This is a genomic window from Gilliamella sp. M0364, assembly GCF_016100565.1.
GTDB lineage: Bacteria > Pseudomonadota > Gammaproteobacteria > Enterobacterales > Orbaceae > Gilliamella > Gilliamella apis.
Genome location: NZ_JACFSF010000001.1, coordinates 173,015 through 230,685, shown reverse-complemented (window position 1 = coordinate 230,685; position 57,671 = coordinate 173,015). Strand labels below are relative to the sequence as shown.

At 33.2% G+C, this 57,671-nt stretch carries 50 protein-coding genes and 2 tRNA genes (2 of these 52 running past the window's edge); 24 read left to right on the top strand and 28 right to left on the bottom strand.

The annotated features are described in order from the left end of the window. The 12 genes from H3U96_RS01080 to H3U96_RS01025 all read right to left on the bottom strand — a co-directional run. On the bottom strand, nt 1-164 hold the 5' portion of the coding sequence (locus H3U96_RS01080) for an integration host factor subunit alpha (RefSeq protein ID WP_034882129.1). The gene continues 130 nt to the left of window position 1, outside the view; the window shows 164 of its 294 coding nt (coding positions 1-164); it begins with the start codon at nt 162-164; its stop codon lies beyond the left edge, outside the window. Between the two features lie 5 nt (nt 165-169). Continuing rightward, nucleotides 170-2,557, bottom strand: coding sequence for a phenylalanine--tRNA ligase subunit beta (gene pheT, locus H3U96_RS01075; RefSeq protein ID WP_198195309.1), 2,388 nt, complete (start codon nt 2,555-2,557; stop codon nt 170-172). A gap of 16 nt (nt 2,558-2,573) precedes the next feature. After that, entirely contained in the window at nt 2,574-3,557 is a 984-nt protein-coding gene (gene pheS / locus H3U96_RS01070; RefSeq protein WP_065578753.1) for a phenylalanine--tRNA ligase subunit alpha, read from the bottom strand. A gap of 204 nt (nt 3,558-3,761) precedes the next feature. Continuing rightward, nucleotides 3,762-4,115 (bottom strand): 50S ribosomal protein L20, encoded by a 354-nt coding sequence (gene rplT / locus H3U96_RS01065; RefSeq protein WP_024496189.1) that lies wholly within the window; start codon nt 4,113-4,115, stop codon nt 3,762-3,764. 31 nt (nt 4,116-4,146) lie between these two features. Then, on the bottom strand, nt 4,147-4,344 hold the full coding sequence (rpmI, locus tag H3U96_RS01060; RefSeq protein WP_034882133.1) for a 50S ribosomal protein L35: 198 nt from the start codon (nt 4,342-4,344) through the stop codon (nt 4,147-4,149). Nucleotides 4,345-4,427: 83 nt separating this feature from the next. Then, nucleotides 4,428-4,967 carry a translation initiation factor IF-3 gene (gene infC, locus H3U96_RS01055; RefSeq protein WP_065612958.1) on the bottom strand — a complete coding sequence of 180 codons (540 nt, stop codon included), beginning with the start codon at nt 4,965-4,967 and terminating at the stop codon, nt 4,428-4,430. A 27-nt stretch (nt 4,968-4,994) separates the two neighbouring features. Beyond that, complete coding sequence (thrS, locus tag H3U96_RS01050; RefSeq protein WP_065578754.1) at nt 4,995-6,920, bottom strand: threonine--tRNA ligase; 1,926 nt, start codon at nt 6,918-6,920, stop codon at nt 4,995-4,997. A gap of 320 nt (nt 6,921-7,240) precedes the next feature. After that, nucleotides 7,241-8,128 (bottom strand): carbohydrate kinase, encoded by an 888-nt coding sequence (locus tag H3U96_RS01045; protein ID WP_065578755.1) that lies wholly within the window; start codon nt 8,126-8,128, stop codon nt 7,241-7,243. Further along, nucleotides 8,121-9,530, bottom strand: coding sequence for a hypothetical protein (locus tag H3U96_RS01040; RefSeq protein ID WP_198195308.1), 1,410 nt, complete (start codon nt 9,528-9,530; stop codon nt 8,121-8,123). The genes H3U96_RS01045 and H3U96_RS01040 overlap by 8 nt, the downstream gene beginning before the upstream one ends. A 61-nt stretch (nt 9,531-9,591) precedes the next feature. Beyond that, nucleotides 9,592-10,575, bottom strand: a complete 984-nt coding sequence (locus tag H3U96_RS01035) for an ABC transporter permease (protein ID WP_081298904.1) — start codon at nt 10,573-10,575, stop codon at nt 9,592-9,594. A gap of 34 nt (nt 10,576-10,609) precedes the next feature. Next, nucleotides 10,610-12,100, bottom strand: coding sequence for a sugar ABC transporter ATP-binding protein (locus H3U96_RS01030; protein ID WP_198195307.1), 1,491 nt, complete (start codon nt 12,098-12,100; stop codon nt 10,610-10,612). 52 nt (nt 12,101-12,152) lie between these two features. Then, complete coding sequence (locus H3U96_RS01025; protein WP_065578758.1) at nt 12,153-13,097, bottom strand: sugar ABC transporter substrate-binding protein; 945 nt, start codon at nt 13,095-13,097, stop codon at nt 12,153-12,155. 252 nt (nt 13,098-13,349) lie between these two features. On the opposite strand from H3U96_RS01025, the gene H3U96_RS01020 reads away from it, so the two are divergent. Then, entirely contained in the window at nt 13,350-14,444 is a 1,095-nt protein-coding gene (locus tag H3U96_RS01020; protein WP_086360688.1) for a GntR family transcriptional regulator, read from the top strand. Nucleotides 14,445-14,565: 121 nt separating this feature from the next. Continuing rightward, nucleotides 14,566-15,288, top strand: coding sequence for a hypothetical protein (locus H3U96_RS01015; RefSeq protein WP_065651134.1), 723 nt, complete (start codon nt 14,566-14,568; stop codon nt 15,286-15,288). 71 nt (nt 15,289-15,359) lie between these two features. Here the strand turns inward: H3U96_RS01015 and recO are convergent, their stop codons facing one another. Next, on the bottom strand, nt 15,360-16,052 hold the full coding sequence (recO, locus tag H3U96_RS01010) for a DNA repair protein RecO (protein WP_086360687.1): 693 nt from the start codon (nt 16,050-16,052) through the stop codon (nt 15,360-15,362). Between the two features lie 151 nt (nt 16,053-16,203). On the opposite strand from recO, the gene H3U96_RS01005 reads away from it, so the two are divergent. From H3U96_RS01005 to H3U96_RS00995, 3 genes are all read left to right on the top strand, one after another. Continuing rightward, nucleotides 16,204-17,832: a Na+/H+ antiporter gene (locus tag H3U96_RS01005; RefSeq protein WP_086319819.1), complete on the top strand. Its 1,629-nt coding sequence runs from the start codon at nt 16,204-16,206 to the stop codon at nt 17,830-17,832. A 21-nt stretch (nt 17,833-17,853) separates the two neighbouring features. Then, entirely contained in the window at nt 17,854-18,339 is a 486-nt protein-coding gene (locus tag H3U96_RS01000) for an SCP2 domain-containing protein (RefSeq protein WP_086360695.1), read from the top strand. Nucleotides 18,340-18,565: 226 nt separating this feature from the next. Then, a complete protein-coding gene (locus tag H3U96_RS00995; RefSeq protein ID WP_086360686.1) occupies nt 18,566-19,627 on the top strand; it encodes an alpha/beta fold hydrolase in 1,062 nt (353 codons plus the stop codon). Nucleotides 19,628-19,934: 307 nt separating this feature from the next. On the opposite strand, the gene H3U96_RS00990 is transcribed toward H3U96_RS00995, so the two are convergent. Further along, complete coding sequence (locus H3U96_RS00990) at nt 19,935-20,321, bottom strand: hypothetical protein (RefSeq protein ID WP_086357184.1); 387 nt, start codon at nt 20,319-20,321, stop codon at nt 19,935-19,937. Nucleotides 20,322-21,189: 868 nt separating this feature from the next. On the opposite strand from H3U96_RS00990, the gene sbcB reads away from it, so the two are divergent. The 12 genes from sbcB to H3U96_RS00930 all read left to right on the top strand — a co-directional run bounded on the left by sbcB (nt 21,190) and on the right by H3U96_RS00930 (nt 30,763). Next, complete coding sequence (gene sbcB, locus H3U96_RS00985) at nt 21,190-22,623, top strand: exodeoxyribonuclease I (protein ID WP_086360685.1); 1,434 nt, start codon at nt 21,190-21,192, stop codon at nt 22,621-22,623. A 106-nt stretch (nt 22,624-22,729) separates the two neighbouring features. Then, the gene (locus H3U96_RS00980) at nt 22,730-23,173 is read left to right on the top strand and encodes a CidA/LrgA family protein (protein WP_086360684.1); all 444 of its coding nucleotides are present in this window, start codon (nt 22,730-22,732) and stop codon (nt 23,171-23,173) included. Next, the gene (locus H3U96_RS00975; RefSeq protein ID WP_065578767.1) at nt 23,170-23,859 is read left to right on the top strand and encodes a CidB/LrgB family autolysis modulator; all 690 of its coding nucleotides are present in this window, start codon (nt 23,170-23,172) and stop codon (nt 23,857-23,859) included. The genes H3U96_RS00980 and H3U96_RS00975 overlap by 4 nt, the downstream gene beginning before the upstream one ends. Before the next feature lies 1 nt (nt 23,860). Beyond that, entirely contained in the window at nt 23,861-24,508 is a 648-nt protein-coding gene (locus tag H3U96_RS00970; RefSeq protein ID WP_086360683.1) for a vancomycin high temperature exclusion protein, read from the top strand. Nucleotides 24,509-24,821: 313 nt separating this feature from the next. Then, entirely contained in the window at nt 24,822-25,550 is a 729-nt protein-coding gene (gene artP / locus H3U96_RS00965; RefSeq protein WP_065578769.1) for an arginine ABC transporter ATP-binding protein ArtP, read from the top strand. Nucleotides 25,551-25,579: 29 nt separating this feature from the next. Beyond that, the gene (locus tag H3U96_RS00960) at nt 25,580-26,314 is read left to right on the top strand and encodes a transporter substrate-binding domain-containing protein (RefSeq protein WP_065612946.1); all 735 of its coding nucleotides are present in this window, start codon (nt 25,580-25,582) and stop codon (nt 26,312-26,314) included. An 84-nt stretch (nt 26,315-26,398) separates the two neighbouring features. Continuing rightward, on the top strand, nt 26,399-27,175 hold the full coding sequence (gene artQ, locus H3U96_RS00955) for an arginine ABC transporter permease ArtQ (protein ID WP_208595729.1): 777 nt from the start codon (nt 26,399-26,401) through the stop codon (nt 27,173-27,175). 9 nt (nt 27,176-27,184) lie between these two features. Beyond that, entirely contained in the window at nt 27,185-27,862 is a 678-nt protein-coding gene (artM, locus tag H3U96_RS00950; protein WP_065578772.1) for an arginine ABC transporter permease ArtM, read from the top strand. A 1-nt stretch (nt 27,863) separates the two neighbouring features. Next, nucleotides 27,864-29,699, top strand: coding sequence for an excinuclease ABC subunit UvrC (gene uvrC / locus H3U96_RS00945; protein WP_086360694.1), 1,836 nt, complete (start codon nt 27,864-27,866; stop codon nt 29,697-29,699). Nucleotides 29,700-29,806: 107 nt separating this feature from the next. Further along, nucleotides 29,807-30,361: a CDP-diacylglycerol--glycerol-3-phosphate 3-phosphatidyltransferase gene (gene pgsA / locus H3U96_RS00940; RefSeq protein WP_065578773.1), complete on the top strand. Its 555-nt coding sequence runs from the start codon at nt 29,807-29,809 to the stop codon at nt 30,359-30,361. Nucleotides 30,362-30,582: 221 nt separating this feature from the next. Then, nucleotides 30,583-30,670, top strand: a tRNA-Leu gene (locus H3U96_RS00935). Between the two features lie 17 nt (nt 30,671-30,687). After that, nucleotides 30,688-30,763, top strand: a tRNA-Gly gene (locus H3U96_RS00930). A gap of 187 nt (nt 30,764-30,950) precedes the next feature. Here the strand turns inward: H3U96_RS00930 and H3U96_RS00925 are convergent. Continuing rightward, entirely contained in the window at nt 30,951-31,331 is a 381-nt protein-coding gene (locus H3U96_RS00925) for a VOC family protein (protein WP_065580414.1), read from the bottom strand. Between the two features lie 127 nt (nt 31,332-31,458). On the opposite strand from H3U96_RS00925, the gene H3U96_RS00920 reads away from it, so the two are divergent. Continuing rightward, nucleotides 31,459-32,433 carry a YafY family protein gene (locus H3U96_RS00920; protein WP_086360682.1) on the top strand — a complete coding sequence of 325 codons (975 nt, stop codon included), beginning with the start codon at nt 31,459-31,461 and terminating at the stop codon, nt 32,431-32,433. A 389-nt stretch (nt 32,434-32,822) separates the two neighbouring features. Here the strand turns inward: H3U96_RS00920 and H3U96_RS00915 are convergent, their stop codons facing one another. From H3U96_RS00915 to H3U96_RS00895, 5 genes are all read right to left on the bottom strand, one after another. Then, nucleotides 32,823-33,968 (bottom strand): T6SS immunity protein Tli4 family protein, encoded by a 1,146-nt coding sequence (locus H3U96_RS00915; protein WP_198195306.1) that lies wholly within the window; start codon nt 33,966-33,968, stop codon nt 32,823-32,825. 123 nt (nt 33,969-34,091) lie between these two features. After that, the gene (locus tag H3U96_RS00910) at nt 34,092-34,892 is read right to left on the bottom strand and encodes a PoNe immunity protein domain-containing protein (RefSeq protein ID WP_086360680.1); all 801 of its coding nucleotides are present in this window, start codon (nt 34,890-34,892) and stop codon (nt 34,092-34,094) included. A gap of 358 nt (nt 34,893-35,250) precedes the next feature. Then, nucleotides 35,251-36,396 (bottom strand): T6SS immunity protein Tli4 family protein, encoded by a 1,146-nt coding sequence (locus tag H3U96_RS00905; protein WP_065578778.1) that lies wholly within the window; start codon nt 36,394-36,396, stop codon nt 35,251-35,253. Between the two features lie 123 nt (nt 36,397-36,519). Continuing rightward, nucleotides 36,520-37,320, bottom strand: a complete 801-nt coding sequence (locus tag H3U96_RS11365) for a PoNe immunity protein domain-containing protein (protein ID WP_086360679.1) — start codon at nt 37,318-37,320, stop codon at nt 36,520-36,522. 549 nt (nt 37,321-37,869) lie between these two features. Then, nucleotides 37,870-39,228, bottom strand: coding sequence for an MFS transporter (locus tag H3U96_RS00895; RefSeq protein ID WP_086357443.1), 1,359 nt, complete (start codon nt 39,226-39,228; stop codon nt 37,870-37,872). Nucleotides 39,229-39,534: 306 nt separating this feature from the next. Between H3U96_RS00895 and H3U96_RS00890 the strand changes: the two genes are divergently transcribed. Then, nucleotides 39,535-40,218: a helix-turn-helix transcriptional regulator gene (locus H3U96_RS00890; RefSeq protein ID WP_081298879.1), complete on the top strand. Its 684-nt coding sequence runs from the start codon at nt 39,535-39,537 to the stop codon at nt 40,216-40,218. Nucleotides 40,219-40,407: 189 nt separating this feature from the next. Next, nucleotides 40,408-40,875, top strand: a complete 468-nt coding sequence (locus tag H3U96_RS00885) for a hypothetical protein (protein WP_065578782.1) — start codon at nt 40,408-40,410, stop codon at nt 40,873-40,875. A 163-nt stretch (nt 40,876-41,038) separates the two neighbouring features. Here the strand turns inward: H3U96_RS00885 and H3U96_RS00880 are convergent, their stop codons facing one another. From H3U96_RS00880 to H3U96_RS00870, 3 genes are all read right to left on the bottom strand, one after another. Continuing rightward, complete coding sequence (locus H3U96_RS00880) at nt 41,039-42,796, bottom strand: ABC transporter ATP-binding protein (protein WP_198195305.1); 1,758 nt, start codon at nt 42,794-42,796, stop codon at nt 41,039-41,041. Further along, a complete protein-coding gene (locus tag H3U96_RS00875) occupies nt 42,796-44,547 on the bottom strand; it encodes an ABC transporter ATP-binding protein (RefSeq protein WP_198195304.1) in 1,752 nt (583 codons plus the stop codon). Before H3U96_RS00875 ends, H3U96_RS00880 begins: the two co-directional genes overlap by 1 nt. Nucleotides 44,548-44,855: 308 nt before the next feature. Further along, complete coding sequence (locus H3U96_RS00870) at nt 44,856-46,862, bottom strand: TonB-dependent receptor (protein WP_198195303.1); 2,007 nt, start codon at nt 46,860-46,862, stop codon at nt 44,856-44,858. A 1,160-nt stretch (nt 46,863-48,022) separates the two neighbouring features. On the opposite strand from H3U96_RS00870, the gene H3U96_RS00865 reads away from it, so the two are divergent. Beyond that, on the top strand, nt 48,023-50,239 hold the full coding sequence (locus H3U96_RS00865; RefSeq protein ID WP_086360976.1) for a TonB-dependent receptor: 2,217 nt from the start codon (nt 48,023-48,025) through the stop codon (nt 50,237-50,239). Between the two features lie 63 nt (nt 50,240-50,302). On the opposite strand, the gene H3U96_RS00860 is transcribed toward H3U96_RS00865, so the two are convergent. Further along, nucleotides 50,303-51,190 carry an AraC family transcriptional regulator gene (locus H3U96_RS00860; protein WP_165755101.1) on the bottom strand — a complete coding sequence of 296 codons (888 nt, stop codon included), beginning with the start codon at nt 51,188-51,190 and terminating at the stop codon, nt 50,303-50,305. Between the two features lie 134 nt (nt 51,191-51,324). On the opposite strand from H3U96_RS00860, the gene H3U96_RS00855 reads away from it, so the two are divergent. Then, nucleotides 51,325-52,533: an MFS transporter gene (locus H3U96_RS00855; RefSeq protein ID WP_198195302.1), complete on the top strand. Its 1,209-nt coding sequence runs from the start codon at nt 51,325-51,327 to the stop codon at nt 52,531-52,533. Nucleotides 52,534-52,550: 17 nt separating this feature from the next. Here the strand turns inward: H3U96_RS00855 and H3U96_RS00850 are convergent, their stop codons facing one another. Continuing rightward, nucleotides 52,551-53,927, bottom strand: coding sequence for an MFS transporter (locus H3U96_RS00850; RefSeq protein ID WP_198195301.1), 1,377 nt, complete (start codon nt 53,925-53,927; stop codon nt 52,551-52,553). 443 nt (nt 53,928-54,370) lie between these two features. On the opposite strand from H3U96_RS00850, the gene H3U96_RS00845 reads away from it, so the two are divergent. After that, the gene (locus tag H3U96_RS00845) at nt 54,371-55,258 is read left to right on the top strand and encodes a LysR family transcriptional regulator (RefSeq protein ID WP_198195300.1); all 888 of its coding nucleotides are present in this window, start codon (nt 54,371-54,373) and stop codon (nt 55,256-55,258) included. Between the two features lie 150 nt (nt 55,259-55,408). Here H3U96_RS00845 and H3U96_RS00840 read toward each other — a convergent pair whose 3' ends face one another. The 3 genes from H3U96_RS00840 to H3U96_RS00830 all read right to left on the bottom strand — a co-directional run bounded on the left by H3U96_RS00840 (nt 55,409) and on the right by H3U96_RS00830 (nt 57,229). Next, nucleotides 55,409-56,245 carry an MBL fold metallo-hydrolase gene (locus tag H3U96_RS00840; RefSeq protein WP_086360971.1) on the bottom strand — a complete coding sequence of 279 codons (837 nt, stop codon included), beginning with the start codon at nt 56,243-56,245 and terminating at the stop codon, nt 55,409-55,411. A 12-nt stretch (nt 56,246-56,257) separates the two neighbouring features. After that, complete coding sequence (locus tag H3U96_RS00835; RefSeq protein ID WP_086360970.1) at nt 56,258-56,584, bottom strand: hypothetical protein; 327 nt, start codon at nt 56,582-56,584, stop codon at nt 56,258-56,260. 219 nt (nt 56,585-56,803) lie between these two features. After that, nucleotides 56,804-57,229: a hypothetical protein gene (locus tag H3U96_RS00830; RefSeq protein WP_198195299.1), complete on the bottom strand. Its 426-nt coding sequence runs from the start codon at nt 57,227-57,229 to the stop codon at nt 56,804-56,806. Nucleotides 57,230-57,538: 309 nt separating this feature from the next. Between H3U96_RS00830 and H3U96_RS00825 the strand changes: the two genes are divergently transcribed. Then, nucleotides 57,539-57,671, top strand: the 5' end (the start) of a protein-coding gene (locus H3U96_RS00825) for a DeoR/GlpR family DNA-binding transcription regulator (RefSeq protein WP_065651155.1). 689 nt of this gene lie beyond the right edge of the window; 133 of the gene's 822 nt are visible here — the first part of the coding sequence; its start codon is at nt 57,539-57,541; its stop codon lies off the right edge, out of view.

Below are 57,671 nucleotides of genomic sequence, written 5' to 3'. Positions count from 1 at the left end.
CGAACAGCAAAATTGCCGAATCCAGAAAGTTTAACTGGCTCACCTTTTTCTAAAGCAACGCGAATTTCTTCAAAAAAAAGTTCAACAAGGACTTTAGCTTCTTGACGATCGATATCAAATTTATCGGCAAGACGATCTGCAATATCAGCTTTAGTTAATGTCATAATTATCATTCTCTTAATAGGGCATTGAAACGATTCTGTAAAGCAATAACACAATTGCTTACAATGTTTGTTATATCTTCTTCTTCCAGTGTACGTGATTTGTCTTGTAAAATCAAACTGATAGCAAGGCTTTTTTGATTATTGTCAATTTTATCACCTTGATAAACATCAAACAAGTTAACTTTTACAAGTTGCTCACCACCAGCACGCTTACACTCAGAGATAATATCCGCTGCTGGAATTGTATTCGATACTACGACAGCTATATCACGTTTATTTGATGGATATTTTGATAACTCATGAGCAACAGGAACTTTTTTATCATTAATTTTAGCTAAATTTATTTCAAAAACAAGCGTTTTACTATTTAAAGATAATTTTTTTTCAATTTCAGGGTGTAAAACACCAAAATTGCCGATAACTTCGCCATTCAACAAGATTGCAGCACTTTGCCCAGGATGTAATGCATCAAGTTCCGAACGTTTATATTCAATATTATCAAAACAGCCTAAAAGAATAAATAACTGTTCTAAATCCCCTTTTACATCATAAAAATCGATATTTTGTTTAGGTAATGTCCAATGTTCTTCATATAAACTTCCAGTAACAACACCAGATAACATTAATTCTTGGCGAACACCAAACTCACAGCTTTCATCTGGTATAAATCGTAATCCAGTCTCAAATAATCGCATGCGAGATTGTTGGCGATTTTGGTTGTATAACACTGCATCTAATAAGCCAGACCATAAAGACAAACGCATAACCGACATTTCACTCGAAATTGGGTTTGGTAATGTAATTTGTGGTTGTTGTGGATGTAATGTTTGCTGAATTTTAGGGTCAACAAAACTATAAGTTACGGCTTCTTGATAGCCTTTGTCCACTAGTAGATTTTTTACTCTAGATAAAGAAATTTTATTTTCCGGTTTTGGTTTCATCACCGATTCAATTTTCATATTCACATTAGGAATATTGTTATAGCCATAAATCCGTGCGACTTCTTCAACTAGATCTTCTTCAAGTTGTAAATCAAATCGCCAGCTAGGTGATTTAACCGTCCAACTATCATCATTATAGGCAACTTCACAACCTAATCTTACTAGAATATCGGTAATCTTTTGAGTTTCGATATGATAACCAATAATGCGATCAATTCTGTTTCGACGTAATTCAATTGTTGCTTGAACTGGAAGCTCATTTTCATTCACAACTTCAGTAATAGGCCCTACTTCACCGCCACAGATTTCAACAATCAATTGAGTTGCTCTTTCGATTGCAGCTGATTGTAAATAAGGATCAACACCTCTTTCATAGCGATGAGAAGCTTCAGTATGTAAACCATATTCACGTGCTTTACCAGTTATAGCTAATGGAGAAAAGAACGCTGATTCAAGAAAAATATCTTTCGTTGATGCAGTTACACCTGATTTTTCACCACCCATAATACCGGCGATTGCTAATGCTTTTTGCTGATCAGCTATGACTAATGTTTTTTCATCAAGCTTAACCTCATTACCATTGAGTAAGACAAGCTTTTCATCTTTATTGGCATAACGCACAACAATGCCTTTGTCAATCTCAGCTAAGTCAAAAGCGTGCATTGGATGACCGAGTTCTAATAAAACATAGTTAGTAACATCGACAATGGCATCAACAGAACGAATACCACCTCTACGTAACTTCTCTTTCATCCATAGCGGAGTTGAAGCGTCTACTTTAACATTTTTGATAATACGACCTAAATAACGAGGGGCTGCTTTAGCCACATCAACCTGAATAGGTAAAGTATCATTTATTGTATGAGTGATATTTTCAACTTTTAGTTCTTTCATTGGGATATTGTTTACAGCAGAAATATCTCTCGCGACACCAATAATACCAAAACAGTCGGCACGATTTGGTGTAACGCTAATATCAATCATTACATCATCTAAATTTAAATATTGTCGTATATCTTGTCCTAAAGGGGCGTCCTCTGGTAATTCAATAATTCCATTATGGTCGTCAGAAATGCCTAACTCAGAATAAGAACACAACATCCCTTCCGATGGTTCACCGCGAAGTTTTGCTGCTTTGATTTTAAAATCACCAGGTAATACAGCGCCAATTGTGGCACAAGCTACGGTTAAACCTTGACGACAATTAGGTGCACCGCAAACAATATCCAATAATTCAGGTTTACCAATATCTACTTTGGTTACTCGTAATTTGTCAGCATTAGGATGTTGTTTACATTCAACAACTTTACCCACGACTACACCGGTAAAATCACCAGCAACTTTTTCAATATCATCTACTTCTAAACCAGCCATAGTTAACTGATCTGATAATTTATCGCTACTTATTTCTGGATTGATCCATTCACGTAGCCAACTTTCACTAAATTTCATGTTTTGATCTCCAGAACTAATTAAATTGCTTTAAAAAACGTAAATCATTTTCAAAGAAAGAACGTAAATCTGTGACACCGTAACGTAACATGGTTAATCTTTCGATTCCCATTCCAAATGCAAAACCACAATACTCTTCAGGATCAATACCTACGTTACGTAACACATTTGGATGAACCATACCACAGCCTAACACTTCTAACCATTTCCCATTTTTAGCTTTAATATCAACTTCTGCTGAAGGTTCGGTAAATGGAAAATATGCAGGTCTAAATCTTATTTCCATATTATCTTCAAAGAAGCAGTGAAGGAAATCATGTAACAAGCCTTTCAAATGCGTAAAACTGATATCTTTATCTACTAATAACCCTTCCATTTGATGGAACATCGGGGTATGAGTTTGATCATAATCGTTACGGTAAGTTCTGCCTGGAGCAATAATTCGAATTGGTGGTTTTTGATTTTCCATGGTTCGAATTTGAACCGTTGAAGTTTGGGTTCGTAATAAACGTTTTGCATCAAACCAAAATGTATCATGATCAGCACGAGCAGGATGATGTGCAGGAATATTTAAAGCATCGAAGTTATGATAATCATCTTCTATTTCGGGTCCTGTTTCAACAGCAAAGCCTAATTCCCCAAAAAACTCAACCAAACGGTTAATCGTTTTAGTTACAGGATGCAATCCACCTAATTCAAGTGATTTACCAGGAAGAGTAATATCAATGGTTTCATTTGCTAATTTTGCATTAAGAGCCTGACGCTCTAAAAAGTGACGTTTTTGATTTAATAACTCAACAACTTCTTGCTTTGCATCATTAATCTTCTGACCTACAGCTGGCCGTTGATCAGCTGGAACATCACGTAAAGACGCCATTTGCATGGTAAAATAGCCCTTTTTACCAAAATATTCCACTCGAATCTGTTCGATAGTATTAATATCATTAGCACTTTCAATAGCGGATTTGGCATTGCTTACCAGTTCAACTAATTGAGACATACAGTTCTCCTGCTTATTGTTTATTACATAAAAAAAGCCTCTCCTGAGGCTTTTATAATTATTTTTCGTTTCTCATTTGCCTCACAAACGAATAAGCTTATCGAAGCTAAAAAAGAAACGAAAAACAACTAAATTCATAATCAATCAACTCTTAAATATCGTTAAAACAATAAAAGCCGAGATAACCCGGCTCTTATAAAGCTATTAAAGTGCAGCTTTTGCTTTTTCAACTAATGCAGCGAATGCATTTTTATCGAATACTGCGATATCAGCAAGGATCTTACGATCGATTTCAATTGAAGCTTTCTTTAAACCATTAATGAAACGGCTATAAGATAAACCACATTGACGAGCCGCAGCATTGATACGTACAATCCATAATTGACGGAATTGACGTTTACGTTGACGACGGTCACGGTAAGCATATTGTCCAGCTTTAATTACTGCTTGGAAAGCAACACGATATACACGTGAACGAGCACCATAATACCCTTTTGCTTGTTTTAAAATTTTCTTGTGACGTGCACGAGCAATAACACCACGTTTAACACGAGCCATAAACTATATCCTCTAAATAATTAATCAATATTTAAGCGTATGGAACACACGCCACTACTAAACCTAAATCGCCTTTTGACACAGTAGTCAAACCACGTAAATGACGTTTACGTTTAGTTGATTTTTTAGTTAGGATATGGCTCTTGTTAGCTTGTTTATGCTTAAAGCCACCAGAAGCTGTTTTTTTAAAGCGCTTTGCTGCGCCTCTTACAGTTTTAATTTTAGGCATTTTATAATTCCTACTTCGCATTGTTAATAAAAATAAAATAATGGTGTAATTTTTAGAAAACTAAAGATTAACTTGCAAAACCATTACTTCTTCTTGGGCGCTAACACCATAATCATTTGACGACCTTCAATCTTAGTTGGATAAGATTCAATGATAGCCAAATCAGCCAAGTCTTCTTTAATGCGATCAAGCATTTCAGTACCTAACTGTTGGTGAGCCATTTCACGTCCACGAAAACGCAACGTAACTTTAGCTTTATCGCCATCTTCAAGAAAGCGTATCAGGCTGCGGAGTTTTACCTGATAGTCGCCTTCGTCTGTACCAGGTCGGAATTTAATTTCCTTAACCTGAACAACCTTTTGCTTCTTCTTCTGTTCTTTTGTTGCTTTACTCTTTTCATAGAGGAACTTGCCATAATCCATAATTCGACAAACAGGTGGCTCTGCATTAGGACTTATTTCAACTAAATCTAACGTTGCTTCTTCAGCTTGTTTTAAAGCTTCGTCTAAGCTAACAATGCCGAGCTGTTCACCATCGACGCCGGTTAACCTCACCTCGCGAGCAGTAATCTCATCATTGATTTTGTGCGCGCGTGTTGACTGAATTCGTTTACTGACTTTAATATCTCATTCCTCCAAATTAATTTATCATTAATTCATTTGTTCTAATGAACGACTATGAATTTCATTAAGCAATAATTCTATAACATGTTTCACTTCAAAGCTACCAAGATCTTTACCTTGGCGAGTTCGAACTGAAATTGTTCCTGATTCTATCTCTTTGTCTCCACAGACAAACATATAAGGAACGCGTTTTAGAGTATGCTCACGAATTTTAAACCCTATTTTCTCATTTCTCAAGTCCGCTTTTGCTCTAATGCCAACTTTTTGTAGTTGCTCGGTTAATTGTTTGGCATAATCGGCTTGATTATCAGTGATATTAATAACCGCTACTTGTAATGGTGCCAACCAAGTTGGGAAGAATCCAGCACAATCTTCGGTCAATATGCCCATGAAGCGTTCCATTGAACCAAGTATAGCTCGGTGAATCATAACAGGAACATGACGTTCATTATCTTCACCAACATAAGTTGCATCTAATCGCTCTGGTAACATAAAGTCAAGTTGAACTGTACCACATTGCCATGCTCGACCTAAGCAATCATGTAAAGTAAATTCAATTTTTGGACCATAGAATGCCCCTTCACCAGGTAAATATTCAAATTCAATGCCATTTTCTTGCAAACATTCAGCTAAATCTTTTTCTGCTAAATCCCAAGTTTCATCCTTACCAATACGTTTTTCTGGACGAGTCGATAATTTAACCGTGATATCTTTAAAGCCAAATGTACTATAAGTATCATAGACCATTTTGATACAATTATTTACTTCACTTCGAATTTGCCCTTCAGTACAGAAGATATGTGCATCATCTTGAGTAAAACCTCGAACTCGCATTAAACCATGCAAAGATCCAGAAGGTTCATTACGATGACAACTACCAAATTCGGCCATACGTAATGGTAAATCGCGATATGATTTTAGGCCTTGATTAAAAATCTGTACATGGCCTGGACAGTTCATTGGTTTAATGCAGTATTCACGATTTTCTGATGAAGTAACAAACATTAATTCTTTATAGTTGCCCCAATGCCCTGTTTTTTCCCAAAGTACACGATCCATCATAAATGGACCTTTCACTTCTTGATAATCATATTCTTTCAGTTTGGTACGAACAAAAACTTCAAGTTCACGGAAAATAATCCAACCATCATTATGCCAAAATACCATACCTGGTGCTTCTTCCTGCATATGATACAGATCAAGTTGTTTACCAATTTTACGATGATCGCGTTTTGCCGCTTCTTCTAAAAATTGTAAATAACTGTCGAGTTGTTTTTTATCTGCCCATGCAGTTCCATAGATGCGTTGTAACATTTTGTTATCACTATTACCACGCCAATAAGCGCCAGCAACTTTTTGTAATTTAAAATGGTGACAAAAACGCATATTAGGCACATGTGGTCCACGACACATATCAATATATTCTTCATGATGATAAAGTGCTGGAGTAGAATCTTTAGGAATGTTTTCATCTAAAATAGCAATTTTATAAGGTTCGTGACGTTCCCAAAAGACTTCTCTTGCACGTTCCCAACTCACTACTTCTTTTTTAACTGGGTAATCTTTTTTGGCCAATTCATGCATGCGTTTTTCTAAAGCATCAAGATCTTCCTGAGTTAAAGAGTGATCTAAATCGACATCATAATAAAAGCCATTATCAATGGTAGGCCCGATAGCCATTTGAGTATTAGGCCATAATTGTTTTATGGCATGTCCTAATAAATGTGCACAAGAATGACGGATAATTTCAAGTCCATCTTCATCTTTAGCGGTAATAATAGATAAGGTTGCGTCATGCTCAATAACATCACACGCATCTTTACGTTCACCATTAACACGGCCTGCGATACAGGCTTTAGCAAGCCCTGCACCAATACTTTGTGCAACTTCTAATACAGTAACAGGTTTATCAAATTGACGTTGACTACCATCAGGAAGAGTAATAATTGGCATAATAAATCCTTATAACAGTGGTGCGCCACACGAAAGCGCACATGCGTACATAAATAAATAGACGGAGTATACTATCACTTATCATGAGGATTTTAAATAGGCTTGAACTTGATTTAAAAATAGATTTATCTCTAGTGATTAAATACATCCTGATTTCATAACGAATAAAAACAGACATTACCCTATTTTTAATTATTAATAGCCTTTTTAGTGATTATTTTTGATTAGGAATCAATAAAACGATGTTGTAATCGAATATGAAAATAATAGTTATGACCTAGCTATTATTCACTAATTAAAAAGCTAGGTCTCAAAACAGATTATAATTCGGTTAAATATGTTTGTGGTATAATAGGCATCGGGCCGCTTTGAGTACAAACATATGCAGCGATGTGATTGGCTTTACTATTAATTTCTTGTAATTGTTTGCCTTTTAAATATAGCACGCTGCTTATTGCCATAAATGAATCACCAGCACCAACAGTATCAATTGGGGTGATTTTTTCAGCAGGACAATGATTCTGTTCATTTTTAGTAATAAGATGACTACCTTCACTACCACAGGTATAAATTAACAACTCAAGTTGATAATGTTCATTTAGATAATTGAAAAGCGCTTGCGGATCAGCTTTTATCTTCAATAAATCAGCAACAATTGGTAATTCTTCATCATTTAACTTTAAGATATTGGCATGTTCAATACACAAAAGTAAAGTCGCGTTATTATAATGATTTTGACGTAAATTAATATCAACAATAATTTTGCTTCGTTGTGATCGATGATTAACAATCTTTTGCAATAGTTCGTGATTATGTATATTACGTTGAATTAAACTGCCGAAATAGATTGCATCTAAATCATCTTGCTGAATAAGTTCTAATAATTGATCTGTTAATTGAATATCATCCCAAGCAACAGGATTAACAATATCATAAGTGGGTTTACCGGCTGAATCTAATTTAACTAATACCGTTCCAGTTGGATAATTTGCAGATATTTGAATTTGTTGTGGGATTTGCAGTTTTTCAATCTGTTCACGTAATTCTCTACCATTGTCGTCATCGCCAATTGCTGAAACTAATATTGCATTTGCTCCAGCTGATTTAGCATGATAACAAAAGTTGGCGGCAGCTCCGCCAATCTTTTTCCCATTAGGTAAACAATCCCATAAAAATTCACCTATTGCAACAATCTTTATGTCATTCATCTTCGATTAACCCTTGTTTGACATCAATATTTTTTTCCATACTATCGGCTTGCTTCTGCCAATCATCAAATTGACCATATGCAGTATAAATCGTTGAACCGGTAGGTAATTCTGGATACTCATTTTCACCATTAGTACCCCAATTAACCCAACCGGAATCTTTACGTTGAACAATTTGATAACGTCCGACAATATTACTCGTATACCAAACCATAGCATAACCTGATTCGGGATTTATTTCAGCCGTTTTATTTGCAGCAAGTGGAAAAATCGTTTGTTCTGGCACACTATTAACATCTACATCTTTAGCAAATAATACTTCTTTGTTTCGAGCGCTATTATGCACAACATGATGAGCTTTACGCAGAATAGTTTTAACGTGTGATTTTATTTCTTCATCACTTAAAATACCTTCTTTAACACAAAATAGGCGCCAGAAGAAATCCCAAGAAACTGCATTAATATTATCACCAATGGACTCTCGATAGAGTCTTGCATTTGGTGGAAGTTGATCTAGTGGTTGCGATAAAATTCGATTAACTTCATCAGCTAGAATATTGGCATAAAGATCACCTTGACGATAAAATGTACCGCCATAGCTAGCAAAACGAGAAAATACCACATTATTTTTACCACTTTCATACTCATCACCAACGGTGATCTTATTTATGACCGGCATACCATCAACAGAAGTTTCAAAATCATCAACATGATAAGTACGCCTAAACCATGGTGACTGATAGAAAAACTCCCAAACAATTGAAAATGATTTATCATGCAAAGCTGGATCTAAACCATTAGGAATTTTACCATTAAAACGATAACGACAATAAATTGGACCTTCAACCTCTGTTTCACACTCTACGATGGTATGCTCAGGCGGATTAATTAATCCATTGGCTGGAGTAAAAAAGGGGCCATAAAAACCACCTATAGCATTAGAGCAATCCTTAATCAAATTCCGACCTTCAGCTTTAGCAGAAAAGTAACGAATACCCCATTTCCCATATGATGTCCCGTCTGCAGTACCACGACATAATTCTAAAATATAGTGACCTGTATCAAGTCTTTTTACACCATCATTCAAAGTAGGCACTAGTTGTTTTATGCCATTTGCATTATCTACAGGCGTTTTCTCATCAAGATACAAAGTATAATTTTCAACTAACTGCTCTAAATTAGTTACTATAAAGGCGATTGAGCAAGCAGAGATTAGTGTATCGGTGGTATCATCATAAACTATATCAAACAATTGATGTGGTATAACTTTCCCTTGTTCATTAACTAGTTTTAATTTAGACGGATCTATTGGCTGTTCTTTGAAAAAAAGACGCGCGATTACCGGTTCAGTATGTCGAGTAATACCATCTGGGTTATTTAACATCAAAGTACATTTTTTCATTTTATTGTCCTATTAATTAAATTTGCTATTATTCATACATTTAAAAATAAATTAGTCTAAATTAGTTTGCTTTCTTGCGTTTTAGCATATCGACATAGACGGCTAAAAAGATGATTACGCCTTTTGCAACTAATTGCCAAAATGAATTAACCCCCAATAAATTCAAACCATTGTTAATAATGCCGATAACTATCACGCCTAAAATAGTGCCACTAATACGACCTATTCCACCTGACATTGAAATACCCCCAAGTACACAAGCGGCTATCGCATCCATTTCATAACCTTGTGCAACTGATGGTTGTCCTGAATACATTCTTGCTGCAAGCACTATTCCTGCGAAAGCAGCTAAAAAACCGGCAATGGTATATACAATGATTTCAACACGTTTAATGGCTATACCTGATAATCTTGCTGCCTCACGGTTACCACCGAGAGCATAAATATAGGTACCTAAACGTGTTCGATTAACTACCACCAACATAACGACAATAAATACCAACATATAGATAACTGGATATGGAATCATGCCTAAGTAACCTGTACCTATGCTGGTAAACCCCTCATCAAAAATACGAATTGATTGACCACCACTATAAATATAACCTACGCCACGAGCGATCATCATCATTGCTAATGTAACGATGAATGGAGGAATACCTGTATAAGCAATAGCGACACCATTTGCCGCACCACATAAAGTACCAATAAATAAACCCAGCATAATAGCTGGAACAATGCTCATTTCACCGATTGAAATAAATCCAACTGTGAGTGTACCCGCCATAGCGACGATCGAACCTACCGATAAATCAATACCACCCAATATGATGATCAATGTCATTCCTAACGCTAAACACATATTAGTGGATACTTGTCTTAACACTGAGAGCATATTTTCTTGGGAAAGAAATACCGGACTAGCAAAACTTAAAATGATACTAATTAATAGAAGCGCAATTAAAATCCCTATATTATTAGTAATAAAATTTTTGAAACTTCTAATAATGATATTATTGGTTATTGTAGAGTGATGATAGCTCATATCATCTGATTGTTTCATAGATTGGCTAGCCATTTTAAGCTCTCCCTGTTGCTAATTTCATAATTTTTTCCTGTGTTAATTCTGATTGCGATAATTCACCTTGAATTTGTCCATTCGCAACAACACAAACACGATCACACATATTGATAATTTCTGGTAATTCTGAGGAAATCATAATAATAGCCATGCCACTTGCACAAAGTTCATCAATGATTTGATAAATTTCGGCTTTAGCACCAATATCAATTCCCCGAGTAGGTTCATCTAAAATGATGATTTTCGGTTTAGTTGCTAGCCACTTAGCTATCACAACTTTTTGTTGATTTCCGCCACTAAGCTGACCAACAATTTTGTCAGCATCTGGGGTTTTTATATTGAGCTTATTAATATAGTATTGAATGATATCTTTCTGTTTTTGTTGATTAACAAAACAACCATGCATAAATTGTTTCAATACTGTTAATGTTAAATTGAATGCGATACTATTACCTAAAATAAGACCTTGTTTTTTTCTATCTTCAGGAACTAAAGCTATTCCTATATCAATAGCATCTTGCGGCGATTTGAGCTTAACAAGCTGATTGTCAAAATAAATTTCACCACTATCATATCGGTCTGCGCCAAAAACTGCTTGCATGATTTCACTCCTACCTGCCCCCATAAGACCGGCAAAACCTAAAATCTCTCCTTTCTTTAAATGAAAATTAACGTTATTAAATACTCCTTTTTTCGAAAGATTTTTAACTTCTAATAAACGTTCTCCATTTTGTTGATAGTGACGTTGATAATAATTATTTAAGTTACGCCCAACCATCAATTTGACTAATTCATCAATATTGGTTTGTTTAGTATTGACGGTATCTATATAACTACCATCCCTAATTACAGTTATTCTGTCTGTGATAGTAAATAACTCATCCATACGGTGAGAAATATAAATGATACTTACGTTATGTTCGGTTAGTTTTTTAATCATAATAAAAAGCTGCTCAACTTCTTTATCAGTTAAAGAAGAAGTAGGCTCATCCATGATCAAGATACGAACGTTAAATGAAATAGCTTTGACAATTTCGATAAGTTGTTGTTGTGCAATGGTTAACTCATGTACAGGACGTAACACATCGATCGTTAATCCCATGCTTTCCATCATTATTTTGGCTTTGGTGATCATTTGACGATGATCTTTAAAACCCATGCGTGTTCTTGGTTCTCGGCCTAAGAAAATATTTTCATATACACTAATATAAGGAACTAAGACAATCTCCTGATGAATAACATTAATTCCTCTTGCTTGTGCATCTTTAATACCATTAATTATCTCAGTTTTACCATTAATCTTAATTTCACCGGCATCTTGTTTATAGATGCCGCCAATAATTTTGATTAAGGTTGATTTGCCAGCGCCATTTTCGCCCAACAATCCATGAACTTCACATTGTTTAAGGTTAAAGTGCATATCTTTTAACGCATGGACACCAGCAAATTTTTTTTCTATATGAGATAGTTGTAATGCAACTTGTTCCATATAAATATCACCTTATTGATTTCAATAGATATAACTTGATTAAAGTCAATGATTACTGCCAGACTTTTACTCCATATTGATCAATCATTTCTTTGGTAATTGGAAAAGTTGGTACTAATATTTCTTTAGCAACGCTTTCTCCAGCTAAAACCTTTTTACCAACTTTATAGGTTTCTTTAGCTAATTGAATTGGTGCTTGGGCGACTGTTAACGTTATATCTCCATCGCTAAATGCTTTTTTACCGTCAGGAGAACCATCAACAGTATAGACTTTAACATTTTTAAGTTTATTTGATGCTTTCAATGCAACGACAACACCTAAAGCAGAAGGATCATTTACGGCAAAAAATGCTTGTAAATCAGGATGAGCTTGAATAATATCCTCGGCAATTGGCATGGTGACCTCTAAAGCACATTTGCCATTTTGTTGAGAAAGGACTTCAAATTTACTTCTGTTTTCGCCTAATCCGGCATAAAAGCCATCAGCTCTTAAAACGCTAGCACGGTTGAAAGGACAATCAATAACAGCAATTTTAGCGCCATTAGGATAATCTTTAGCCATTTGTTCACCATTAATTTTACCAGCCAAGAAATTATCTGAAGCCACAGTGCTAACAACTAAATCATCATCACTAATAGGATTATCAATCACCACTACCGGGATCTGTTTTTGTTTTGCAGCCAATAATCCTTGGCGGATACCTTCAGAATCAACGGCGATTAAGTAAATAATATCAACTTTTTGATTAATGACATCTTCCATCATTGAAATTTGCTTAGCTTGATCATATTGAGGATCGACAAGAATGTATTGATCGCCATTTTGTTTGGCGATTTCAGAAAATGTATCAGATATTGCTGTAAAAAATGAATTGTTTAAAGTTGAAGTGATAAAAGCAAACTTTATAGGTTTTTTATCATCAGCATTTACAAGTTGAAAACAACTTGTAAAAAGAAAGAATGTAATTGTTAAAAACGATGCTATGAATTTTTTCATAAACCCACCTCAGATAATCAAATGATTTATAATAATAATTTCCTTAAATACTAAAACTCAAAAATATTTTGCAATATATTTTGAGCAAATTCAGTCTAATTATCTGCAACAAGGTTAACAATATTAATCTATTTCTTTTTATTATTTATGATATCAAAGTCACTTTTTTTAAGAACTTGTAAAATTTAATTTATCAAGTTTAATGGTTATGTCATACTAGTTATATTCAATTAAAGTTATATAGGTAAAATAATGGCAAATAAAAGTGAGCAGATTTATCAGGAAATATTATTGCAGATCAAAAGTGGAATTTTAGATTGTAATAGTACCCTTCCGTCTTCATCTGATTTAAGCTCAATATATAAGACTTCCCGGCCAACGATCAGTAAAGTATTTTCAAGATTAAAAACAGAAGGTTATATTGAAGGTAAACAAGGCGGTAAGTTTTATGTTAGACACCCTAAAGATCAACAAGTAAGCAAATATATTTTTGGAATATTGGCTCCTCGTTTAGAACAAGATGAAAGTAGAATGATTCTTGACAGTTTATATTCTGAGATAGCAAGTTTAGCCAATAATTATCAGTTTTCTCTTTTATGGGCAGGGATGCTGACCAAAAGTCAGGATATACAATCTATTTTAAATGACGTAGAAAGAGTCATCATTAATTATACAAAAAATAATATTAACGGAATATTTTTCACACCTTTAGAGTTTCACCCTTACGCGAATATCATAAACAAAAGAATAATGGATTATCTGGCACTCTACAATATTCCTTGTATATTGTTAGAGAGAGACTATTGTGTTTTCCCTTCTCGAGGTAAAGCTGACTTAGTTAGTATTGATAACATTGCCGCAGGTTACGTTGTCACAAATTATTTTATTGAAAAGAAAAATACTCGAATAGCATTTGTATCAAAAAGTGATTCAGCTAATACCGTTGCTTTAAGAATAATTGGGTATAAACAAGCACTATATGATGCAGGAATTACAAAAATTAACGATTGGATAATTCAAGTGCCACAAATTGATGAAAAAGTAATTAATCAATTGGCAAAATTGAACATTAAACATGTAGTTTGTGGTAATGACTTTACGGCAATGCAATTAATCTCATTGAATCAAAGAATAAATCCAAAACAAAAATTATTTACCATTAGCTTTGATGATGCTGATTATGCAGGTCATCTATCTACCCCACTGTCTACTTATAAACAACCGTTAGCAAGTATAGCTTTGACTGCGGTAGAAACTTTAATTCAAAGGATAAATAATCCAACCTTACCAATTCGTACTATATACGTAAATGGTGAATTAGTTATCCGTGCATCAAGTGGAGCATAATATAGAACTCATTATTCAGTCGATAAAATACAGCCAACAAAATTAATATATATTTATATAATATTCAAATATATAATATTGTATATATAATTACTAAACATAATTAGAAAAGGAAATCTTAATGAATAAATTTTATAACATATATAATGTATTAATGATTGGCTTAATCAGTTTAATTTTAAGTGGATGTCAACAAGCAATCAATTCAAAAGCCGCAAATGATAGAGGAATAGGAACACAATGGGGCGATGGGGTCGAATCTCATGTTCGTGAAGTTAAATTAGATCGCATTAATAACACACCAATAGACGTTGCGGTAATTCATTATTCTAAGAAAGTTTTTGTGCATGGAAAAAAAGTTCAAGAACTCATGCTCAATGGCGATGTGGGTATGTCAATAATTGATGATAACAATAACAAATGGTCGCTTTTCAAACAGGATGATGAAATCAATATGCTTGGTGAAGAAGGTAAAAGTTATCAACTTTATTATGTTAATTATTCAAGAAATACTTATGAAATTGTAGCAACTGTTGATGGATTAGATGTTATCAACGGAAAAGCTGGTTCATTGAAAAATAATGGTTATATTTTAAGACCGTATAGTACGCTATCAATTAAAGGGTTCCGAAAAAATGATAGTGAAGTAGCCTCATTTACATTTTCACAAGCATCTAAAGCTTATGCAAATCATACCGATGAAGGTTCAGCGAACAATATTGGGGTGATTGGTACAGCAATTTTCCAATTGGAAAGTGGTAATCAATATAAGAAATCACCGAATTCTAACGCTTTCCCTGCCGATAGTTATAATAGCAAATATGCTAAACCACCAAGATACTAAGTTTAATCGAGTAAATTATAATTAATAAACTATTCCGCCAATAATCATTGGTGGAATAGAGAAATCAAAAACTAAATTTTCAAAAATAACTCTCTACTCTTAAAAGGTTTTGAACCTATATAAGGTTTTAAAGCCATTCGAGTAAAACGTTTAGCTGCTTTAAGCGTATCTATAGTTAGAAACTCTCTTTTTCCCAAAGCTAACACCTGTTCGCCGGTGAAACTGGTACTATTTTGTAGCAAACTACTAATAAAACCTTTTTCTGATTGATATTGATAATGCATGGTTTCAACAATATCATCGCCCGTTGCACTGCAATGAAAAAAATCAACGTGATAACCTAAATTCTCAAGTAATGCCAATTCAAATGTACGCAATACATTTTCAGCTGACATTTGTTGTGCCAATTGTTGTAAGCTTATCAAATAATCATCAAATAACGTATTAGTTTCGGTTTCAGCTAATAGGACTCGATCTAATAGTTCATTTAAATAAAAAGCGCTGTACAGAAAAACTGATACAAGTGGTAATGTTAGAGATATTGCTTCAACCTGACGCAAATTCTTAATTTCTCCTTGACCTGAATACTGAACAATTAATGGCGTAAAAGGTTGTAAAATTCCCTTCAATACTGATTTTTTACGTCTAGCCCCTTTAGCTAGAATAGTTACTTTTCCTACATTCTCAACAAATAAGTCAACTAATAAGCTACTTTCGCTATAGGTACGCGTATGAAGAACAAATGCTCTTTGCCAATTTTCCATCAATGATATCCGTCAATAAAAACGCTTGTTTTTTTATTCAAAAAAAGAGAGTGATTAAAAATTGTATGATTTAGGCAATTTTAATCTGAAATTTTGTTAAAAATCCGATATAATCAATAGTTAATTATAGGATAATAACAAAAGAGTAACTATGGAACTATTTTCAACAATATTACTTCTGGTATTAATTGTATCACTTTCTGGTGTTGTTATAAAAATGTTGCCGATCCAAATTCCTTTGCCATTAATGCAAATATTATTGGGTTGCCTTTTAGCTGCTTTGGGTGTGTATTTGAAATTTGATCCAGAACTCTTTCTTGTTTTATTTATACCTCCCTTACTGTTTGCTGATGGTCGAAAAACTTCGGTGAAAGATTTTGTCTACAATTTTAGAGAAATTGTCGGATTAGCACTGGTATTAGTCGTAATTTCTATTATTGCGCTAGGATATCTACTTTATTGGATGCTTCCAAATGTTGAATTACCAGCCGCTTTAGCATTAGCTGCCGTTCTATCTCCTACCGATGCCGTTGCTCTTAGTGGAATCGTCGGTAAAGGAAGGATTGAAAAAGAAAAAATGGAAATCATTGAAGGGGAAGCCTTAATGAATGATGCTTCTGGCCTTGTTTCATTAAAATTTGCCATCGCTATAGCTGCAGGTGCTTTGCAATTTAACCTACTACAGATCAGTATTTCATTTTTTGTTGTTGCCGTTGGTGGACTTGCGGTTGGGGTTTTATTCACTTGGTTATATGCACGTATCTTACGTAAGATAAACCAACTGACTCATAATGATCCCGCTATTCAAATAGTATTACTATTCTTACTACCATTTGCGGCTTATATCATAGCTGAAGAATGTCATTGTTCTGGAATTTTAGCTGCTGTTAGTGCAGGTATGACAGTAAACCAATCTGGTATGATGCGAAATGCGCCGTTAACTGCCCGTCTACAATCTGATAGCACATGGTCAATGTTAACCTTCGTATTTAATGGTTTTGTATTCCTTTTATTAGGTATTCAATTACCAAGTATCTTATCAACTACCTTTACTGAAAATCAGACCGATGCTTCAATTGAATTATGGCAATTATGTTTGATTGTTTTATTTGTTTTCGTAGTCTTAATGGGTACTCGATTCGCATGGTTATGGGCAATGAAACATATGCCAACAATGCCTTTCGGCACAAAACGCCCATTAGCATTCAGAGCCTATACCAATCGTGATCTTTGGATTTCCACCTTTGCTGGTGTCCGTGGGGCAATTACTTTAGCTGGTGTATTATCAATTCCAATGACTATCGGTGGTCGTTACCAATTAGTATTTATTGCTGCTGGGATTATATTAGTATCATTAATTTCAGCTGTAATCATATTACCTATCCTATTACGTGGTAGTGTTATTTTGGACAATTCCGAACAAGATAATGAGATTTTAACTGTTAAAGGACAAATGGCAGAAGAAGCTATCGTTAGCCTAGAAAAAATGCAAACTAGTCTTTTACAAGAAACCTCAGAAGAAGGTTTAGATCAAGAGATTATTCATGAAGTCGGATCGCGGGTAATTGGTTCATTAAGACGTAGAACAGGACTTAAAGATTTAGAACAAAAAGCACTTGAGGCTGAAAATCTAGAGAGACGTATGCGTTTGGTGGCAATTGGAGCTGAACGTACAGCATTACTTCAAATGAAAATTCGCAATGAAGTGAGTGAAGAAACGTATGAACATCTGAATACAGATTTAGATATTTATGAGAAGATGATTTCTGGAGATGCATAAATGATTGGCAACAAACACCAATTGCTTGGCAAAATTCATTCTCAATTTGTCGATAAAGCACCACAAGTGTTAGGTTTAACTTTACGTTGTATTCCTTTCGACTTGAAAAAACGAACGATTGAACAATTATTGCAATTACAATTCAAAAATTCGCTGGAAGATGGTGATCTTGATTTTCTAGAAAATCGTTGGCTTAAAATACAAGTAACAGATCTGCAATTAGTTTGGTTTGTGAGCTTAATTGATAACAAACTAGTTGTGAGTCGTGAAGAAATTCCTGATGTCAGCTTTATTGGTAATGCTAACGATTTGATTATGATTGCGACTAGAAGACAAGATCCTGACACACTATTTTTCCAACGTCGACTAATTGTTGAAGGTGATACAGAATTAGGTCTTTATGTAAAAAACCTAATGGATTCAATTGAAATAGAAGCTATGCCAAAGTTTTTAAGAATAACACTGGAAAAATTAGCAGATATTATTGAAAGTGCACCTAAAGACTGAATCACACTAAAAGGGAATAATAAATTCCCTTTTTTATTAACTGATATTATTTAAATAGCAATTATTTTAAGTAAATAGTAGTTATTTTTATTGAAAAATTGGTATTGATTAAATTAATATGCATATTAACGATGGATCATTACCTCGTTAATTATTCTCTACCTGCCCCATCTCTTACCGTTAAAACAATGTTAGCTTTGCATAAATATAATGGAGAGAACCAATTATGAGTAATCTAACAAAAGCAATATTATTTTTTATTTCCTTTATCATCGCTATGCCAGGGTTTTGCACTGATTTTTACAATAGAAATGAAGGTGATTATATTATCAATAACTTTCGATTTAATGATGGTAATACAATCAAAAAATTAAAAATACATTATGTCACACTCGGAAATCCTAAGGGCAAACCAGTCTTAATTTTACACGGCACAACTGGTGATGGTAATTCTATGCTTAATGATAGTTTCGGGCATGCGTTATTTGATAAAGGAAAACCGTTAGACGCTGAAAAATATTTTATTATATTACCTGATGCAATTGGTACGGGAAAATCATCAAAACCTTCTGACGAACTAAAAGGAAATTTTCCTCGTTATGATTATGATGACATGGTTAATGCTCAATACCAACTCTTGAAAAATGGATTAGGCATAAATCACCTTGAACTTATTATTGGTAACTCAATGGGGGGCATGAACACCTGGTTATGGATCACTAAGTATCCCGACTATATGACAGCTGCAATTCCAATGGCAGCAACTCCTGCCCCAATGTCTAGTCGAAATTGGATTATGAGAAAAATGCTTATCAATTCAATTAAAGATGATCCTGATTGGAACAATGGTTTTTATACTAAACAACCGGAAAAATTTCAAACTGTTTATAATTATTATAATATAGCAACTAATGGTGGCGATATTGCTTGGCAAAATAAAGCCTATAATACGGCAAAAACAGAAGAAATATTATCAGACAAGTTAAAAGAACGTGTTAGCATGGATACTAATGACTTTTTATATCAATGGGATGCCGCAAGAAACTTTGATCCAACACAAGATTTAACTAAGATCAAGGCGTTTATTTTAGTTATTAACTCAGAAGATGATGAAAGAAATCCGCCAAATACTGGTGTAATGCAAAAAGCGTTGAAAAATATTGTAGCAGCCAAATATTATCTTATCCCTGCCAGTGACAAAACCAGTGGTCATGGCACTACAATGAATGCGAACCTTTGGATTGAGGAATTAAAAATATTTTTAAAAGAAATCGACACCTATTACTAAATTAAAACATCGATTAAAAGTGAATATATCCCTATATTCACTTTTAATATTCTGATTAGAATTGCAAAGATAATATAACTCTTTAAAAACAGATATAATAAAGTAACAATATAAATTTCATCACATTTGAACTTTATCAAATGAGTCTTATTGAAAGATCAAACAATACATTTTGCTATAGATAATTTTAAATAAATTATAATGTGATTTTACTCAAGTTACCTTTATCAGCCATAATGTCGTATAAAATCATATAGTGACTACTTAGCTAAAATGAACTTAAAAAATCGCTAGTGATCAATATGTTTTATCTTTTTTTTCTGTATTTCTTAAGTTTATACACTTCGACTTTAGGAGCCATCGCTTTTTTAATTGCTCTAGCTTCCTCTAATTTTATTCGCTCAAGTTCATTACGCTTTTCTTTCTCTTCTGCTAATAATTTATCTTTAGCTTCTTTACACTCTTGAATTACCGATATTGCTGATAGAAAAAATATACCAAGAAAGAAAATGATAAAAATACTTAAAAAAATATTATCTAACGGTGTTTCGTTGCCCGTTCCTCTACTAGAATGGAAAGTATGAAAAGAATAAGTACGAATCCGAGGAACAAATGTTCTATACTGAGCAACGCCATAAGCATTTTGTATAACAGTAATAAAAAAGACCAACACTAAGATAATTTTTGTTTTCATTATTAACACTTTTCACTGATAAACTTGTTGTCATTACCCTGAAATTTTTCTATTTGTCGATTTCTATCACATTCCCATTGTTCAGGTGGATGCATAAGTTACCGCATGGTATACCTTTATTACAGTTTTTAGTATCACAATTTGCAGTAAACACGAAACAAATAGCTAAAACAAGGATAATTTTTTTTGCGAAATCCATTTCGAAAAACCAATACTGAAATAATAATTTGTTTTATATTCCATGTAAGCTAGCTTAAAAGCATAATCATCAACAGAAAGCTGATAATATCACTCTTTTTTTAGATAACGAATTAATAAGAATTAAAGTGAAATAATTATTTTAATTCCGATAACCCTGGTAAACTTAATAGCATGCAATATAGCCAAAAAGACTTTTTTACCAATTAATTTAATTGTAACAATAAGTTAAACAAAAAATCAAGGTGACTAATATAGCATTATCAAGAGCTGAGATTAACAAACGTGGTAATGAAAAATGTGGTATAAAAAATAAGCTCATTAATAATTTATTTGACATATCTTCCCTCCATAAAATATGACAACATCAAATTTGTGACGGTGTAACATTTATATTTAGGATTAACTGAAATATTATTAATTAAATTTAAAAGATTAATTATTCAAAATAAATTTACTATAAAATCATTTCTATCAATAGTAGAACTAGCAAAAATAATTTCTGTAATTGATCGTAAAGTCAGTTTAATTATTACCTTGATTTTTCATTAATGATTAACTATTAAAATTTTTTTATTGTTACATCACTGTATTGTTCATAAATAAAATTAACTAAATAATGATATAATCACTTGAAATTAAAATGAAAACTTAAGAGCAAAATAACGGAATGAAAAACGATCAAATACAGCCTACTTTTTATTTTCATGATTACGAAACTTTTGGCATCAACCCTGCTTTAGATCGTCCGGCACAATTTGCTGGCATTAGAACAGATAGTGATTTTAATATTATTGAAAAACCCTTAGTCATTTATTGTCAAATAGCGCAAGACTATTTACCCAATCCTGAAGCAGTTCTTATCACTGGTATTACACCACAAAAAACAAATCAAAGTGGCTTATGTGAAGCTGAATTCACCAAATTAATCCATCAAGAATTTAACCGACCGAATACTTGTATCTTAGGTTATAACAATATCCGCTTTGATGATGAAGTGACTCGCAATATTTTGTATCGTAATTTTTATGATCCTTACTCTTATAGTTGGCGTAATGGTAATTCACGGTGGGATCTACTTGATGTCGTTAGAGCATGTTATGCATTAAGACCTGAAGGTATTAACTGGCCAACAAATGATGCTGGTTTACCGAGTTTTCGTTTAGAAGATTTAACTAAAGCGAATAATATTACCCACGAGCATGCCCATGATGCAATGTCAGATGTTTATGCTACTATTGCTATGGCAAAACTTATCAAACAAGCCCAACCAAAGTTATTCAATTATTTCTTTACATTACGTAATAAAAACAGAGTTGCTGAGCTTATTGACGTTGTAAATATGACACCTATTGTTCATGTATCAGGAATGTTAGGTAGCCATAGAGGCAATATGTCATTAGTCTGCCCTATTGCATGGCATCCAACGCAAAATAATGCAGTTATAGTCTGTGATCTAGCTGGAGATATTGATTCAATTATTGATTTACCTGTCGAGACTATTCAGGAAAAACTTTACACCAAAACAGTCGATCTTGAGTTAGACGAGCAGCGTATTCCGTTAAAACTGATTCATATAAATAAATGTCCAATTATTGCGCCGTTAAGCACATTATTAGCTGATAACGCAAAACGTTTTAATTTAGATAAACAACAATGTTTAATTAATCAACAAAAACTTCTGCAAAACCAAAATAAATTACAGGATAAAATGCGTGAGCTATTTAGTATCAATAATGATTATCCAGTTAACAGTGATGTTGATGCGCAAATTTATAGTGGATTTTTAAATGGTCAAGACCTATTACGTTGTGAAACTATAAGAACTACGCCAATTCATTTATTAGAAACTTTATCAATCACTTTTGATGATCCACGATTAACCACATTATTCTTTCGCTACAAAGCGAGAAATTATCCGCAAACATTAACCGAACAAGAACAGCTCATTTGGCAAGATCACTGTCGAGATAAACTCAATAGCATTGAGATACAAAATTATTTACAATCACTTGAACAACTTGCAGAAATTTATATACAGAAACCGGAAAAACTTACTTTATTAAAACAGCTTTACCAATATTGTCATTATTTAGTTGGATAATTAAATAACAGGGGCGTATTATATATTTCTAATTTTAGCTCTCCGCCCTTTCTAAACGACGGGCATACCGTCAATATTTAATTTTAAGACAATTAGTGTATAAACCATGAAACATTTTTTAGCCAAACATGCAACAATTAAGCATCGACTTTATTCTTTATATTACACACTATTTAGTTATGGTCGTGGATTAATTATTTTAACCCTATGTTTATGGGCCGGTAACATTGTTTCGGCAATCTTACCAATCATGATCCCTGGTAGTATTATTGGTCTATTAATCTTGTTTTTTTTATTAGCTTTTCAACTTATACCAACGCGTTGGATCAAAAACAGTTGTAACCTCTTTATGCGCTATATGACTGTGCTATTTATTCCTGCAGCAATGGGAATCATGGATAATTATTCACTGCTTTTAGCTAATTGGCTGCCGATTATCTTTGCCTGTGTTGGCGGTTCAATCATTGTCTTATTCTTAACGGCATATCTTACTGAACATTTGCATAGAACAACAACAGAAGCGTCTGAAGATAAGGAGAAACAATCATGATATGGATGCTACCATTAACTGTTTTAGTTTTTCTAATTATTCGTAAAATTTCCTTTAAAATCAAAAATCCATTATTTAATCCACTAGTGATTTCGGTGATTGTTTTAATTCCAATATTATTAATCACACAAACTAGTTATATTGAATATGTAAAAAATGTTAAAATTATTAATGATTTACTTCCATACTCGGTTGTTGCTTTAGCCTATCCTTTATATGAATTAATCCCACAAATCAAAGCCCGTTGGAAATCCATCATGATAATCACCTTTACAGCTTCAATTGCTTCTATGGTGACGGGAGTATGTATTGCATTCTGGTTAGGAGGTAGTGATGAAATTGCCGCCTCGGTACTACCTAAATCAGTTACTACTGCCATAGCGGTAACTATCGCAGAAAATCAAGGTGGTGTTCCATCTATTGCCGCATTATGTGTAATACTAGTCGGAACTTTAGGTGGAATTTTTGCTCATCAATTATTAAATTGGGCTAAAATAAAAACAGCTTCCGCCAGAGGTTTATCAATCGGTGCTGTATCACATGCTGTTGGTACTGCACGCTGTATTGAAGTAGATTATAATGAAGGAGCTTACAGCTCTTTATCACTAGTACTATGTGGTATTATGACTTCATTGACAGCACCATTTTTATTTCCAATAATGGTTTTTATTTTTGATTGGTTTTAGCATGATATTAAAAAAATTTATTGCTTATTTAATTACCTTTCTACTGTTTTTAATAGCGGTAATAATTAGTCTCGACTATTGGATAAGCTATAAAACAGCACCTTACATTTATCATGATGAAAATAAGCTCCCCTATCGAACAATTGGTGTAGTATTAGGTACATCTAAATATGTAAAAGGTGGTGGAATTAACGGTTTTTATCGCAATCGTATCGATGGCGCTATTGATCTATATTGGCAAGGAAAAGTCGATTATCTATTAGTAAGTGGTGATAATGCGCATTTAAATTATAATGAGCCAATCACGATGCAAAAGGATCTGATTAAAGCAGGTATCCCTAAAGAATCGATTGTATTAGATTATGCTGGTTTTAGAACCTTCGATTCAGTTGTTCGGGCTAATAAAGTTTTCAATGCTGATGATTTTACTATTATTACGCAAGAGTTCCATTGCGAACGAGCGATTTTTATTGCCCTTGCGCAAGATATTCAAGCACAGTGTTTTGCCGTTCCAGCACCCAAAAGTATGAAGTTAGTTCGCATAAGAGAGATGCTAGCTCGTGTTAGTGCTTTTATTGATTTATATATAATGAATCAAAAACCTAAATATCTTGGACCTATCATCCCTATCATAAATAATGATGAATAAATTAAGCTAAAATCTGTAAAAATTTTGAGGAAAGGGGTTTTTTAAGCTCTTAATACATACAAATTCGTTAAATTATCAATTAGAATTACATTTATATATTTCTTTTCTATCAATAAAAATATCAGTATAGTAAATATTTTTAATTACATCTAATTGATTTAATATAATATTATCCAATAATAAAAATTGAAAATTATATTTTTTTGCTTAAAAATTAACTCATAAAGTATTTGTCTAATATTTTAGATTGCATTTTTATGCAAAAAAAAGTAATATTTAGTCAAATAAAATTTGAACAATTTATCTAATACTAATGAATATTGAATTAAGCCATATTAACTGTTTTTATGGTACACATCAGGCATTGAACGATGTTTCTTTATGTTACCCTTTAGGTGAAACAATTGTTTTACTTGGTCAGAGCGGTGCAGGCAAAAGTTCTTTGTTGAAAGTTTTTAATTTACTTGAAATTCCTACATCAGGTGAAATGACCATTGCTGATTCGCATTTCGATTTTTCGCAAAAAATAAGTGAATCAACAATTCGAACATTACGTAAAAATGTCGGTATGGTTTTTCAAAATTACAACCTATGGCCACATTTGACCGTTTTGGAAAATTTGATTGAAGCGCCATGCCAAGTATTAAAATTATCAAAACAAGAAGCTAGTGATAAAGCTATGTCAATCTTAGCTCGTCTACAAATTGATGAAATGGCGCATCGCTACCCTCTCCATCTTTCTGGAGGCCAACAGCAACGAGTTGCTATTGCTAGAGCATTAATGATGGAGCCGAAAATTTTGTTATTTGATGAACCAACAGCGGCATTAGATCCAGCAATTACATCACAAATTGCTGAGATTATTAATGAACTGTCACAAACCGGAATTACACAAATTATTGTTACTCATGAAGTCGATTTTGCACGTAAAGTTGCTTCACAAGTGATTTACATGGAACAAGGTAAGATTATTGAACAGGGACAACTTGAGTGTTTTGCTCATCCAAAAACCGAAGAGTTTAAAGCTTACTTATCACATTAACATTAATTAAAACCAGATTGGGTGGAAATATGAAAAAAACATTACTAGCTATTTTACTTGCAGGCTCTGCTTTTGCAGCTCAAGCAGCAGAAACATTAACTATTGGTACCGAAGCAACTTATGCGCCTTTCGAATTTACTAATGATAAAAATGAAATTGTTGGTTTCGATATTGACGTTATGAATAAGCTTTGTGAAGAAATGAAAGTATCTTGCAAAATTGTTAATCAATCATTTGATGGTTTAATTCCTAGCCTTAAAACTCGTCGAATTGATGCGGCAATTGCTGGTATTGATGTTACTCCAGAGCGTCAAAAACAAGTTGCGTTCACTAAAATCTACTATGATGACAGCTCAATTCAATTTATTACTTTGAAAGACTCATTAACCAGTCTTGATCAATTGAAAGGTAAAAAAGTTGGTATTCAAAAAGGTACAACGTATTCAAAATACTTAAATGAAAAGTACCCTGATGTTAAAGCAGTAAGTTATGACAGCTATCAATTCGCTTTTCTAGATTTAAAAGCAAAACGTATTGATGCCATTGTTTCAAGCTCATTTGTTGCTGGAGAATGGTTAGGTAAGGATGCTGAGATTGTTGCTTTGGGTGACAAAATTACCGATCATGAATTCTTTGGTGAAGGTTTAGGTATCGCTTTACGTCAAGGAAATGATCAATTACTTGAACAATTCAACCAAGCAATTGATAAATTAAAAGCAAATGGTGAATTAGATATTATTTATAAAAAATGGTTTAGTAAATAATCTTATTTACTAAAATCTGTACGTTGAGATCTCGCCGCATACTCTGCGGCGAGTTTATTTTTTTAATTTAATTACGGTTTTTTTATGTCAGACTTTTTTGCACACGGTATCGACTGGTTACTCTCTTCTATGGATGGGTATATTTTGCCGCTAACTAAAGCAACCGCAATAACGTTATCATTAGCATTTGTATCGTTAATTGTCGGCATGTTTTTTGCGTTCATTTTTACTATTTTAGAATCAGTACCCTTCAAACCCGTTGCATGGTTAATGTCACTATTTAATTTAACTATTCGAGCGTTACCCGAATTATTAATTGTGGTGGCAATCTATACCGGTTTACCGCTGTTATTGATGGCATTAGATGATGGTTTTACCATTCCACTTGGTTTTACAACATTTACCGTAAAAATGAATATTGAAAATACTCAACCAGATCCATTTTTATGCGGTGTTTTTGCTTTATCCTTACTTTATGCCGTTTATGCATCTCAAACCTTACGTGGAGCATTTAAAGCGATACCAAGTGGACAAAAACAAGCAGCTCAAGTATTGGGACTTAGTAAATCCCGTACTTTTTTCCGCATAATAATGCCGCAAATGTGGCGCCATGCATTACCTGGTTTGAGTAATCAATGGTTAATTTTATTAAAAGATACCGCCCTTGTATCTGCAATAGCGATTGATGATTTAATGATGCAAACCAAAACAATTGTCGCAAGAACCAACCAACCTTTCTTATGGTATTTTATTGCTATGCTTGTTTATCTAGTAATATCAGTTTTAAGTCAACGCGTTATTGCTCATATTGAAAAACGCTCTACCAAATTTGAACAACCTTCATCAGCTAATAGTCAGTAAGGTCATTTTATGTCTGATAATTTTATTTACTATCTAAAAATCATTCTTCAAGGTCTACCTGATACTTTAAGTTTAAGTATCGCTGGCATATTATCAGCTGGTTTTTTAGCTATCGTTTTTTCTTGCCTTTTATCTTTAAATTCAAAGTTTTTAACTAAAACGATACGTGGTTATATTGTTATTTTTACTGGTTCACCTTTATTGGTACAACTTTTTTTAATCTATTATGGACCTTCACAATTTGGCGAAATTTTAAGTAAAGTACCCGCTTTTTATGAATTTATTTCATCGCCATGGTTTTGCGCTTATTTAGCATTAACGCTTAATAGTGCAGCTTACACTACTCAAATTTTCTATGGTGCTTTAAAAGCTGTTCCACAAGGACAATGGCAAGCATGTAGTGCATTAGGCATGAATAAAAGACAAACACTCAAAATTGTAATGCCATATGCATTAAAACGTGCACTGTCTACTTACTCTAATGAAGTTGTCTTCGTGGTTAAGGGAACCGCACTAGCATCAATGATTCCTGTTATGGATCTCATGGGATATAGTAATACACTAAATGGTGAATACTATGATTTCTCAATTTTTGTTGTTGCTGGGCTCATCTACCTCTTGATAAATGGTATTTTAAGCACCATTATGAGGATAATAGAGAAAAGAGCCCTCACCTTTGAAAATTAATATGAGCCAATTTGATTCTGTATCTTTCTTAAAAACTGTCCCACATAAACCAGGTATCTATCAAATGTTTAATGATAAAGATACCATCATTTATGTGGGAAAAGCGAAAGACCTCAATAATCGTTTAAAAAGTTACTTTAATAGTAGTAAAAAAACCATCAAAACCGATCGATTGGTGAGTCATATTCATCGAGTAGAATTTACCATCACCAATACCGAAACAGAAGCCCTTTTGCTTGAACAAACTTATATCAAAAAATATCAACCACGATATAATGTTTTACTCAAAGATGATAAAAGCTATCCGTTTATTAAATTAAGTAAAGAACGTCACCCACAATTATCTTTATACCGCGGAGCAGTTAATCGTAAAAAAGATGAGTTCTTTGGCCCTTACCCAAGCGGTTATGCAGTTAAACAAATTCTTGCATTATTACAAAAAACCTTTCCGATAAGGCAATGTCTTAATAGTACTTACCGTAATCGAACACGTCCTTGTTTGCAGTATCAAATTAAACGCTGTTTAGGCCCTTGTGTACCGGGTTTAGTCAGCGACGAAGATTATAACGAACAAGTGAATTATGTTAGGTTATTTTTATCTGGACAGTCAGATGAAATCTTAAAAAAAATTACCGCTGATATGTTAAAAGCCAGTAGTGAGCTTAATTTTGAAAAAGCAGCAGCGTTGCGTGATCAGTTACAAGCAATCAAACACATTAATGAAAAACAAGCTATCTACAATAATAATGATAATTTGGATGTAATCGGTTTTCACTATGAACTTGGCTTAGCTTGTATTTATGTGCTTTTTATCCGTAATGGTCAAACATTTGGTCATCGTTCTTATTTTCCTAAAGTTCCGTCTAATACTGAACTTGAAGAAGTTATCGAGACATTTTTAGGGCAATTTTATCTACAAGGTAATCAAAATAGGAATATCCCAAAGAAAATTCTTCTGAATTTTTCGTTGTCCGATAAACAAGCAATGGAAAAAACGTTATCTATTGTTGCTGAACATCAGGTTAAATTAGTTGATGAACCGAAAGGTGATAATCTTAAATTATTAAATATTGCGACCGTTAATGCTCAAACGGAAGTTAAAAATAAACTATTAGAAAACTCAACTATTAAACAAAGATACGATGCTTTAAAAGCCTTTTTGGGGATTGAGAAAATCAATAGAATGGAATGTTTTGATATCAGCCATTTTATGGGCAAAAATACTATCGCCTCTTGTGTTGTATTTGATGATAAAGGACCGGTTAAATCAGAATTCCGTCGTTATAATATTACTGGTATCACACCTGGTGATGACTATGCAGCAATGGAACAGGTATTGACTCGTCGTTATAGTAAAAAAGATCTTCCTGAAGACAAAATCCCTGATATTATCTTTATTGATGGTGGAAAAGGACAACTTAATCAAGCTTTACAAGTATTTGAGAAGTTACAAGTAAACTGGGATAAACATCATCCTATTTTAATCGGGGTGGCTAAAGGTGCTGAGCGTAAAGAAGGTTTAGAAACACTCTTCTTTGAAGCTCATGGCAAAGGTTATTATTTAGATGATCATTCCCCTGCTCTATTATTAATTCAACAAATCCGTAACGCATCACATGACCATGCGATTGTAGGTCAGCGTAAAAAAGGTGTTAAACAATTAACTGATAGTGCGTTAGAGCATATAGAAGGCGTTGGCGGAAAAAGACGCCAAGCATTATTAAAACATTTTGGCGGGCTTAGAGAGCTAAAAAATGCTAGTATAGATGAAATAGCCCAAGTACAAGGCATCTCCAAATCGTTAGCTGAAAAAATTTATCTAAATTTACAGCAATAACACATTGAAAAATTAACGTTTTTCAGGCAACATAATCAGTAAGAAAACACTGTTTTTTTAATTATCACTAACCAATTGATTAATAAAACAAAATGAGCTAATGTCACATGAAAATCAACTTACCTACATTCTTAACATTATTTCGAGTAATACTTATTCCTTTTTTTGTGTTGGCATTCTATTTATTTCCTCATGAATGGTCTGGCTTTTTTTCGGCATTATTATTCTTAATTGCCGCAGTTACAGATGTTTTTGATGGTTACCTCGCACGTCGATTAGGTCAAACCACCAAATTTGGCGCCTTTTTAGATCCTGTCGCCGATAAAATAATGGTGACGATCGCATTGGTACTTATCACTCAGTATTATCAAGCGTGGTGGATTTCTATTCCGGCTATCATCATCGTTTCTCGAGAAATCATTATTTCTGCATTAAGAGAGTGGATGGCTGAAATTGGCAAACGCAATAATGTTGCGGTATCTTCAATTGGCAAAATTAAAACTATTGCCCAAATGACTGCGTTAACTTGGTTACTTTGGCGTCCTTGCGATCTGGTTATATATGCAGGTCTGGCTGCCCTACTTATTGCAACTGTCTTAACTTTATTATCTATGTTGCAATATCTTTGGATCGCGCAAAGTGATTTATTAGACGAAGATTAAACATATTTATGAAATATCGCAGATATTATCTGTGTAATCTCTTAATAATCAAGTTAGCTAAATAATTTGGTAAAAATAGACAAAATAGCCTAATTTAACGACTAATCAGTCAAACATTGAGCAATCAAACGATTAATTTGAAATTTTTATTGACTGAAATGATAAGATAGGTAAAATGCACAGCATCCAAAACGCAGTTACCTTTCGAAACTAAGTTTTGAGCCCGGGTGGTGAAATCGGTAGACACAAGGGATTTAAAATCCCTCGGCCTTTTTGGCCGTGCGAGTTCAAGTCTCGCCCCGGGCACCATTTAAAACACTTCTTATGCGGGAATAGCTCAGTTGGTAGAGCGCAACCTTGCCAAGGTTGAGGTCGCGAGTTCGAACCTCGTTTCCCGCTCCAATAGAATTATCCCGTATAGTACGTTAAAGCCCATAAAGTTCGGAGTTTGAAAGTGATTTAACGGTTTTACTTTCCAGTATAGAACAAAGTAATCCAGAGTCATCCAAGATTTTTTCATGAAATGAATTCCTCATAAACAATGGCTGCATAATGAAGCACCCATTATTTCAATTTCTTAAGATATTTTTCATTCAAACTTTGAAGTGTCGGTAGCACACACACGGAGTCGATGACCATCGGGATCATTTCCTACAAATGTGTATCCGAAATCGAGCATTTGAGGTTCAAGTTCAATTTTGACGTTTAGTTCCTTCCATGTCGCATAAATCTCATCAACATCATTTTTTGTTACATCACTAAATGACAACTCAAAACCACCATAATGATTCGGTGCCTTTGGAGTTATTTCATCAGCACCTTGTAGCCCCAAAATAAAATTATCATTCAATAAAAATACAGCGAAACCAGGATAAGTTTCAATAGGTGGGCGCCCTAGTATTTTTGTGTAAAATTCAGTACTAGTATCGACATCTTTGACATAAACAATAACGCTATTAGGTTTAAACATTTTTTGTTTCCTCTTAGTGATAAAAATTAATTTAGTTAATTTTTGTTATCTATATTATGATGTAGCATTGATGACAACTGTATGTCATATTTAAAATTTAATGTAAATTATTTTGTAAACATAAAGCATGAAAATTAATCGTATAATTACTATCATAATGGTATTGCTTCAAAGAGAAAAAATAAGCGGTAAAGAATTAGCAGAAAAATTAAATGTATCATTGCGTACTATTTATCGAGATATACAAGTTATTGAGGGAGCAGGAATACCCATTATTACATATCAAGGAAGTGCGGGCGGAATAAGTATTTTAAAAAATTATAAAGTTAATACAAGTTTATTCACTAAAGAAGATGTCATTGTTTTATTAAAAGGCCTCAACTTGTTATCCTCACCGGTTATAAAAGAAAGTGAAAATTTAAGAACTTTTGAAAAAATTAAGAGTTTTTTATCAGAACAAGAACTTGATGAAGAAGTTACAAATAATTTAAATCAACTAATTGTTGATTTATCACCTTGGTTTTCTAAGCAAAATATTAATAAAAAAATTTCCATTATAAGACTGGCACTTAATGAGCAACTACTTTTATCGTTTAATTATTTGGGGGTTAAAAATAAACAAACCTCGCGTTTGATTGAGCCATATAAACTTATTTTTAAGGAAAAACAATGGTATTTACAAGCTTTTTGCCTAGATAGAAATGATTTTCGTATATTTAAATTGTCAAAAATGTCAAACATTAGAGAAACTAATACTAAATTTATTAGTCAGACTGTTCCTGAAGTATTTTCTTTATTTGAAAAGGATATGAAAAAAAAGATTTTTAAAATAAAATTACTAATAGATGAATCTCTTTTGGATCGCATTTTAGATTTTTGTGACGAAAAAGATATTAAGAAATTAAACGAACAACAATATCTTGTAAATTTTAACTTTATTGATGATGACTACAGTTATGGAATTTTGCTGAGCTTAGGTCATAAATGTATTTGTTTAGAGCCTGAGCATATACGTCACGAAATGGTTGAACGCGCGGAAAAATTATTTAAATCTTATAAAAACGCTGCCAATTCATTTATGTCAAATTATTCTATCAAATGACTTGTCAATGAATAGCCTCATACCATTAAATGATAAGGCAAGGTCTAGTAAATAAGTTGTTATTGTAATTTGAGTCCGTGGAAGTCCATAACAATCCATAAAGTACCACAAAAAACTATTCAAAAAATTAGTCCTGAAGGTTAGCGAAAGCAATATTAGTGTCTGGATAAATTTTTTATATACAATAGGTTATGAAACTGGATTCGAACCTCGTTTCCCGCTCCAATGCATAATTTATAAAACTGTACTAAATATATATCTTAATATTTTTTATTTATATATGTCTGTTAGCACAGCAAAGGAAGTGAATATATCATTTCTTGAACCACATAAACAAGTTTTACAAGAAAGCGCCTTAATAAATTAAGGCTATTCTCCAAATAATACGATTACTCTGATTCAAAAGCACTCTTGCGTATCCGAATAGTGTTAGTGATTTCACGCCAAATGACCATCAATTGCTCTTCAGTATATCCTTGTGTTTTGTCTTCGGGAACTCTATAGGTCATTTCTATGCGTAATCTTGGCGTTTTATAGGTTGGATCTGTAATATGAATACCTAAAGTAAATATATAATCTGTATAATTATTATTAACGACTTGGGGCTCTTCAAAATACTTACCTTTGACAACCCACTCTTCCAATTTCAAACCATGGCTTTCACGGGTTCCTTTATAGATGGTATGTCCGCTACCTTGTGTAAAATAAGCTTCGGGTTTATCAAGTAATGCATAGTCATCGGCAAAATCATTAAATTCAAAATAGAATGAAAAATAGTCATTACTATTATCGTGCCGATAACCATAATTCATATCTTTCCATTCGCGATCCTCCCCCTGCATAAAACTGTTAAACATACAAAAACCTGGCGTGGTTGGGATAGTCAAATCATCGCGCGGCTTAATCCGGTCAAAAAGTTTACGTAGCTCAATTAATTTTTGAGAGACATTATTCGCATAAGATTCTGGATCTTTTATCCTATCTTTAGCATATAACTCCCCTGAGCCATTACGTGCTTTCATCTCAATTTGTAAGGTCACGTCATCTTGCCAACGATAACCTTCTAAAACTCTAAGTACATCACGCATTCCTGGTTTTACCATTCGTTCAAAAATAATACCTTGCATTTTATCTGGATTATTTGTCTGTACTTTATATACCTGTTTTAAATATTTGCCATAGATTTGGTCAAGAGGCTTAGTATTTTCAAGATCCTGCTTGCGCAGGGCAATCATCTGTTTAAATGGTGCTAAATACTGCTGTTTGGTAGTAATGGTAATATCACCACTACTTTTGTAATAAAAGATCCCCTCTTTATAAGCTTTAAATTCAACGGGCAGTTCGATTAAATAAGTACCAATACAGCGTGTGGAGGAGTTTGAAATTAACGAAGTCACCGACGGCTGCTCTTTTGATGGTAATGTAATCCTTCGAATATCCTTGTTAAATGCCTGACAACTACTCAATACGGTCAATGCCAAAACTCCAACCATCAAACCGCCATGATATTTATTCAATTTAGAAAACCTAATCATTCAGAATTACCTCCTGCATCAAAAAAATTTCTGTCCAACACCAGTACCATGATACTTATACCGTTTCATAGTCTGATGGGCTTAGGTGGTTTTATATCCATTTAGGTTATGTGCTTCAATCGTTTATGAAGATTGCTGACGAGCATATTCAATCATGTCTTTTGGGTAATACATAAAACGATGTAATGTACTATCATCAATATTTTTTAAATATGCAACGGCTGCTGCTTCAAAACACCAGTAGCCATAAAAACAACAACATTCTCGTGAATCACCTTGTTGAATTAAATGGCTATCAATATAAACATAGCCTGTTTTACGTAGACCATCGTACCAACGGCGTAAATATTCATCTAAGAATTTTAAAGTATCTTTAGGTTTTTCTGCATGAATCGCTTTATAAAGGGGATTACGAAAGCTGAGTGATCGTGGTGTTTTTTCTTCGGTAATCGGATAGTTAGGAATTTTCATAGCAATCAAACTATCTAATGCTTTTTCTCGATTTTCATAATCTAAATCGACCGCTTTAACAATCGTTTCCAACCAGTCTTGCCGTCCAAATAAAATACATAAACCTAATAAATTTGATAACATTTCTGCTTCAAGGTACTCGGTTAAAATTGTAATGTCTTCCCTTTCACCAGGATGATCGTGATTATATCGCTCAATACAATCAATTGAATTTTCAGTATAATTTATTACTTTCTCCATCGTCGGCAATAAATCAGTAATCGGTTTACCTACTGTATAATCAAGACATAATTGCTGATAATAGAGATCTATCAATGATGCAAGTAAAGGATCTTCAGTAGCTTGTGCCTTTTTTTTAAATTCGTTTATCTCCCATTCAAATCTTTCTTGAACAAATGGATAAAAATCTTCATCCAATAATTTTTGGCGGCGTTTCTGTTCAAATTCTGACATATTTATTCCATTTCCTTGACTTATTTTTATTTATCGGTTTATTTTTACTATTTTGATTTTAATTGAAAACTTCATGTGCTGTAAAGTTTAGTTCGGTTGATGGCTCTATAACCCATAAATTGATAAGTTTTGATGTTTAATAATGACATTTTAAGCACAGCCAAGAATTACATTGACCATCTTTTCCCACTCCAATTCATAATGTATAAAGCTGTACTAAATATACACCTTAATTTTTTTATTAATATATGTTCGTTAGCACAGCAAAGGAAGTGAATATATCATTATCTTGATCCACGCAAACTAATTCTACCAGAAAACGCCTTAATAAATTCAGACTATCCCCAAAATAACACGATTAGTCCGATTCAAAAGCACTCTCGCGTATTCGAATAGTGTTGGTGATTTCACGCCAAATGATCATCAATTGCTCTTCAGTATATCCTTGTGTTTTGTCTTCAGGAATTCTATAGGTCATTTCTATGCGTAATCGTGGCGTTTTATAGGTTGGATCGGTAATATGAATACCTAAAGTAAATATATAGTCTGTATAATTATTATTAACGCCTTGGGGCTCTTCAAAATACTTACCTTTGACAACCCACTCTTCCAATTTCAAACCATGGCTTTCACGGGTTCCTTTATAGATGGTATGTCCGCTACCTTGTGTAAAATAAGCTTCGGGTTTATCAAGTAATGCATAGTCATCGGCAAAATCATTAAATTCAAAATAGAATGAAAAATAGTCATTACTATTATCGTGCCGATAACCATAATTCATATCTTTCCATTCGCGATCCTCCCCCTGCATAAAACTGTTAAACATACAAAAACCTGGCGTGGTTGGGATAGTCAAATCATCGCGCGGCTTAATCCGGTCAAAAAGTTTACGTAGCTCAATTAGTTTTTGAGAGGCATTATTCGCATAAGATTCTGGATCTTTTATCCTATCTTTAGCATATAATTCCCCAGAGCCATTACGTGCTTTCATCTCAATTTGTAAAGTCACGTCATCTTGCCAACGATAACCTTCTAAAACTCTAAGAACATCATTCAGATCTGGATCTATCATTCGTTCAAAAATAATACCTTGCATTTTATCTGGATTATTTGTCTGTACTTTAAATACCTGTTTTAGATATTTGCCATAGATTTGGTCAAGAGGCTTAGTATTTTCAAGATCCTGCTTGCGCTGGGCAATCATCTGTTTAAACGGTGGTAAATACTGCTGTTTGGTAGTAATGGTAATATCACCACTACTTTTGTAATAAAAGATCCCCTCTTTATAAGCTTTAAATTCAACGGGCAGTTCGATTAAATAAGTACCAATACAGCGTGTGGAGGAGTTTGAAATTAACGAAGTCACCGACGGCTGCTCTTTTGATGGTAATGTAATCCTTCGAATATCCTTGTTAAATGCCTGACAACTACTCAATACGGTCAATGCCAAAACTCCAACCATCAAACCGCCATGAAGTGTATTTAGTTTAGAAAAGCTAATCATTTAGAATTACCTCCTGCATCAAAAAAATTTCTGTCCAACATCAGTACCATGATACGTATCCAGTTTCATAGTCTGATGGGCTTAGGTAGTCTTATATCCGTTTAGACTATACGTTTTAATCGCTCATGAAGATTGCTGCCGTGCATATTCAACCATATCTTTTGGATAATACATAAAACGATGTAATGTACTATCATCAATATTTTTTAAATATGCAACGGCTGCCGCTTCAAAACACCAGTAACCATGAAATGTACAACATTCTCGTGAATCACCTTGTTGTATTAAATGGCTATCAATGTAAACATTACCTGCTTTACGTAATCCATCGTACCAACGGCGTAAATATTCATCTAAGAATTTTAAAGTATCTTTAGGCTTTTCTGCATGAATCGCTTTATAAAGAGGATTACGAAAGCTGAGTGATCGTGGTGTTTTTTCCTCGGTAATCGGATAGTTAGGAATTTTCATAGCAATCAAACTATCTAATGCTTTTTCTCGATTTTCATAATCTAAATCGACCGCTTTAATAATCGTTTCCAACCAGTCTTGCCGTCCAAATAAAATACATAAACCTAATAAATTTGATAATTTTTCAGTCTGAAAGTACTCGGTTAAAATTGTAATGTCAGCCCTATCACCTGGATGAGCGAGATTATATCGTTTAACGTGATCAACTGTATTCTCGGTATAATTTATTATTTTCTCCATCGTTGGTAATAAATCAGTAATCGGTTTACCTGCTGTATAATCAAGGCATAATTGTTGGTAATAAAGATCTATCATTGGTTCCAGATAAGGATCTTCAATAGCTTGTATTGTTTTTTTAAACTCCGTTATCTCCCATTCAAATCTTTCTTGAACAAATGGATAAAAATCTTCATCCAATAATTTTTGTCGACATTTCTGTTCAAATTTTGACACATTTATTTCCTTGTCATATTTTTTATTTATCAGATTGTTTTTAATATCTTTATTCTAGTTGAAAACTTCATGTATAGTAAAGTTTAGTTCTCTTATGATGGTCTAATAACCAACCAATTAATAAATTTTAATGTTGACTAACGACATTCCAAGCACAGCCAAGAATTACATTGACCATCTTTATCATTGTTTATCGTGTTCTTTGATTTATTCATCCCCAAAATTTAAATTTTTCCTCATTCAAATTATAGATAAAAGACCTACATCAAGCTGTTCTGCCATTACCAATTAGATGATGCTACTTAAAATTACTATAATTGTGAATTATTGTTAACACCCATCGAAGTAACAAACAGCACACAAAAAATACCTGCGCCAATAGCAGTAACATGATATTCATCAATCTTTCATACTCTGATGGGCTTAGTTATAGATTGTTCTGCAATAAATGAACAAATAAATACACTTCAAACACTCTTTTATATAATGATTTATACTGAATGTTATCTATTTACATTGTTAGCTACATGATTAAATATGAGATTTTAATTATTTTTTCCTAAACAACGAAAAATATGAATATACCGACATGGTTGAAAGTACAACAAGAGTAATACCCCATAATGTTTGATAGTTAGAAATGTTCTCTAAAGGGGAAATATCTATTTCTAACAACGCTAAAGAACATGCTGCTCCAATAATAATTCCCCCATTTTGAAAAAGCCTTATCAAGCTTCCTATCGTGGATTGTTTATCTTTTTTTTGCTCCATCGCTATCTGAATTAATGAACTTTGAAACAGTCCGCCACCTAATCCGTAGCACATAGCAGCTATAACATAATTAAAGACTGAAATATTAAAACTAACCAAGAAAAGCAAGGCAAAAGCAGATAACATAAGCGGTAAAGCATAAATTAGTATAATTTTTTTATAATTTGGATTTATTACTTTTTTGACAAACACACTTAAAATAACGCCAATGGGTGAAGCAGTACAAATTAATCCTATTTCGTCAATAGGATAGCTAGTTTCTCTAGTAAGTATGATAGGTGATGCTAAAAAAATAATGCCCGCGGTCAGTCCAAAAATCAAACTGCCAATTGAAATGTATCTAATTGACGAAATTGATAATAATTTGACAGGGAAAAAAGGATTGGAGTGTTTTGATTCAATCTTCCAAAAAAATAAAAATATGATCAAAGTAGAAAAACCGATGAAGCTTGTTTCAACCGACGATAGGTTTATATTATTAGAATAAATGAGAGAAACACAACCGACTAACATTATGAAAAATAGTATCATTCCTTTTAAATCAAAAGTCTCTTCATTTAGTAAGATTACTGATTTATTTATTCTCAAACAAAAAAAACAACCCACAATACACAAGGGAACATTAATTAGAAACAAGAATTGCCACCCCCATAATTTTAAAATAATACCTCCAAAAGAAGGTCCTAAAATTGGTCCTAAACTTATCGCCAACATTATGAAAGAATTTAATTTTATTTTTTGTTTGCTTGATTGTAAACCAGCCAATCCCAGACAATTTGCCTGCAATAATGCGGCACCTATTCCTTGTCCACATCTAGATAAAATAAGCTGATTAGCAGAATCTGAAAATCCAACAATCATTGAGGTTAGACCAAAAAGCAAGAAGCCTACTATTAACGCTATTTTTTGCCCTAAAAAGTCACCAAGCCAACCGCTAGGAACTAGAAAAATAATTAGCAATAATAAATATAAAGTAATTGATAATCCGATATATTCTAAAGAAACATCAAAATCGACTGAAAAGGAATTTAACGCTAAGTTTATAATACCAGTATCTAATGTTGATAAGAATAATCCTAAAAAACATATAATATAAATAGAATACATTGGTTTAGTACTATTAACTGCTTGAGTCATTTAAAGGTCCCACCTTACTAAAATTTCGCTTTTAACTGACTACCTACAGAAAAAAGTGAATGCAAAAGTAACCAACCATTAAGATAGAAGTTGCAAAAATGAAATATTTTTTTTCATAGAGTTTCATGTACTTTCTTTTTGTGTTGGTGAAAATATCCAATTAGCTTATTTACTTTTTATAAATTATGTTTAAAAAGAAATTTAAACAAAATAGCAAAAAAGCTTATATTAATATGCTTTGCTTAGTTGGTTGCCAATTGAATAATAACTAAAAATGCCATTGACTTTTTTTGGAGATTCTAAAAAGTGAGTAAATTATATTGTGAGGATTTAATACGATTTTCGGATGCAATGTCTGACGTCAGTAGAATTATGATTATTACGGAATTAATGAATGGTAGAGCGCTTTCAGCCTCATGGTTAGCAAATCGACTGAATTTATCACCACAAGCTACTCGTTTTCATTTAAAAAAATTAGAAGATGTTGCACTTATCCATCACAGGACATGTGGTAAACACCGCTACTATGAAATAAAAAATCAAGATACAGCAACGTTTATAGAATCAACGTTTAACATTATTCCGCCAAATGATTGCTTATTTTTATCTAATTCTAAAACTAAAGAAAAATTTAAAGAGGCAAGAACATGTTATAAACATTTAGCTGGCTCATGGTCTGTAGCACTTACCCAATCATTTATTAATAATGAATTTATTGTTATACAAGACAATTTTTTTGTGGTTACTGAAAAATGTAAAATCTTTTTTAATGAACATAAGTTATTATTTAACACATCTAACACAGCTTGTGTTGGCAAGCGCTGTATAGATTTTACAGAACATCGGGATCATATTGGTGGCACCTTAGGGACTTTAATACTGCAATCAATGCTACAACAAGGATGGTTTAAACAAGAAGATAATAAACGTGAATTAACAATTACCTCAAAAGGAAGAAAAAATTTAAATATGTTATTAATTGATAAATAGAGATTTACAATAAAAATTAACTTTTTGATGATAGACTAATTATATATGTTTAGCATGATGTCAATTCTGGATTAACTGATTCTAAGCAATTTTTAGCTCAAATAAGGGCTTAAGCAGATCATGCTTTAATTGAAAATGATTGCTATCATATCCAGATAAATCAACAATTAGAAGGGGGCTTTAATTATTATGAAAAAAACATTATTTATATTTTTCTGCTTAATATTTTTTTCTTTCCACGCGGCTTTAGCAGGACAAAATAATTTAATACTATTCGAGAAAAAAACAAAAATTATTTTTGACAAAGATATAGTTATATTAGTCACTCCCAGTGAAAATACAATTAATAAGTTAAAAACTAATATGGGTGATGATTTCTATGTTATAGCCGATGACGCTAATTATTACTTCTTCTTAGTTTATAATTACCTTAAATCTATTAATAAACCATATTTAATAAAGAACGATGAAGCTATTTTTTATTTTCAAAAAAATGGCGTACTACACAAAATACAAAATAATAATTCCCATCTCCATTGGTGGGCATTGTTATATAAACATAACGAAGGAAAATACAAAATTGTATCTTTCATCGATTTTGAAGATGAATATAAAAAATTCATATCAGATGGAGATACTTATTCAAAAAATGAATGAATTCAATGAAGAGAGTATGTACAATATGATTGTTGTACTTACTGACCATGCCCCAACATGCTCCCCATAACAACTTACCGGTTATGTACCGTTTTATGAGCTCCAGACTGTTTACACTTCGTAACTCGCTATGGGTAACAGCACATTAATGCAACAGATGAGTTTAATTTTGCTGAAGATGCCAAAACTCTTTATAAATTCCATCTTGTTGCAATAACTGCTGGTGAGTACCACTTTCCACAATTTCGCCTTTATCAATTACTACAATTTGCTCAGCACCGATGATAGTAGAAAGTCGATGAGCGATAACTAATACTGTTTTCCCTTGCACTAGCTTATTAATCACCTTTTGCACTGCCAGTTCATTCTCAGTATCGAGAGCGGCAGTTGGCTCATCGAGGATAAGAATAGGTGCATTTTTCAAAATGGCTCTGGCAATAGAGATACGCTGCCTCTCCCCACCAGAGAGACTTTTGCCAATATCATTGAGTTGTGTTTGATAACCGTCGCGGAAATTCTGGATAAATTCGTGGCAATTTGCTTGTTTACAAACTTCGATGACTTCCTCGTCACTAGCGGATAATTTTGCCATTCTAATGTTATTAATAATGGTGTCTTGAAACAAATAGACATCCTGAAATACTACAGAGACTAGACTCATTAACTGACTTTGAGACATATCTCGAATATCAATACCACCGATTTTAATACTTCCTGATTTTACATCAGCAAACCGAAGAATAAGCTTGGTTATTGTAGTCTTACCGCAACCACTGGCACCGACCAAAGCGGTTAATGCTTTTTCTGGGATCTGAAGGGATATATCCTTAAGAACATATTTGTCTTGCCCTCGGTACGAAAAGTTAACTCGTTCAAATTCAATATTATAGTGCTCAGGCATAATCTCTGCTTTTTTTTCAGGTAATGATGGAGCATTCAACAGTTCCTGCAATTTTTCATACCCTATAACCAATGATTCAAGCATCGATGACATTTGTACAAAATAGTTTAATACATCCGTGGAACGAGCAACGATTAATAACACGCTGGCTAGTAAGAGATAGGAAATGGTCGCAGCATTCACCAAATACGCACCTAACGAGATGATAAGGATCAAACCAACTTGAATTACAATGGTGATAATTAAGTTAGGTTTTTCGCCTTTTTTCGTGCCAATACGCAGTATATTTGCCACATCTGTTGTTACCTTAATAAATTCTGTCATCTTCTCTTCGGTTTGGCCTGTGGATTTCAATACATCAAGTCCTTGTACAAACTCAACAGCTTCCCCTTTTAATTTGGCATTGGCCTCTGCCAGAATGCTAAAACCTCTGCGATAGGCCTTCCTACGCCACAGGTAAAGTGGAATTGCCATTGGAAAGACCAAAAGCATCATCAAAGAAAGTTGCCAACTGTAAAAGAACAAGGCGATTGCAGCTGATAGTGGTACAACCACGCCGGTAATAATGATATTGAGTAGCATAAATGTAAATACTGCCGCTTCATTGACACTTTGCATCATAAGGTAATTTATTTCCCCAGATCTAAACTGACTTAAATAATCTAAGGAAATATGTCTTAGCTTGTTACCTAATTTTTCCCTTAGCTCGGTAACTGCCAACGTCGAATAACCATCCGCATCATAGCGTTCACAAAGCACCTTAAAAATAAAACTACCTATCAATAGAACAACGACAATAATTAAATGAGTAACTGTTGCTGTAACACTTTTGGCTTCTAGCGATGCAAATAAGGGATATAGTAAAACCAACGAAACGCCAAATAGACAAGAGGATATCACAGTATAAATCAGACTGCGGATCAATATTTTCTTTTGCTTACCAGCCGCATTGATTAAGCCAATATACGTTTTCAGCAATGATTTTGTTGTGCGTGTGTCTGTATTAATATATTCTTTCATCACTTTTCTCCATCAGCCAAATTATTGACTGGAATCGACCAATCTTTTGCTTTGTTATACTCTTGCCATAATAATTTATAATCACTTGAATTTTCGATTAATTCATTATGTGTTCCATGAGTTTTAATCATCCCTTTATCCAATAATATTATTTGGTCAGCATTGACAATCGTCGATAAGCGGTGGGTTACCATAATGACAGTTTTATTTCTATCAATTAAACGGTTAAAGGCTTTTAACAATAATGCTTCATTTCGGGCATCAGAAAAAGCCGTCGGTTCATCTAAAATAACGATCGGTCGATTTTGTAAAAAAACTCGGGCAATGGTGATTCTCTGTTTTTGACCACCGGATAATAACTGCCCTCTTTCTCCTGCCAGAGTGTTATATTGTTGAGGAAGTGTCAAAATGAAGTCGTGAATTTCAGCTTTTTTGGCGGCTTCAATAACATCTTCATCAGAGATATCGTCTAACCCATAGCGTATGTTATCTGCGATCGAGCATGAGAATAAAAAGTTATCCTGAAAAACAAATGAGATTCTCGACATAAGTTCAGCGTATTCAATCTCTTTTATATTAACTCCACCTAAAGTTATCGTTCCAGAGGTTGCATCAAGAAAGCGTGGAATGAGATTTGTTAGCGTTGTCTTACCAGAACCAGATGTACCAATAAGAGCGGTAAATGAATTTTCAGGAATTTTGATATTGATATTGGATAAAACAGAGTCAGAATTCTGGTAACAAAACCCAACGTTTTTGAAAATTATCTCATTATTATCAGGTAATAGTGGGTTGGAAGGCGTCGCTAAAATTGGTAGATTTTCAACTTCAAATATCCTTTCTATTGCTGCCTTTGACTTTTGTAATATCTGAAATAGACTCATCACTGGATGAACACTTTCTGCAATACCGATCGCCAGCAATAAAAAACAGAACGTCGTGATAAATGAGATTTGGTCATTTAGTTGGGCTAAACTCAATCCAACAACTAATATGATACTCATCGGCATAGCGGAGAAAAGGCTGCGAGCAATTTTTGTAGACAATCGCATAGATTGCAACCAATGAAAGACCACCTGGCTATAGTTTTCCAGTGCTTTTTGATATTGACCGAATGCTCCCTCCCCGGCATCAAATGTTCTTACCGCACTCATTCCCTGAATATATTCAATGATTTTACTGTTGATTTGAATAGTTGCATTATTATAGCTTTCCTTTAAAAGCTTAGCTTTTTTCATGATAAAACTCAGCAGTAGAAAAGTAACTAAAGTGATGGCAAATACAATGCTTGCAAAGACCCAATTAAAGATAAATAAAACCAGCAAGGTAAAAATTGGCGTAACGAATGCCTCGGCTTTTAAGGGCGGAGCATCAGCCACAAAGGCATGTAATTCTTTAATATCATCAATTAATGTTTTGACAAGATTTCCGTTGCCCATGTTTCTAACCGTTTCAATTGGCAATTGATTGATCTTTTTGATAAGCCTAGTTCGTAATATTTTTTCTAGTTCAAATGCCGCATAGTGAGACTTATCGTGAGCATAAGTTCTCAGCGTATAAAAAAGAATACTCAGAACAAGTAGAGAGACAATCGGCAATCCCGGGAAGACGCTAGCATCCAACATCAATTGGTGTAAAACCCAGATCAACGTTAACCAGATACTCAGTTTAAGCACCTGAGCAATTGATGCCAAAAATATTGAATGAGATACTTTATTCTTTACTGGCAGAAATATATCCGTGTGATTCATAATTAAGTGTATCCTTAGCCTATATCTATCATGTAATAAGAAACAATCTCTAGGTTATCGCAACTAAACATATTAACCTCGAATGCCTTTGCTTTCTCTTGCAATAAGTTAACCTTTTTACTGCCGAAATTTTTTCTTTGCTTAAGTTTTTTGCTTTGCTAAGCGAACTATACTGGCAAAGTAGGCATAACGGTCCCATTAATAGAATCTAGTCAGTTATACCAATACTGGAGGATTCCAGTATTATTTGAGTTGTTCATATAATTTAACCTTAAATCACATTGATAATTATACAACGACTATCGTTGTTAAAATCTCAGCTCTGTAGAAATTCCCACCATACGTGGCTGTTGATAAGTTGTATACCCACCATCAATAATTTTAGTTTTTTTATCAGAGTTAAATGCATTTTCGGTATAGAGCTTTATATTGCCATGTTTGAAGTTATAGGTTATATACGCGTTTGCCTGTGAGTATCCGTTAGTTTTTGAATCTTTACTATTCGATACGGATGAGTAATAAGAGTCGGTGTAATTTAAGTTAGCTCCAATTTCAAAGCCCGCAGGCAATGTATAATAACTACCTATATTGAATGTATAACCGGGAGAACGGCTGAGTTTATTATTTTTATAATTTGGATTCCCTGAAAATTCTTTAATTTTAGTTTTCAGCAACCCTACGCCTGCAAAAAGATTTAAATCATTTGTTGCTTGCCAATTAAGATTAAACTCTACACCATAAGTCATTGCTTTATCGGCATTATCAATTACTGGGCTACCAAAAATATTATAATAAGGAAGCTGTAAATTTTTATAGTCATTATAAAATAGATTGGTACTAAGTTTTAGGCGCTTGTTTGGTGAAATCCAACGATGATACAACTCATAACTCCACACATATTCAGTATCGTATTCATATGTTGCAAAAGGTGGAATAAATGAGATTCCGGCACCTCCTGGGTTATAACCGCGTGCTACCTTGACACCTATGCGATGAGCGTCGTTAAAAAGATAGGCTACGTCAAGTTTAGGCAGGAATTCCTTTTCTTTACTTTTGTAGTTCACAACAAAGAGTTTTCCTCCGTTACGTTTATGATCCTCTTGTTCATAGCGAGCAGACATATTTACTTCAATATATTCTAGAGGGTTAAACGTTACTTCGCCATATATCGCTTTAGTTTCAGTTTTATCGTGATAATTGTTTTTCTTAAGTAATAGCACCGATTCATCTTGAGGTGAGTTGTAATAAAACAAACCGACTAAACCGCGATAATCTCCAGAATTGAATCTCAATATTGGCTCAACCTGAACTTCATGACCTTCAACCCGAGCTGGTCCTCCGGAGGAAAGCGCATAACGATCCTGAATATAGTTTGAATAAATAACTTTATTTTCAAATTCTAAAGCATCATTTATTTGATAACCAATATCCCAAATATTACTCGCTGAACGTACTTGGAATACTGCCCGGTAAGTTTCAGACTTATTACGTGGCTTGAACTCGCCCTGTGGCGCTCGCGAGTCAATATGGGAAAACGTATAGCGACTATAAAAATCAGGGAGTGTTGATGGTAACCAATAAAGCTTTGCTCTCACTGTAGTTGCTTCAAATTTACGCGAGTTACCTGCCGGATAATAATCAGCAAGATGTTCAGATGACTGTCGCTCTTGTCGATCCATACTCAGGCGTAATAATAATTCATCTTTAAGTACAGGCCCGGAAAGCATCGCTGCGTACTGGCGACGGTTTTGATTACCGTAATCAAACTTTACTGCACTTTCGTATTCATTGACTGGGTCGTTACTTTGCATAACCACCGATCCGGCAATAGCATTACGCCCCTGCGCATAACTTTGCGGACCGCGATACACTTCAATCTGCTTCATATCCCATAATGATTTATTACCGTAAGCCAATTCGTTATAGTTTGAGGTACGGCCATCGATTGAAACGTTAAAGCGAGGGCGGGCACCGGTAAAGAATGCCATAGAACCAGGCGAGTTCGAACCTTCAATACCGCGGATTGTGGGTAATTCGTTTCCCAGTCCTGTATCTATGATATTAGGTGTTTCCTTTAATACCTGATTTAAAGAGTACAGATCTGGACGACGCTCTAGTTCTTTATTGGTAATAATGTTAACACTTGAACCGGTTTCAACCTCGCTGCGGTCAACTCTTTCGCCGACGACAATGATTATATCATCAGGTTGTTGTGTTTCTGTCTTATTGCTGATCTCATTTGCCATACTAACCGCGCTATAGCCACTAATCATGCACAAACTAAATAAACTTAATTTAGACTTCAAACTTTTCATGTACAAATCCTATTGTTATTATGTTATTCACATATTGCTGCATATTAATGACCAGCTGATACCAAACCCAAAATTCCGATTTTTGGTTTGTTAGTGTGTTCGTTTTATTGAGTAAAACAAAACAACCGTATATTCCAATCAGTCGAAAATAAGTGTGAAACTCTCGCTGAAATATGTTAGACAATTCTGAATTGTTACCGACGTCCCAAAAACATCATCCTCAACGTTTTTATTTGTCGTTTTTTATTCAATAATATTCTGTTAAATAGCCATTTTTTTTACTTTTTTTAAAAATTTTACTTATCTGTAAACAGATAAAATTGGCCATTAATGATATTGATAACTATTATCAATTGCTATCTTTTATCATATTGCAAAATTATTGTCAAACCTATCAAACATTTGTTTTTTCATCATGAGAAATTCATTTAATTTATTGATATTAAATGAATTAAGGAAAATAACATATGTATTGAACCATTTTTCAAACAATATGCTTAACCTTTATTACCAAAGGTTAATAAGATGTTTTTTTGTGCAAATTTAGATGATTAATTGGAATATTAAATATTTTGATTTTGATCACTTATTTACATATTTCATAGCCATATTTAAATCAGTTGATGCAAGACGTTTATCATGATGCTGGCATATCAGAGGTCAGTAATCAAATATAGCTGTAGATACTAAATAATTTATAAGAATAACTTTGTAACAGAGAATGATTAGCAACTAATTTAGAATAACGAAGTAAATGCTAAATAACATATAGTGACAAAGTTAAGAATATTAGATATGAGAGATAATTTTTTGTTATTTAAATGATAGTTTCAAATGATGCGATTATTCAACCTAACATATCGCAATATCATACTTATAAGCATAAAATTTTAGTAAATAACCCAAAATATCTCATATATAAATCAATTGATTAAATAAAAAAACAGTGAAATTAGCAAAAAACAGACCTGATTCGGTTATTTTTGCCCAATATGGGGAGTCCTTTCCTAGCAAAACATTTACATTATAAATGATAATTATTCTTATTTAAACATATCAATGCTGCTAATTAAGTAGCACGTTAAATAATCAATTTATTAATGAAGCAAAAATATATCCCTATTGCTTATTTGGGTTATGGCTGAATTTAGGAAAAAAGTATGAGATACAAATTAGTTTTCACCAATAAAATAACTAATAAAGCCTTAGTTTATTCTAACAAAAGCATTATTAATTCATCGTGGTTAATGGCCGGTATTTTCTGTTTATCGTTCAACACAATGGCAGATACAGTTGAAAAAAAAGACGATAGTGATCAAGTAGAACAATTAATCGTTACTGCTAGGCATGTAAAAGAGTCTGCCAAGGATATTCCATTTACGGTCAATATTGTTGACGATAAAAAACTAGTTGACCGACGGGAAACAACTTTAGAAAAAGCTTTAAACGATACCGTTGGCGTACAAGTAATTAGTAATATGGGGGCAGCGAAATCTATTCGAATGCGTGGTGTCGGTTCTGTATTACCTATGAGTGGCGATGACAGCTCGGTTAGTATTAACGTGGATGGGATGCCTCAATCAAAAAGTAATACGACCTTAAATTTACTTGATGTTCAGCGTGTCGAAGTACTAAAAGGCCCTCAAGGTACATTATTTGGCCGAAATAGCGAGGCAGGTGCAATCAACGTTATTTCGAAAAAACCAACTCGCTATTTTGAATCAGCTTTTAGAACCGAATTTGGACAAGACCATCAAATATTAACGGAAGGTGTCATCAGTGGTCCTTTAACCCAGCAGTTAAGTGGCCGTTTTGCTGTCCGTTATGATGAAGCAGATAGCATTCTAGAAAATGTTAATGACCATAAACCGGTGAGTATTCTTAGAAATAAAATCGCTAGAGGCACATTATTATGGGAAGCTTCCGAACTCACTTCTATCTCATTTATTACCGAAATAGAAGAGGCTATGGGTATGGACGATATGTATATGATGCGTCCATACGGTCACCATCCAAAAATTAACATTCCTAATAGCAGCGATAAGAATGATAAAAATATTTATCGTTTCAATTTTAAAGTGGAACATGAGTTGGATAATAGCTTATTGAGTTCTATTACCGGTTATTCGTATAGTAAAAATGACAAAAGATCACCAATTTATGAAGGTAGGTTGTACCACCATTTGAGCGGTATGTCACCACCATCTAATTGGTCTTATTTAACCAAAGAAAATCTTTTCAATCAAGAATTTAGAGTTTCATCTAAACCTGAAGCACCAATATTTTGGGTAGCAGGTATAAACTACTATACCAATGATCGTCATAGAAATACTTATGATGTTATGGATGTGTTTTATCCAAGTAATGCATTGAATGCTAACATTAGAAGACAATTTGAAACAGATAATGTCGGTGTGTTCGGTGAAGTCACCTACCCTGTTACAGAAAAACTCAAATTAACAGCCGGTCTTCGTCAATCTTACGAAAAGAAGAATTATCATGCAAAATGGCTAGCTAACTCAATTTATGCTGAAAATAATAAAAATAAACCAACCTTGGCTTTTGATAAGCAAAAAATAACCGATAATTTTACCACTGGCCGACTAGGTTTGAACTTTTTACTTAATGATTATGCAACCTTGTATGGTCTTTATTCACGAGGATATAAAACTGGTGGTTTTAATGATGAAGGTACGGATTTCGCTACTTTAGGTCATTCGGATCAAGCTTATAAATCAGCGTATGTAAACGCTTATGAAATTGGATTAAAGACTGAAAATAATACTGTAGGATTAAACACGGCATTATTTTATAACGATACTAAACGTGAACATTTAATGGCTTATAATCCAGCAACATTTGTCTCTGTGGTTGAAAATTATGATATCCGAAGTTATGGTGTAGAGCTAGATGGTTTTTGGAAAGCACCTGGAAACTTAGACTTTACCGGCGGCATAGGTTACACTAATGCAAAAATAGTCGGTACGCCTAACAAAAGTTTAGCTCATGTAAAAAAACATAACGAAGTGCCGGATACATCGCATTGGAATGCTAACTTAACCATTCTACACTCTATACCACTTAATTTAGCTTCAGGAATATCATTAGAAACCCAAATCACCGATCGTTATATTGGTTCTCGCCAAGCTGATGTGCAAAATAAATTTGGCTTAAAAGCTTATAACAAACTTGACGCTCGTATTGCCGTTAAAACTGAAAATGCTGAATTTTATGTATGGGGTGATAATCTATTAAATAAATCTTATGATTTATGGGGATATCATATTCCGGCGCTGTCTCATGATGGTCCAGATGCAACAATTGGATCACCTGGTAGAGGCCGAACGTTAGGAGTTGGTTTTATTTATAACTATTAACAATACTCAATTTTAAAGGGATACACTTTAAATCAGTTAAACAATAGATTAACCATGCCGTCACTATTCGAGAAACTTAGACGAATACTGACGGCGTATCTCTTTAGGTAATATCCCAAACTGTTTTCTAAATGCAGAACTGAAATGACTAATATTACTATATCCCAATATGATTGCTGTTTCAGTAACACTATTTTCGGTTAATAATTGTTTAGCTTTATTCATTCTTTCCGTCAAATAATAGGCGTATATACTTTTACCAAAAATCTGCTTAAATCCTTTTTTTAACTTGCTATGATTAAGACCAACCTGCTTGGCTAACCAATCAATGGTTGGTGGATTGGTTAAATCACTGATTAAATAGTCACGTGCATCATTAAATTGTTTATACTCCCATTGGGTAAATTCTTGACGCCCTAAATGATTATCAAAAGATTTGAAGTACCAATTTAAGTATTTTAATACATGGGCATAGACTAATAATCGATTTGATTGGTCCGTGTTTTGCATCAAGTAAAATAGCTCGCGAGCACAAGATAATACATTGCTATTTTGATGAATGGGATGATGATGCAGGAAAAAATTTACTTTCTTATCCAGATTAGAAAATTGAAAATCCATTTCGCCGAGTAAAACATCCAATAATTCAGGCATTATCATAACTTCAACGTTACAAAAATCTTTAGAGTGCTGTAGATGAAATGTCTCACCATCAGCAAAGCCGAAAGTCAAATCCCCTTTATGGGTAACAAGTTTCCTATCTTTAACTTGCATACTCAATTTACCTTGTAACTGACAATTAAAACATAAACATTTATCACTACTAGGAAATGCTTTACTGATATCGATGGCATTTAGATCATCGGCACTATTCACACATACCGCTAAACCAGGTTGTAACTCAATGAATGAACTGTTTTTTTTATTATTGGGTAATTTATCCAAATGCATATATCCTCCAAACAAATAAACGATAACAAATATCATTTGCGTTTACAACAAAATAAAGCTACCATTTATCTGCTAATATCCTTTGGAGCATAGAATTTATAATATATTTATTATAGAAGCTTATAAAACACCCCATGGACGATAAAACCATCTCCGCAGATAAACAAAAAAACTATTTTTTATTTATTATTGCACAGCTCTATATTATACAAGGAATTCCCGTCGGATTAGCTTTTGACGCCTACCCTATCCTCTTACGTGATTCAGGTGTTTCATTAGCTGTAATAGCAATGATTCCGCTAGCTGGTTTACCATGGGTCGTTAAATTTTTATGGGCGCCAATAGTTGAAAATCACTGGATAGATAAAATTGGCTATCGGAAAAGCTGGTTACTGCCTATGCAATGTTTATTAGCAATACTTATAACCATCATCGCCTTCACCCCTTTTACATCAGAAACTACTACTTATCTTCTTCTAGTTATTATTTTATCCTGTATCGTTTCTGCAACACTCGATATTGCAACTGATGGACTGGCAGCTGATTTATCGCAAAACAATACGATTAGCCAGATAAATAGTATTCAAGTGATGGGCAATATTACTGGTATGCTTATCGGTGGGGCTGGTGTAACCGTTTGTTATGATTATTTAGGAAAAACCTATAGTATCTTATTGTTAGTTGTGATTATTTTTGTATCGATTCTACAACTCACTATATGGACAGAGCCCAATTTAGGCCACAATTCACGATCCAATTCACGCGCAAGAATCAACAATTTTTTTAAACGAAAAAATGCTTACCATATGCTATTGCTTGCGATCATGATACCTTTTGCTGGTTCGGTAATTTTAACCACAACTAAATTTATTTCACTGGATCATGGGTTCTCTGTGAGTGATGTTGGTATCTATACCGGTATTGGTGGGTATTTAACTATGCTTTTAGGTTGTGCCATTGCAGCCTATTTATTAAAAACTAAACACCCTTATCAGACGCTTAAATTTGGTTTTTCTTTATCATTTTTCCTAATTCTGTTTTGGTGTTTACTTTACTATATGCCTGATTATATTAATCCTATGACGACTACCATTATGATGACTATTTTAGGTATTGGTATAGGAACGATTAATGTTAGTATTTATACCATCACGATGATTTTTGCCAAGCAAGGAAAACAAACCGCTACAGATTATGCTATTTTTCAGAGCAGCTTATTATTCTCTGAAATAATTGGTTCCTCTATTTCAATGACAATTGCAGATTATTTTAATTATTTAATTGCCTTTTTATTGGCTCTAATAAGTATTATTGTTATTAACCTAATGATTAGAAATAAATAATAGTGTTCAGTGTTTGATTACTTTATTTTGTGGATGCGTGAAATACTAGCAATAAATGAAAATAAGGCAATAAAACTGGCACAACTAAAAGCATAAAAAACAAATCGTTTAAAATCTATTCCTTTATCAACTTCTAATGAAATTATTATTACCATAACAATAGCAGCACCAATTGACTGACCAGTTGTTCTGGCTGTAGACAACATTCCTGAGGCAATAACAGTTCGATTATGTTTAACATTAGTAAACATTTCTCTATTATTTGGCGGAATAAACAGACCGTAGCCAACTCCACAAATAGCGACTCGCCATAGGATATTAATTGTAGATACAGTTTCAGATAAAAAAGCTAATGAACTTAACCCTAAACAAAAAAGCATTGCACCAATTGAAGATATTTTAGTTGGATTAAAACGATTAGAAAGTATTCCAGCTAGTGGTGCACAGCAGGCTACAGCTATAGGCCATGGAGTAAACATAAATGCGGATTCAAGTACTGAGTAACCATAAGTATGTTGTAATATAAATGGTAAACTGACCAATGCTATCCCTTGAGCGATAAAAATTAGAATTGAAGAAATTACAGCAAAACTGTATATCCTCGAATGAAATATATCTAAAGGCAATAATGGATATTTTGCATGATGTTGAGCTTTAATGAATATGATAAATAAAATTATCGCAACAAAAATACAAGATATAAGGGTTTTATTATCCCAATGTCCTATTTGATCAACCGCAATTACAGTTAACCCTAATGCAGTTGCCGAGCTTATAGCGCCTAACCAATCAAATCCTTTTCCTTTTTCGCTATCTTTGCCTAAAAAAACAAAAGAAAGTGTTATAGCGAGGATACCTAGCGGAATGTTGATATAAAAGAGCCAAGGCCAAGTTAAATATGAAATAATAAAGCCTCCCAATGCAGGCCCAATGGCGGTACCTACTGCAAAGACCATTGCATTTAATCCTAATATTGTTCCTAACATATTTGCCGGTAAAATAGTTCGATATAAACCTAACCCAACACTTATCATCATTGCATAACTTATTCCTTGCATCATTCGCATAACAACAAGAATTGAGAAGTTGGACGAAAGACCACAACCCAAAGATGAGAGCGTAAACAACAACATGCCTAATTTAAAAAAAAGTTTTTCTCCAACCCTTGAAGATAATGATGCACAAATTAGCATAGTTGCAGCACTAGCAATCTGATAACTATTAACAATCCAAATACTTGATGACACCTCAATATCTACTACATTAACAATAGAAGGTAATGCAATATTCACAATTGAACCATCTAATGCCGACATCCCGACGCCGATTAAAATTGCTGCTGTAGCAAAATAAGGTCTTGAACTACCAAATTCTTGTGTATGGTTGTTTATCATATTAATTTATCTTTTTAATAAGTATTTATATTGAATTGCCGTATTATCACTAGCCTATTTGGATACACAACATTAACAAACGATATGCGTTGTTTAGAAGATCTAAAATCATGTTCAGTCATTTGATTGTGTAACCATTTTGCTATAAAGTAATTAAATGAATTTATTGCTAAAAATTATATTTATTACAATACAAGAAAACCAATGAATAAAACCGAATACCTTATCGAAAATATAGATGCCTTAATCATATCCTCTTTTATATAATTGATTCGGTAATAGTGTTGGCTCTAAACTGAAAATGCAGTACATATTAGTTTGACTACAATATGATTCTTAATTCGAACATTGTTATTTAAATATAATTATTTGAAAATTATTCACAAATCAAAAAACTATCTATTAGTCCCTATATCAAATTGATTTATAACATAAGGTGTTAAATGAAAATAAGTGAACTTCAAGCGTTCGTAATAGTTGTAGAAACAGGTAATATAACCTTAGCTGCTGAGCGTTTGAATCGTGTCCAATCGAGTATTTCTCATAGAATACAAAGTCTTGAAAACAATCTTGATACCCTTTTGTTGGACAGAAAAACTGGAGGATGCATTCCAACTAAACAAGGATTGATATTGTATGAATATGCACTCAAAATTTTAAAGTTAGCGGACGATTGCAAAAAAAATATCGCCAATACCAAAGAAAATTATGCAAATATAAATGTTGGAATAATTGAATGCCTACCTCCTTATATCATTACGTCCTTAATTAATTTAGGGCAAGAACTCGGATTAAATATTAATATTACCATCGGCAATACTCTCAGTTTACTCAATGCTTATGATAAAAATAAATTTGATATTGTAATTATTGGTTCTGGCTTTTCAAACGAAAAACATACAACTAAAATACTACTTGCATCGGAACTCGTTATAGCAACAGATAAAAGTCACCCAACAATTACCAATATTGCTAATCTTGATGGCAAAACTTTTTTGGTCAGTAGTAAACAATGCGCAACATCAAAACGAAACTTCGAAATGTTATTTAATGCCTGTAATATTAAACCAGAACGAGTAATTGAATGTGGATCTTATCCTGTACTTTTTTCAAATATAGCATTAGGAAAAGGAATCGCATTAGTATTACGTTGTTCAATTAGTAATGAGATAAAAAACAAAATTAAACTACATAAGCTAGACAAACAATTTAATGAGTTCAAAATCGAATTGGTCCATCACACAAACTATTCTTATTTTGACATCAACAAATTGATTAATATGATTACTTCAGTTTTTCAAGATCCTCGATTAAGCTATATAGGCTATTGATAATAACTTTTATTTAAGAAATATGATAAAGATATAACTTGCAATGGATATGAATTTATAAAATAACGCTAATTCACATTACAGTTAATATAAAAATACTTAACCTATTAATTCAATGAAAAAATCATTTTGATAAATAACCATACTTAATCAATCATCTATAACTATTTCATATCCTGTTCGATTTTTTTTGATATAACCGAAACCTTTAGGTCCAAAATGCATACCACCAATAAGCATGTTATCGCGACAAACCATTTTTAGCACTTGGGAACGTGTTTCTGTTGCTAATTTCGGATCATAATCAAAAGCAATAGAGACATTTGGTTTTAATAATTGAATATATGGGAAATGGACAATATCCCCCCAAATTAATAAACTTTGCTTACTACCAACAATTTTATAACCTGTATGCCCAGGTGTATGGCCTGGTAGAGGAATAGCAAATATATTAGAAAATACCTGATTTTTATTAATGAAACCCAATCTATCTTGATACTGTTTGCAAACATTGCGAGCTAAAATAATATTATTTTTTACACGTTCTGAAGCAGCTATAAAAGATTTTTCATCTTGCAAATAATTATACTCATCTTCACTAATCAATAAATTAGCATTTCGAAAAACAACTTCTCCCTTAGAAGTAAGCAAACCACCAATATGATCTGGATGAGCATGAGTTAATAGGATAGCATCGATATCTGTAGTTTTAAGACCTAGTTTAGTTAAATTATTAACTAATTCTCCTCCCCAACCTTTTACTCCACCAGCACCAGCATCAATTAGAATATTCATTCCTTGTTTTTGAACTAAAAATGTATTGATATGCACGGCATTTAGTTTTTTTTGATGAGCATTTCGCTGGATTCTTTCACACTCTGCAAAATCAATATTTGCCAGTAAATCAAAGTTAACATCCAAGTAACCATCACTAATTGCTGTAACTAAAATATTTCCTAGTTCTTTGTTTGAAAATTCGTTATTCATAGTTAGAAACCTTTAATTTTTAGCAAATATATAGTCGACGTCATACATAAAACAACGAATTCTGGCTTTAACAGCCATTTTTTCTTCAATTAATAAATCAACCTGATGTAAATAGGTTTTCATCACCTCTTCACTACGAAAAATTTCTTTTCTTAATTTGGCTTCAAAATAGATCGGTCTTCCATAACCGATATCAGTTGTTAAATAAGCTATGTGTATATTATCATCTTTGGCTTTCAACACTTTTTGGGTTAACTGTTTTAAACAAATTGAAAATTCAGAAAAAGCTTCATTTTCAATCTTATGGTTTTCTGAAGTATAAATTGTAATACTTGGCATTTAATTCTCTCCATTATCAACTTAACTGAATTTATTAACCTAACCAGATAAGTACTATCATCTTTTAAAGCGTAGCAATATTATTAAAAGATTATATATTTTATGCTAATGGATAATTTCGATGTCCTCATCGAAATGGTTAATAGACAAATTAGATTAGAGCAAGATTTTTATTTATAAATGAGCAAAGAACTGGAGTCTAACAATTTTAGTTTAGGATTAAACATTTCTTTTTAGACTAAAGTATCTTGTTAATGAAAAAGGACGCTTCACCACTGACAAGGGTAATAAATGACTTAACGATTTTTTGGGTTTATCAAATAACGCTAAGGTCCAACCGCCTTCGATCATAAATTCAAAAGAAAGCCTTTTTTCTGAAACAATCACTAAATCACTGAAAAAACCTGTATAATACATTTGATATATCATTGCTTTATCAATTATTCGATTTTGTTGTAAATCGAATAAATAAATAGCTAAAATTTCTTCAAATGGACAATCAAAAGTAACAAATAACAAAATATTATTTTCAGCTGTTAATAGAGCTGCCTCTAAGCAAGTTCCATCTATATGAACTTTACTGTCATGGCCATCAATAATGATTGTATTGTTATGGATTTGTATATTGGTTAATTTTTTAATCATAAAGCAGCTACTTTTATTTGCCCCTAACTAACATTAGTTCAACATTTATAAAAAAATAATAATGCAGATAATAGAGCTAAATATATATTTAATATTTTAACATTGTAATAATATAAGTAAGATAATCTGTTTTATATTATTTTATAGAAACATCATTATTAACAATTGATTATACAGCTAACAATAAGGATTATCGCTGGTTTAGTAATGAGCAATAGATCATAAATTTAAGTTTTATTAGAAAAAGTATTTCATCATCTGCTTTTGCAGAAATTATTAATACATAATTTTTTAAAGAGGTAAATAAAATTGGCTAAAGTAAATACTTCACTGTTAAAAAGACGATTAGATATTGCCGAAATAGTTAGAAAACAAGGTGAAGTTAAAGTTGATGAATTATCTGAATTATTAAATGTATCGGGTGTCACAATACGACAAGATT

Excerpts from the sequence above, each read along its gene's own strand:
- pheT (WP_198195309.1), bottom strand. The coding sequence starts at position 2,557 with ATGAAATTTAGTGAAAGTTGGCTACGTGAATGGATCAATCCAGAAATA.
- pheS (WP_065578753.1), bottom strand. The coding sequence starts at position 3,557 with ATGTCTCAATTAGTTGAACTGGTAAGCAATGCCAAATCCGCTATTGAA.
- rplT (WP_024496189.1), bottom strand. The coding sequence starts at position 4,115 with ATGGCTCGTGTTAAACGTGGTGTTATTGCTCGTGCACGTCACAAGAAA.
- rpmI (WP_034882133.1), bottom strand. The coding sequence starts at position 4,344 with ATGCCTAAAATTAAAACTGTAAGAGGCGCAGCAAAGCGCTTTAAAAAA.
- thrS (WP_065578754.1), bottom strand. The coding sequence starts at position 6,920 with ATGCCAATTATTACTCTTCCTGATGGTAGTCAACGTCAATTTGATAAA.
- H3U96_RS01045 (WP_065578755.1), bottom strand. The coding sequence starts at position 8,128 with ATGAATGACATAAAGATTGTTGCAATAGGTGAATTTTTATGGGATTGT.
- H3U96_RS01040 (WP_198195308.1), bottom strand. The coding sequence starts at position 9,530 with ATGAAAAAATGTACTTTGATGTTAAATAACCCAGATGGTATTACTCGA.
- H3U96_RS01035 (WP_081298904.1), bottom strand. The coding sequence starts at position 10,575 with ATGAGCTATCATCACTCTACAATAACCAATAATATCATTATTAGAAGT.
- H3U96_RS01030 (WP_198195307.1), bottom strand. The coding sequence starts at position 12,100 with ATGGAACAAGTTGCATTACAACTATCTCATATAGAAAAAAAATTTGCT.
- H3U96_RS01025 (WP_065578758.1), bottom strand. The coding sequence starts at position 13,097 with ATGAAAAAATTCATAGCATCGTTTTTAACAATTACATTCTTTCTTTTT.
- H3U96_RS01020 (WP_086360688.1), top strand. The coding sequence starts at position 13,350 with ATGGCAAATAAAAGTGAGCAGATTTATCAGGAAATATTATTGCAGATC.
- H3U96_RS01015 (WP_065651134.1), top strand. The coding sequence starts at position 14,566 with ATGAATAAATTTTATAACATATATAATGTATTAATGATTGGCTTAATC.
- recO (WP_086360687.1), bottom strand. The coding sequence starts at position 16,052 with ATGGAAAATTGGCAAAGAGCATTTGTTCTTCATACGCGTACCTATAGC.
- H3U96_RS01005 (WP_086319819.1), top strand. The coding sequence starts at position 16,204 with ATGGAACTATTTTCAACAATATTACTTCTGGTATTAATTGTATCACTT.
- H3U96_RS00995 (WP_086360686.1), top strand. The coding sequence starts at position 18,566 with ATGAGTAATCTAACAAAAGCAATATTATTTTTTATTTCCTTTATCATC.
- H3U96_RS00990 (WP_086357184.1), bottom strand. The coding sequence starts at position 20,321 with ATGAAAACAAAAATTATCTTAGTGTTGGTCTTTTTTATTACTGTTATA.
- sbcB (WP_086360685.1), top strand. The coding sequence starts at position 21,190 with ATGAAAAACGATCAAATACAGCCTACTTTTTATTTTCATGATTACGAA.
- H3U96_RS00980 (WP_086360684.1), top strand. The coding sequence starts at position 22,730 with ATGAAACATTTTTTAGCCAAACATGCAACAATTAAGCATCGACTTTAT.
- H3U96_RS00975 (WP_065578767.1), top strand. The coding sequence starts at position 23,170 with ATGATATGGATGCTACCATTAACTGTTTTAGTTTTTCTAATTATTCGT.
- H3U96_RS00970 (WP_086360683.1), top strand. The coding sequence starts at position 23,861 with ATGATATTAAAAAAATTTATTGCTTATTTAATTACCTTTCTACTGTTT.
- artP (WP_065578769.1), top strand. The coding sequence starts at position 24,822 with ATGAATATTGAATTAAGCCATATTAACTGTTTTTATGGTACACATCAG.
- H3U96_RS00960 (WP_065612946.1), top strand. The coding sequence starts at position 25,580 with ATGAAAAAAACATTACTAGCTATTTTACTTGCAGGCTCTGCTTTTGCA.
- artQ (WP_208595729.1), top strand. The coding sequence starts at position 26,399 with ATGTCAGACTTTTTTGCACACGGTATCGACTGGTTACTCTCTTCTATG.
- artM (WP_065578772.1), top strand. The coding sequence starts at position 27,185 with ATGTCTGATAATTTTATTTACTATCTAAAAATCATTCTTCAAGGTCTA.
- uvrC (WP_086360694.1), top strand. The coding sequence starts at position 27,864 with ATGAGCCAATTTGATTCTGTATCTTTCTTAAAAACTGTCCCACATAAA.
- pgsA (WP_065578773.1), top strand. The coding sequence starts at position 29,807 with ATGAAAATCAACTTACCTACATTCTTAACATTATTTCGAGTAATACTT.
- H3U96_RS00925 (WP_065580414.1), bottom strand. The coding sequence starts at position 31,331 with ATGTTTAAACCTAATAGCGTTATTGTTTATGTCAAAGATGTCGATACT.
- H3U96_RS00920 (WP_086360682.1), top strand. The coding sequence starts at position 31,459 with ATGAAAATTAATCGTATAATTACTATCATAATGGTATTGCTTCAAAGA.
- H3U96_RS00915 (WP_198195306.1), bottom strand. The coding sequence starts at position 33,968 with ATGATTAGGTTTTCTAAATTGAATAAATATCATGGCGGTTTGATGGTT.
- H3U96_RS00910 (WP_086360680.1), bottom strand. The coding sequence starts at position 34,892 with ATGTCAGAATTTGAACAGAAACGCCGCCAAAAATTATTGGATGAAGAT.
- H3U96_RS00905 (WP_065578778.1), bottom strand. The coding sequence starts at position 36,396 with ATGATTAGCTTTTCTAAACTAAATACACTTCATGGCGGTTTGATGGTT.
- H3U96_RS00895 (WP_086357443.1), bottom strand. The coding sequence starts at position 39,228 with ATGACTCAAGCAGTTAATAGTACTAAACCAATGTATTCTATTTATATT.
- H3U96_RS00885 (WP_065578782.1), top strand. The coding sequence starts at position 40,408 with ATGAAAAAAACATTATTTATATTTTTCTGCTTAATATTTTTTTCTTTC.
- H3U96_RS00880 (WP_198195305.1), bottom strand. The coding sequence starts at position 42,796 with ATGAAAGAATATATTAATACAGACACACGCACAACAAAATCATTGCTG.
- H3U96_RS00875 (WP_198195304.1), bottom strand. The coding sequence starts at position 44,547 with ATGAATCACACGGATATATTTCTGCCAGTAAAGAATAAAGTATCTCAT.
- H3U96_RS00870 (WP_198195303.1), bottom strand. The coding sequence starts at position 46,862 with ATGAAAAGTTTGAAGTCTAAATTAAGTTTATTTAGTTTGTGCATGATT.
- H3U96_RS00865 (WP_086360976.1), top strand. The coding sequence starts at position 48,023 with ATGAGATACAAATTAGTTTTCACCAATAAAATAACTAATAAAGCCTTA.
- H3U96_RS00860 (WP_165755101.1), bottom strand. The coding sequence starts at position 51,190 with ATGCATTTGGATAAATTACCCAATAATAAAAAAAACAGTTCATTCATT.
- H3U96_RS00855 (WP_198195302.1), top strand. The coding sequence starts at position 51,325 with ATGGACGATAAAACCATCTCCGCAGATAAACAAAAAAACTATTTTTTA.
- H3U96_RS00850 (WP_198195301.1), bottom strand. The coding sequence starts at position 53,927 with ATGATAAACAACCATACACAAGAATTTGGTAGTTCAAGACCTTATTTT.
- H3U96_RS00845 (WP_198195300.1), top strand. The coding sequence starts at position 54,371 with ATGAAAATAAGTGAACTTCAAGCGTTCGTAATAGTTGTAGAAACAGGT.
- H3U96_RS00840 (WP_086360971.1), bottom strand. The coding sequence starts at position 56,245 with ATGAATAACGAATTTTCAAACAAAGAACTAGGAAATATTTTAGTTACA.
- H3U96_RS00835 (WP_086360970.1), bottom strand. The coding sequence starts at position 56,584 with ATGCCAAGTATTACAATTTATACTTCAGAAAACCATAAGATTGAAAAT.
- H3U96_RS00830 (WP_198195299.1), bottom strand. The coding sequence starts at position 57,229 with ATGATTAAAAAATTAACCAATATACAAATCCATAACAATACAATCATT.